Origin of the sequence: Runella sp. MFBS21 (assembly GCF_029433105.1) — a bacterium.
GTDB lineage: Bacteria > Bacteroidota > Bacteroidia > Cytophagales > Spirosomataceae > Runella.
The window spans coordinates 173,015-230,685 of the sequence record NZ_JARNTW010000008.1 but is presented as its reverse complement, the minus strand read 5'-3'; the positions used below and the strand labels follow the sequence as shown (position 1 = coordinate 230,685).

The 57,671-nt window shown below is 41.0% G+C and carries 46 protein-coding genes (2 of these 46 running past the window's edge); 18 read left to right on the top strand and 28 right to left on the bottom strand.

Features of this window, described 5'->3' with window-relative positions:
• From P1X15_RS17550 to P1X15_RS17540, 3 genes are all read left to right on the top strand, one after another.
• Positions 1-421, top strand: partial view of a hypothetical protein gene (locus tag P1X15_RS17550; RefSeq protein ID WP_277339441.1) — the 3' portion only. Its footprint begins 254 nt before the window's first position; 421 of the gene's 675 nt are visible here — the last part of the coding sequence; its start codon lies off the left edge, out of view; it ends in the stop codon at positions 419-421.
• Between the two features lie 205 nt (positions 422-626).
• Complete coding sequence (locus tag P1X15_RS17545) at positions 627-1,460, top strand: sensor histidine kinase (protein WP_277339440.1); 834 nt, start codon at positions 627-629, stop codon at positions 1,458-1,460.
• Between the two features lie 22 nt (positions 1,461-1,482).
• Positions 1,483-2,133 (top strand): response regulator transcription factor, encoded by a 651-nt coding sequence (locus P1X15_RS17540; protein ID WP_277339439.1) that lies wholly within the window; start codon positions 1,483-1,485, stop codon positions 2,131-2,133.
• Positions 2,134-2,140: 7 nt separating this feature from the next.
• Here the strand turns inward: P1X15_RS17540 and P1X15_RS17535 are convergent, their stop codons facing one another.
• On the bottom strand, positions 2,141-3,256 hold the full coding sequence (locus tag P1X15_RS17535) for an acyl-CoA desaturase (RefSeq protein ID WP_277339438.1): 1,116 nt from the start codon (positions 3,254-3,256) through the stop codon (positions 2,141-2,143).
• 286 nt (positions 3,257-3,542) lie between these two features.
• Here P1X15_RS17535 and P1X15_RS17530 point away from each other — a divergent pair, with 286 nt between their 5' ends.
• On the top strand, positions 3,543-4,184 hold the full coding sequence (locus P1X15_RS17530; protein WP_277339437.1) for a hypothetical protein: 642 nt from the start codon (positions 3,543-3,545) through the stop codon (positions 4,182-4,184).
• A 48-nt stretch (positions 4,185-4,232) separates the two neighbouring features.
• Here P1X15_RS17530 and P1X15_RS17525 read toward each other — a convergent pair whose 3' ends face one another.
• The 4 genes from P1X15_RS17525 to yiaA all read right to left on the bottom strand — a co-directional run bounded on the left by P1X15_RS17525 (position 4,233) and on the right by yiaA (position 8,809).
• On the bottom strand, positions 4,233-6,713 hold the full coding sequence (locus tag P1X15_RS17525) for a bifunctional UDP-N-acetylmuramoyl-tripeptide:D-alanyl-D-alanine ligase/alanine racemase (protein WP_277339436.1): 2,481 nt from the start codon (positions 6,711-6,713) through the stop codon (positions 4,233-4,235).
• Positions 6,714-6,962: 249 nt separating this feature from the next.
• Positions 6,963-7,358, bottom strand: coding sequence for a VOC family protein (locus P1X15_RS17520; protein ID WP_277339435.1), 396 nt, complete (start codon positions 7,356-7,358; stop codon positions 6,963-6,965).
• 31 nt (positions 7,359-7,389) lie between these two features.
• The gene (locus tag P1X15_RS17515) at positions 7,390-8,316 is read right to left on the bottom strand and encodes a polysaccharide deacetylase family protein (RefSeq protein WP_277339434.1); all 927 of its coding nucleotides are present in this window, start codon (positions 8,314-8,316) and stop codon (positions 7,390-7,392) included.
• A 100-nt stretch (positions 8,317-8,416) separates the two neighbouring features.
• The gene (gene yiaA / locus P1X15_RS17510; protein WP_277339433.1) at positions 8,417-8,809 is read right to left on the bottom strand and encodes an inner membrane protein YiaA; all 393 of its coding nucleotides are present in this window, start codon (positions 8,807-8,809) and stop codon (positions 8,417-8,419) included.
• A gap of 186 nt (positions 8,810-8,995) precedes the next feature.
• Here yiaA and P1X15_RS17505 point away from each other — a divergent pair, with 186 nt between their 5' ends.
• The 6 genes from P1X15_RS17505 to P1X15_RS17480 all read left to right on the top strand — a co-directional run bounded on the left by P1X15_RS17505 (position 8,996) and on the right by P1X15_RS17480 (position 21,796).
• The gene (locus tag P1X15_RS17505; RefSeq protein WP_277339432.1) at positions 8,996-11,725 is read left to right on the top strand and encodes a TonB-dependent receptor; all 2,730 of its coding nucleotides are present in this window, start codon (positions 8,996-8,998) and stop codon (positions 11,723-11,725) included.
• 301 nt (positions 11,726-12,026) lie between these two features.
• Positions 12,027-13,685, top strand: a complete 1,659-nt coding sequence (locus P1X15_RS17500; protein WP_277339431.1) for a 7TM diverse intracellular signaling domain-containing protein — start codon at positions 12,027-12,029, stop codon at positions 13,683-13,685.
• A 147-nt stretch (positions 13,686-13,832) separates the two neighbouring features.
• Positions 13,833-14,171, top strand: coding sequence for a hypothetical protein (locus P1X15_RS17495; RefSeq protein WP_277339430.1), 339 nt, complete (start codon positions 13,833-13,835; stop codon positions 14,169-14,171).
• Between the two features lie 40 nt (positions 14,172-14,211).
• A complete protein-coding gene (locus P1X15_RS17490; RefSeq protein ID WP_277339429.1) occupies positions 14,212-15,441 on the top strand; it encodes a sterol desaturase family protein in 1,230 nt (409 codons plus the stop codon).
• A gap of 123 nt (positions 15,442-15,564) precedes the next feature.
• Entirely contained in the window at positions 15,565-17,997 is a 2,433-nt protein-coding gene (locus tag P1X15_RS17485) for a TonB-dependent receptor (protein ID WP_277339428.1), read from the top strand.
• Positions 17,998-18,439: 442 nt separating this feature from the next.
• The gene (locus P1X15_RS17480; protein ID WP_277339427.1) at positions 18,440-21,796 is read left to right on the top strand and encodes an exodeoxyribonuclease V subunit beta; all 3,357 of its coding nucleotides are present in this window, start codon (positions 18,440-18,442) and stop codon (positions 21,794-21,796) included.
• Positions 21,797-22,048: 252 nt separating this feature from the next.
• On the opposite strand, the gene P1X15_RS17475 is transcribed toward P1X15_RS17480, so the two are convergent.
• The 15 genes from P1X15_RS17475 to P1X15_RS17405 all read right to left on the bottom strand — a co-directional run bounded on the left by P1X15_RS17475 (position 22,049) and on the right by P1X15_RS17405 (position 35,432).
• Positions 22,049-23,743, bottom strand: coding sequence for a M14 family zinc carboxypeptidase (locus tag P1X15_RS17475; RefSeq protein ID WP_277339426.1), 1,695 nt, complete (start codon positions 23,741-23,743; stop codon positions 22,049-22,051).
• Between the two features lie 47 nt (positions 23,744-23,790).
• Positions 23,791-24,231, bottom strand: coding sequence for a Spy/CpxP family protein refolding chaperone (locus P1X15_RS17470; protein ID WP_277339425.1), 441 nt, complete (start codon positions 24,229-24,231; stop codon positions 23,791-23,793).
• A 37-nt stretch (positions 24,232-24,268) separates the two neighbouring features.
• Positions 24,269-24,703: a hypothetical protein gene (locus P1X15_RS17465; protein WP_277339424.1), complete on the bottom strand. Its 435-nt coding sequence runs from the start codon at positions 24,701-24,703 to the stop codon at positions 24,269-24,271.
• A 77-nt stretch (positions 24,704-24,780) separates the two neighbouring features.
• The gene (locus P1X15_RS17460) at positions 24,781-25,338 is read right to left on the bottom strand and encodes an RNA polymerase sigma factor (protein WP_277339423.1); all 558 of its coding nucleotides are present in this window, start codon (positions 25,336-25,338) and stop codon (positions 24,781-24,783) included.
• Between the two features lie 70 nt (positions 25,339-25,408).
• On the bottom strand, positions 25,409-26,365 hold the full coding sequence (locus P1X15_RS17455) for a transketolase family protein (protein ID WP_277339422.1): 957 nt from the start codon (positions 26,363-26,365) through the stop codon (positions 25,409-25,411).
• A 40-nt stretch (positions 26,366-26,405) separates the two neighbouring features.
• Complete coding sequence (locus P1X15_RS17450; protein ID WP_277339421.1) at positions 26,406-26,999, bottom strand: DUF4276 family protein; 594 nt, start codon at positions 26,997-26,999, stop codon at positions 26,406-26,408.
• A complete protein-coding gene (locus tag P1X15_RS17445; protein ID WP_277339420.1) occupies positions 26,993-27,976 on the bottom strand; it encodes an AAA family ATPase in 984 nt (327 codons plus the stop codon). The genes P1X15_RS17450 and P1X15_RS17445 overlap by 7 nt, the downstream gene beginning before the upstream one ends.
• A 2-nt stretch (positions 27,977-27,978) precedes the next feature.
• Positions 27,979-28,569, bottom strand: a complete 591-nt coding sequence (locus tag P1X15_RS17440; RefSeq protein ID WP_277339419.1) for a Uma2 family endonuclease — start codon at positions 28,567-28,569, stop codon at positions 27,979-27,981.
• Positions 28,570-28,581: 12 nt separating this feature from the next.
• Positions 28,582-29,439, bottom strand: coding sequence for a transketolase (locus tag P1X15_RS17435; RefSeq protein ID WP_063828454.1), 858 nt, complete (start codon positions 29,437-29,439; stop codon positions 28,582-28,584).
• Positions 29,440-29,526: 87 nt separating this feature from the next.
• A complete protein-coding gene (gene bcp / locus P1X15_RS17430) occupies positions 29,527-29,976 on the bottom strand; it encodes a thioredoxin-dependent thiol peroxidase (RefSeq protein WP_277339418.1) in 450 nt (149 codons plus the stop codon).
• Entirely contained in the window at positions 29,909-31,912 is a 2,004-nt protein-coding gene (locus P1X15_RS17425) for a M23 family metallopeptidase (protein WP_277339417.1), read from the bottom strand. Before P1X15_RS17425 ends, bcp begins: the two co-directional genes overlap by 68 nt.
• A 32-nt stretch (positions 31,913-31,944) precedes the next feature.
• Positions 31,945-32,556, bottom strand: a complete 612-nt coding sequence (locus tag P1X15_RS17420) for a fumarylacetoacetate hydrolase family protein (RefSeq protein ID WP_277339416.1) — start codon at positions 32,554-32,556, stop codon at positions 31,945-31,947.
• 57 nt (positions 32,557-32,613) lie between these two features.
• Positions 32,614-33,813, bottom strand: coding sequence for a mechanosensitive ion channel domain-containing protein (locus P1X15_RS17415; RefSeq protein ID WP_277339415.1), 1,200 nt, complete (start codon positions 33,811-33,813; stop codon positions 32,614-32,616).
• A gap of 141 nt (positions 33,814-33,954) precedes the next feature.
• Complete coding sequence (locus P1X15_RS17410; RefSeq protein WP_277339414.1) at positions 33,955-34,707, bottom strand: hypothetical protein; 753 nt, start codon at positions 34,705-34,707, stop codon at positions 33,955-33,957.
• 371 nt (positions 34,708-35,078) lie between these two features.
• Complete coding sequence (locus P1X15_RS17405) at positions 35,079-35,432, bottom strand: hypothetical protein (RefSeq protein ID WP_277339413.1); 354 nt, start codon at positions 35,430-35,432, stop codon at positions 35,079-35,081.
• A gap of 81 nt (positions 35,433-35,513) precedes the next feature.
• Between P1X15_RS17405 and P1X15_RS17400 the strand changes: the two genes are divergently transcribed.
• From P1X15_RS17400 to P1X15_RS17390, 3 genes are all read left to right on the top strand, one after another.
• Positions 35,514-36,068, top strand: a complete 555-nt coding sequence (locus tag P1X15_RS17400; protein ID WP_277339412.1) for a hypothetical protein — start codon at positions 35,514-35,516, stop codon at positions 36,066-36,068.
• 322 nt (positions 36,069-36,390) lie between these two features.
• Positions 36,391-37,596, top strand: coding sequence for an acetyl-CoA C-acetyltransferase (locus tag P1X15_RS17395; RefSeq protein ID WP_277339411.1), 1,206 nt, complete (start codon positions 36,391-36,393; stop codon positions 37,594-37,596).
• Between the two features lie 736 nt (positions 37,597-38,332).
• On the top strand, positions 38,333-40,471 hold the full coding sequence (locus tag P1X15_RS17390) for a 3-hydroxyacyl-CoA dehydrogenase NAD-binding domain-containing protein (RefSeq protein WP_277339410.1): 2,139 nt from the start codon (positions 38,333-38,335) through the stop codon (positions 40,469-40,471).
• Positions 40,472-40,545: 74 nt separating this feature from the next.
• Here P1X15_RS17390 and P1X15_RS17385 read toward each other — a convergent pair whose 3' ends face one another.
• Positions 40,546-40,908 (bottom strand): AraC family transcriptional regulator, encoded by a 363-nt coding sequence (locus P1X15_RS17385; protein WP_277339409.1) that lies wholly within the window; start codon positions 40,906-40,908, stop codon positions 40,546-40,548.
• Between the two features lie 427 nt (positions 40,909-41,335).
• Here P1X15_RS17385 and P1X15_RS17380 point away from each other — a divergent pair, with 427 nt between their 5' ends.
• The 4 genes from P1X15_RS17380 to P1X15_RS17365 all read left to right on the top strand — a co-directional run bounded on the left by P1X15_RS17380 (position 41,336) and on the right by P1X15_RS17365 (position 44,741).
• Entirely contained in the window at positions 41,336-41,833 is a 498-nt protein-coding gene (locus tag P1X15_RS17380; RefSeq protein ID WP_277339408.1) for a hypothetical protein, read from the top strand.
• Between the two features lie 176 nt (positions 41,834-42,009).
• Positions 42,010-43,365, top strand: a complete 1,356-nt coding sequence (locus P1X15_RS17375; RefSeq protein ID WP_277339407.1) for a vanadium-dependent haloperoxidase — start codon at positions 42,010-42,012, stop codon at positions 43,363-43,365.
• Between the two features lie 495 nt (positions 43,366-43,860).
• Entirely contained in the window at positions 43,861-44,364 is a 504-nt protein-coding gene (locus tag P1X15_RS17370; RefSeq protein WP_277339406.1) for an SRPBCC domain-containing protein, read from the top strand.
• Positions 44,365-44,378: 14 nt separating this feature from the next.
• Positions 44,379-44,741: an iron chaperone gene (locus tag P1X15_RS17365; protein WP_277339405.1), complete on the top strand. Its 363-nt coding sequence runs from the start codon at positions 44,379-44,381 to the stop codon at positions 44,739-44,741.
• Positions 44,742-44,761: 20 nt separating this feature from the next.
• Here the strand turns inward: P1X15_RS17365 and P1X15_RS17360 are convergent, their stop codons facing one another.
• The 5 genes from P1X15_RS17360 to P1X15_RS17340 form a co-directional block, all read right to left on the bottom strand.
• Positions 44,762-45,865, bottom strand: a complete 1,104-nt coding sequence (locus P1X15_RS17360) for a 6-bladed beta-propeller (RefSeq protein WP_277339404.1) — start codon at positions 45,863-45,865, stop codon at positions 44,762-44,764.
• A gap of 88 nt (positions 45,866-45,953) precedes the next feature.
• A complete protein-coding gene (locus P1X15_RS17355) occupies positions 45,954-46,823 on the bottom strand; it encodes an AraC family transcriptional regulator (RefSeq protein WP_277339403.1) in 870 nt (289 codons plus the stop codon).
• Between the two features lie 307 nt (positions 46,824-47,130).
• Positions 47,131-48,648: a RagB/SusD family nutrient uptake outer membrane protein gene (locus tag P1X15_RS17350; RefSeq protein ID WP_277339402.1), complete on the bottom strand. Its 1,518-nt coding sequence runs from the start codon at positions 48,646-48,648 to the stop codon at positions 47,131-47,133.
• Positions 48,649-48,689: 41 nt separating this feature from the next.
• On the bottom strand, positions 48,690-51,830 hold the full coding sequence (locus P1X15_RS17345) for a TonB-dependent receptor (protein WP_277339401.1): 3,141 nt from the start codon (positions 51,828-51,830) through the stop codon (positions 48,690-48,692).
• Positions 51,831-52,371: 541 nt separating this feature from the next.
• Positions 52,372-54,843: a glycoside hydrolase family 95 protein gene (locus P1X15_RS17340; RefSeq protein WP_277339400.1), complete on the bottom strand. Its 2,472-nt coding sequence runs from the start codon at positions 54,841-54,843 to the stop codon at positions 52,372-52,374.
• A 174-nt stretch (positions 54,844-55,017) separates the two neighbouring features.
• On the opposite strand from P1X15_RS17340, the gene P1X15_RS17335 reads away from it, so the two are divergent.
• Positions 55,018-55,896, top strand: coding sequence for an AraC family transcriptional regulator (locus P1X15_RS17335; RefSeq protein ID WP_277339399.1), 879 nt, complete (start codon positions 55,018-55,020; stop codon positions 55,894-55,896).
• Positions 55,897-56,201: 305 nt separating this feature from the next.
• Here the strand turns inward: P1X15_RS17335 and P1X15_RS17330 are convergent, their stop codons facing one another.
• Together P1X15_RS17330 and P1X15_RS17325 are read right to left on the bottom strand one after the other, a co-directional pair.
• On the bottom strand, positions 56,202-56,780 hold the full coding sequence (locus P1X15_RS17330) for a helix-turn-helix transcriptional regulator (RefSeq protein WP_277339398.1): 579 nt from the start codon (positions 56,778-56,780) through the stop codon (positions 56,202-56,204).
• A 347-nt stretch (positions 56,781-57,127) separates the two neighbouring features.
• A protein-coding gene (locus P1X15_RS17325) for an AraC family transcriptional regulator (RefSeq protein ID WP_277339397.1) crosses the window boundary here: on the bottom strand, positions 57,128-57,671 show its 3' portion. It continues 488 nt past the right edge of the window; only the last 544 of its 1,032 coding nucleotides appear in the window; the start codon falls outside the window, past its right edge; the stop codon is at positions 57,128-57,130.

Below are 57,671 nucleotides of genomic sequence, written 5' to 3'. Positions count from 1 at the left end.
CAAGGAACTCAAAAACAGATATTTAAAAATATTTTTTGTGAGCTCTTTTGTCGTGTTCTTAGCTTTGACATTTGTTGATTATTCAACACTGACTTACTGGAATGCTGATAGGTTCAATAAGTTCTCTTATCCAGTTTCTGGTTTTTTTAGTATTATTTTTTTGTTGTTATATTTTTATCAATTATTAAAAGAACTTTCCGTCCCAACTCTGTCAGCGTATCCTCTTTTTTGGTTTAGTACAGGAGCTTTGATGTATTTTTCTGGTACTTTTTTAATGTATCTGTTAGTACAAAATTTTACCAAAAATCCTGAATTAGGGCGTCTATACTGGCCAATTGATGCCTTCTTAAGTATTGTGTTTAATCTGTTGATTGGATTAGCGTTAATCAAAAATTCGTCTCGTGACCAACCTGCCTCATAAATAGATAGTAAATAAAAGATATCACCTGAGGTTAAGATGATGATTATCATATCGAAAAAGTTTAGTTAAATTAATCATTGCTTTTTTGTCCACAGTACTAAAATCACTAAATATTTATCAAAATCTTAATTGTAAAGCAGTAATTTGTAAACTTTGTGTTTCATTTATTATTGAATTAGGTAGCAATAAGACGTTATTGATAGCCATGCAAGACCCTTATTTAATCATTATTGGAACGGGTATCATGCTAATTATGGCGTTGTTTGTGATTTTGTTTGTAGTCTACTACCAACGCAAACAAATTGAGCAACAGATTCGCGTCAAAGACATGGAAGCAGAGTTTCAGCAAAAACTCTTAGAGGTGTCTATGGCTTCGACCGAAGCTGAAAGGCGACGAATCGCCCAAGACCTACACGATGACATAGGGGCACTACTTTCAGTTACGAAATTGACATTCAATGCTTTATATGGTCAATTAGGTTCAAAAGATCAAGCTGAGCGACTAGCCCAACAAGTGCGAGAAGCTCTTGACGAAACCATAAGCCATGTAAGGCGTATTAGTAGAGAGTTGGTCCCTACTACGTTGGAGCGTTTTGGCCTACCGGCTGCTTTGCAGGAGTTTGTTGCTAAAAGTAATTATGGCAACGATATAAAAATTACTTTTGGCTACGCCGGAGACGAAAATTTCAGACTTGAGCCCAAAGTAGAATTGATGCTTTATAGGGTAGTACAAGAGCTTATCAACAATGCGCTCAAACATTCGGGCGGGACAAACATACACATTCAGATGTCGTTGCCGCCGCATTATTTTGGGCTTGTAGTAGAAGACAATGGTCAGGGTTTCAACTTGCAAGATATACGCAAAAGGGTTTCTCCGGGACTTGGCCTTGACAATATAGAAGGAAGACTCCGAATCATAGAAGGTAAAATAAAGTACGAAACCGCCCCTAATAAAGGATGCAGGGCAGTCATAGAACTAAAAAGTTGTGCTTTGGTGGACAAAAAACCGAGTATTGAAAAAATGAATACTCAACGGTAGAAAGACTTAATTTAACATGCAAATGGATAAGATAAAATTGGTAATAGCTGATGATCATAATCTTTTTAGAAAAGGTATGACCGCGATGCTCAATCAAATCAAGGACTTTGAGCTGATAGGAGAAGCTGCAAACGGAAAAGAACTTTTGGATCTTTTAGGGAAAGTTACGCCCGATATTGCCCTACTAGACTTGCAAATGCCCGTCATGGATGGGGTCGAAACTACCGAGCAGATTCAATTGCATTTTTCTCACGTGAAAGTCATTATTGTGTCCATGCACGAAGAGGATCGATTTATTATTCACTTGCTCGAAAAAGGCGTAAATGGTTATTTACTAAAAGATTCAGAACCAGGAGAAGTCGAAAATGCTATTCGGCGGGTAATGTCCGATGGATTTTATTATAGTGATTTTGTATCAAAAGCCCTTCATCGGAAAGTAATCACTCGTGCTACGCCACCAGCTCCGCTTTTCAATAGTAAAGTACAAATTTCGCCCCGTGAAATGGAAGTATTGCAGCAGCTTTGCGAAGGGCTATCGACGCTTGAAATCAGCGAAAAACTTTTTGTAAGCCCGCGTACTGTGGAAGGGCACCGTTTGAGATTGCTCGAAAAAACAGGCACCAAAAATACAGCGGGCTTAGTAGCTTATGCTTTCAAAAACGATTTGTTATAAGCTTTTTTTATCCGAGGGCTTCATTCATGTCGGGAAGTCTGCCAAGTTGGTGTAGGGTAGCAATGTGAGATTTAAGTGCTACTCCAAAGGTTGGGTTTTCGAGATAAGGTACGCCAAATTCTTGAGCGGTATCTTTGACAATTCCTGATAACGCTGGATAATGAACATGCGAAATCTTTGGAAATAAATGGTGTTCTACTTGAAAGTTTAACCCACCTACATACCATGACAGCCATTTGTTGTGACGAGAGAAATTGACAGTCGTATTGAGCTGATGAATTGCCCAGTCGTTTTCGATGATCCCTTTTTCGTTGGGTAGTGGATGACTCGTACCTTCCACCGAATGAGCTAATTGAAAAATCGTGGTCAAGATAATTCCCCCTACAAAGTGCATCATTAAAAAGCCCAAAATCACCTCTCCCACTGGAATGTGAAAGCCAATTGTAGGAATACCGATGATTACAGCATAATACAGCACTTTAGCAAGGATAATTTTAGACAACGTTACGGCATTTTGAGCTTTAGTGTTTGTATTGACGCCGTTGCGGATATGAATCGTAAATTGAATAAAGTCCTTTAAAGTAACCCAATAAAGCGAAAGCAAACCATAAAAAAAGAAGGCATAGAGCCATTGAAGCTGATGAAATGATTTGACGGGAGTATGGGGTGAAAACTTAAGTACCAGCTTATCGTTAATGTCTTCATCTACATGTACCACATTGGTATACATATGATGTAAGACGTTATGCTGTAGATTCCAATTGAAAGTAGAGCCGCCCAGCATACCAAGATAGATGTTGCCTATCCAGTAGTTGACGGCGTCATTTTCTGAATAAGCGCCATGATTTGCATCGTGCATTACGCTCATCCCTAGGCCCGCTAGTCCGATTCCCATCATAAACCATAACACTAAGCTGACGCTCAAAGGAGGCTGCAAAACCAATATTAAAATAAACGGAAGCACATACAGGGCGGTAAGAGCTATCGTTTTTACAATTAAGACTTGGTTGGCATTTTTGGAAAGATTGCGTTCTTTAAAATAGGCATCTACTCTTTTCTTGAGGGTAGGAAAAAATAAATTCTTGTCTTTGTTGACAAATCTTGGATTACTTTTAGACTTCACTTGCAAAAGGTTTAGAGATGTAAGTTCATCATAGATTGGTAAAAAACTGCATAGAGAGTAGGCAATGTAGGGACTTGCAGACTAGATACTGAAGCTTTTCTTTGAATCGTAGTTGAACGAGGGTATAAATATAAGTTTGAATTATGATAAAAGTACTGAATTCCGCTGAAAACTGTTAAAAATCATAGAAATATGTGGTGGAATGTCGGACAAAATGTAAATGTTTATTTGTAAAGTTGTGACCTTAAAGGTTTATTTTACGTCAAAATTAAAAACCAAATTAATGATGAAAAGGATATTTGTTTTCGCAATTGTATGTATTTTAGGGTATTCGAGCATGGCTCAGACTGTTTTGCCTGACAAAAGGGATATTGATAAAGCAAGCTTCGAAGGCTTATATGTAACGACAAAAATCGAAGAAAAGTATTTGGGAAAGTACTGGGAGGATTATTTAAAACAATACGGCAAAGTCAATAGCTCCAGAGGAGGGGTATACCGGGTGGCTAGTGCAAGCATTTCAAGTATATCTTCTTCGCCTATCAATTTGGCAAGTCAAGTCAGTGCTAAAAAGGGGCTCTCGCAAGTGTTTATTTACTTGGATTTAGGGAATGGTTCTTATGTGACTCAGGGCACCAAAGGGTATGCAGAAGCAGAAGCTTTCTTGAAAAAATTTGCCGAGGATGCCATTCTATATGATGATGCTCGCGTGGCCGAAGAAGCCATGAAAGATGCCGAAAAGAATTTTAGTAAACTTACCCGTAAGGGAGAAAGTCTCAAAAAAGATATCGAAAAAACGGAAAAAGAACTAGCGAATCTTAAAAAGGATTTAGAAATCAACGAGAAAGATGTAGCTACTTCGCAAACGGACTTAGAAACTAAAAAACGGAGTTTTGATGATGCCAAAGCCAAAATTCCTACCAAACAGTGATTCAATTGATAGAAATGAAACTAAGGCTAGGGAGCAATTTCCTAGCCTTTATTCTTTATAAAAAACGCGCTTGACCCGTTCGCTGATGCCTGTCAACAGTTCGTAAGGTATGGTCCCAATCTGTTGGGCCAATTGATAAATCGGCAAATCGTTGCCAAAAATAATCACTTCATCGCCTTCTTGTACGGTCACTCCTGTAGCATCTACCATCGTCATATCCATACATACATTGCCGACTACCGGGCATAGCATGCCATTGATGAGAACTTTGCCTATGCCTTTTCCAAAACGACGGTCATAGCCATCGGCATAGCCAATCGCTATGGTAGCAATAGTCGAAGGTTTGCTCAAAACTCCCACGCGGCTATAACCGATGGTTTCGCCAGCGGGTAGTTGTTTGACTTGAGATACTACCGTCTTGAAAGTGCCAATTTGCTGTAAAGCTCTTTGTTCGAGTTGATTGACTTCTACCCCATACAATCCAATACCCAATCGAACCATGTCAAACTTATGTTCTGAAAAGCGCACTATGCCAGCAGAATTGAGGATGTGGCGCAAAGGCTTGTATCCCAAAGCTTCCTGAAGGTGAGAAGAACCTGCTTCAAAGCGCTTGAGTTGTAGTTGTGTAAAATCATTATGAATCGCTTCGTCGGCTCCTACTAGGTGTGAAAATATTGACGCTACTCGAATATGGGGATGTTGGTTTAATTTTTTAATTAGCGACGGTATATCTGTTTCTGTAAAACCAAGCCGATGCATCCCTGTGTCAAGCTTGAGATGGATGAGATGTTTAGGAGAAGCATCTGTCAGAGATGAATTCAGAAAAAACAACCATTCGTCTAGTATTTTGTGGCTATAAATTTCGGGTTCTAGTTGGTATTCAATGAGTTTGTAGAAGGTGTTGGGCGAAGGATTCATGACCATTATTGGTAGTTCTATCCCATTTTGCCGCAGGCTAACTCCTTCATCAGCATAGGCTACGGCTAGATAATCGACCCGGTGAAATTGTAACAACTGCGCTACTTCTGCGCTTCCACTGCCATAGGCAAAAGCTTTGACCATTGCCATGATTTTGGTGTTGTTGCCCACCTTACTTCGATAAAAATTGAGATTATGAGTAAGGGCGTCAAGGTTGATTTCGAGTACAGTTCCGTGAACTTTTTGTTGTAAACGGTGCACAATTCGCTCAAACTGAAAAGGTCTAGCTCCTTTGATAAGTATGAGTGCATCGCGGAATGAATGAGGTGTGAGTTTCGACAAAAAATCGTCGGTAGAAATAAAATAAGTGGCCTCGATTTGGATCAAAGTAGCATTGCGCGCAAACGCCTCGCCAATCGCCATAAGTTTTTGGATGCCTTTTTCTTGAAGTAAGGTATTAATTTGAGCATAAAGCTCCTCTTCTTTCTGACCAGTTTGGAGCAAGTCCGACAAAATGGCTATTTTTTGAGGACGTTGTTCTTGTTGACTCAGAAAATTAAGTGCGATGCTCAATCCTACCAAATCGTTGTTGTAGGTGTCGTCAATCAAATAGCAATTGTTAGTTCCTTCCTTCAGTTCGAGGCGCATCGAAATCGGGCGCAGACGTAATACCCGCTGACGAATTTCGTGAGAGGGTATGCCCATTGTCAGCATTAGTATGATGCAATGAGTAATATTTTCAATTGAGGCTTCATCGGTAAAGGGAACAGAAAACAGATGATTGTCGTACGCTTCTAATGCCGAATTTAGTACGATGTAGCTGTTTTCTTGGTCGATTTGCCATTCTACTTGAATCGTAGCATCAGGACTTTGTCCCCAACTGACAAGCTCACATTGAGGATTGACAGGTTTCAGGATAAGCTTGATTTCTTCGTCAATGTCAGAGTAGTCGGCACGATAGATGAGTTGTTTGCACTGAGTAAAGAGGCGAAGTTTTTCGGTTACTTTTTGTTTACGACTTCTAAAACCTTCATCATGAGCCGAGCCAATGTTAGTAAAAATGCCAATGGTCGGTCTGATGATTTCTTGCAGGGATTTCATTTCATGAACTTGCGAAATCCCTGCTTCAAAAATCCCTAGCGTATGCGTATCATTCATTTGCCATACCGATAGCGGTACGCCAATCTGCGAATTATAGCTTTTGGGACTTTTTACAATCCGAAAATCAGCACTTAAAAGATGACTAAGCCATTCTTTGACGATGGTTTTGCCATTACTTCCGGTGATACCAATGACTGGAATGTCGAATTGAGTACGGTGGCGTTTGACCAAGTCTTGCAGGGCTTTGAGGCTACTTTCTACTTCCCAGATTTGAGCATCATCCAAAGTTTCCAACTGCGCTATAAACGCTTCAGAAAGGGATTTTTGCTCTACCACAAACTGTCGTACGCCTTTTTGATAAAGTTCTAAAATATATTGATGGCCGTCGTGTCGCGCGCCTTTGATGGCAAAAAAGAGGGTTTGCTGAGGGAAAATCAATTGCCGACTATCAGTCAATAAATAAGTCGCATTGGTTTGAATATCCGTATTTTGGAAGGTTGTGATCGTCATTTTTGTCAGAAAATTTCCGCCAAAAGTAATAGTTATGCCTGATGTTTTTGGTAAAACTCAAAATGAGATAGATAAAATAGAGGTAATTGTTTACCTAATATTAACTAAAGTCAGGGACTTTGTGTCATTGCATCGGCGATACGATTCCGTACCGACATCATGCTGGGAGTGATAGCTTGACCCAAACTACCATTTGGGTCAAAAATAGTGCTGCGTCTCTGACGCAAATCTTTAGAGAATAAATGGTACTTAGCTTTTAGGCTTTTTGTTTTCTAATAAATCCCATTTATTGCCGTATAAATCTTGAAACACAACTACCCAACCGTAGGGCTCTTGACGTGGTGATTCCAAAAAAATAACCCCTTGGGATTTTAGGCGCTCATATGTTTCCCAGAAAGTATCGGTATATAAAAACAAAAAAACACGACCTCCGCTTTGTCTCCCAATTTGCATTTGCTGCTCTTCATTGGCGGCTTTGGCCAGCAATAAACTACACTCTGATGTAGGCGAAGGAGCTACAAGTACCCACCGCTTCTGAGGAGAGAGGGGCGTATCTTCCAAAAGGACAAATCCAAGTTTTTGGGTATAAAAGTCAATGGCTTCGTCGTAGTCTGCTACCAATAAGGAAATATGTCCAATATGCATAAAAAAATAATCATCAATTTAGAGCAAAACATTATTTGGCCTCGTACAGCTTCATAATATCGTCGGGGATAGACGGCTCATGATGAGGGAATTTGACATTTCTACTTAGTTTCCAGCGGTGGAGCCACGAAAACCCTCCTTTTCCTACATAGGTTTCAGTACTTTGATAAATCGGGTCGGTGAGGGCTTCGTCTAGCGTCACAAATTCATACTGTCGTTTTTGCATCACCGCGATGACCTTGTCAAAATGTTGGCTATTAATCAAGTTCGCATGACAAAGGAAAATGTGCTTTATGGGGCGATTTTCGAGGACAAAAGCCAATTTTTCAAAATAATCAAACAAAGCCTCTAAATACGTGATATAAGCTTCTAAGGCGCGTTGCATTTGGGCTTGATTGCCTTTCAAGTAGGCATCGCGATATACTTTATTGAAAATGTAATCTTCGTTGTCAATCGTCACAGGGGCGATTTGATAGCCACGTTGTGCCAAAAACTGGTTGAAGCCATATTTTTTGAGGCTATCGCTACCCGTTTGTAAAAATGGATGCCTAAAATAACGCAACACAGTGCCGTGGGCTTTGGTAAGTTTGGAGGTTACATTTTCGCCTTTGAGAAAGTCAATTTTGTAATCTTCCAAGGAGGTAGCATTGAAGGAAGGGTGGGAGTAGGTATGATTTCCGAGCGAATGCCCGTTGAGGAGCCACGTATTGAGTAAATCAATTCGCTCATCTACTTCTCCCCATTTTCGGTAAAGAGCCGATTCATTGACAAATCCAATCGCAGAAATTTGATTTTTCTTCAAAGTTTCCATCAATTTTTGAGTATTCTCAACGGAATTTTGAAGCGAAATCTCATTTACAAACGGCAAATCATCGACTGTAATGGCGATTTGTTTTTTTTGAGCGTAGAGTTTTACAAAACCAACACAAAGAAACAACGTTAGGACGCGAGTAATCATGCAAATGATATTTTGGAGGTATCGCTAGAATGATTCTCTCTCCTGTATTCTAGACTTGGCAAAGGTAGCTTACCTTTGCCAAGTCATGTATTCTTTATGCTTATTTTTTAGCGTCTTCGCTGTCGCGGGTGTTTTTCTGAACCGCAATAGCCCCAAAGATACTGAGCAAAAAAGCAAAGGCATAGAATCCCTTTTCGCTCGCAAGCATGGTGGCATTCCAAAGCCCCACTGCTAATAAACTAATGGACAGAATGGTCGAAAACCAACTGATTCCATAATAAATGTCTGTAACAGGGATGCCTTCTAAGCGGTCGCGAACGCACTTTTGTACCGATACTGCCGAAAACAATCCATACATTAGAATGGTAAAATAATATCCCTTTTCGTTGAGGAGCATTTCGGCTCTCCATAGGCCGATGATAAATCCTGCCATACCTGCGGCGAGGGCTATCCAAGACGCAGCAATAAAAGCACCAGATGGTTTTTGGTACATTGGCTGTAAGTGATTTTAGGTGAAAAATTGTGAAGCGAATTTTTAAGAAAAACCAGTCATATACAACTAAATGGCTGATTTTCTGAGGATACACTTATTTTAAGGTCTTTTTGAGCCGAGAAAAGATATACAACCTAAAGGTTTCTTTCTAAGTTTGTTCCCTCAAAACCACCTTTAATATTGATTATGAAAAATCTGTTTACTTCATTTTTAATGAGTTTGCTGCTCATCGTTTCGAGCATTTTAAGGGCACAGACGCCCCCAAAAACTTCGGTTGGACGTTTAGAATTGGATACATTATATCTCAAAGAAGTGATTGTTTCGGCTTCGCGTACTGCGGAGCCTCTCATGGAAACTCCCGTAACAGTGGAGAGAGTGACCAATGCTCAACTACAAAAGCAGCCTTCTTCAGAACTGATTTCTTCTTTAGGACGTCTCAAAGGCATTGATGTAAGTCAGTCGAGTTGGCTTATTACTAGTTTTAGCACGCGCGGCTTCAATAGCTCCAAAGCCGAGCGGGTGGTGCAATTGGCCGATTATGTAGATGTCACTTCGCCTACTGCGTCGTTGTATTATGGAAATTGGGTCGGAATTGGCGAGCTTGATCTAGAAAGCGTAGACATTGTATTTGGGGCCAACTCTGCCCTCTATGGGTCTAATGCTTTCAATGGCGTACTTCTTATGAATTCAAAAGATCCCTTCAAATACCAAGGTTTATCAGCGTCGCTTAGAGGAGGAAATCGAAGTATGATAGATGCCCAAGTTCGCTATGCCAAAGTATTGGGTAGTAAATGGGCTATTAAATTGAACGCTAATTACTTTGAGGCCGACGAGTTTTTGTCTTCCAACAATGCGGCTATCAAGCGAGTGACTTCGGGAGGATTGGCAGGTTCTGACCCACTCAACAACGCCACCGGTAATCCTGCGGGCTGGAATGCCATCAACCGTTATGGAGAGGTTGGGTCTACGGTATCGACTCCGGCTTTGACCGCTCTCAACAACGGCGCAGCGTATCGTATTTATACCCAAGGATATACCGAAGCCGAAATGGCCAACTGGAACGAATCGGCAGGAAATCCTTTTAAGCTATTTAATAATGGCAATTACAAAGCTGGAAACTTCCGCATCAATCCGTCGCTACATTGGCAAATCAATAATCGCTTGAAAGCCGTCTATGAATATAAATTGGCGGTAAGTAACGGGATTTTTCAAAGCACTAGCCGCTACGCACAGCGTGGTATGAAATACGATGTGCATCGTATCGAATTGAAAACCAATGAGTGGTTTATAAGGGCTTATACTGTATTCGATTATGGCGGCAAAGCCTACGATATGAATTCACTGGCAAGTGGCTTGATGAATGCTCCCATGGCTCCTGCCACTTCAGGGGTACGTTATCCTACTTTTGCCCAAAACTATTTTGCTTTATGGAATCAAGTATTTGCGGCGGCGCGTGGCAATGGCCTAGCGGCGGGAGCGGCTTTGCCCAATGTATATGCGGCTAATCCTACGGGAGGCGTTCCGGCCAATTATACCTTGCCGCAAGCAGTGGCAGGGGGGCAGAGCATCGAAGCAGCGCAAGCATTGGCATCGCAATTGGCATCGGGAGTGCAATTGCCCGTAGGAAGTCCTTTGTTTAATCAATTACGCGAACAAATCGTCAGCGGCGTAGGCTTGATTGATATCAACGGTACCAAAACGGTACGTGGGGCGGCTTTTGCCAACACTGCTCGTTTTTGGGATTTTAGCGCGCAAAGAGAATGGAATATCCAAAAACTCAATTTGATTGCAGGAGGTTCGTACCGTACGCATTTTCTGCAATCCGCCGGGACTTTGTTTTCTGACGGCCCCAATTCACCGATTTCTCCCAATACCAATGATATTCAAATCCGTGACCGTATCGTAAATTGGGACGGGGGAATATATGGGCAAGCACGCTATTCGCTTTGGCAAAATCGTCTCAAACTTGCAGCAGCGGGGCGTTATGATAGATTCCGTAATTTTGGCGGACGCTTTTCTCCACGCCTTTCGGCGGTTTTGAGTGTAGGTAGCAATCGTCAGCACAATCTCCGCCTCAATTATGCCCAAGCTTATCGTCAACCTGCGCAGTTAGACCAATTTATCTATCTTGACTTTGGGAGTTTGTTAGTGGCAGGCAACGTTGCACAAGGCTACCAAGGACTCAATGCCGTTTCGGCACTTCCCAATGGCCAAGCAAATCCTGATTTTTTGAAACCCATTACTATCAAAAAAATAGCCCCTGAGCAGGTCAATACGTGGGAGATTGGCTACAAAGGGCAGTTGGCCAGAGGTTTGTACGTCGATTTGAGCTATTATCGTTCTTTGTACAACGATTTCATTGGCACTTTGCGATTTTATGGACGTGAAGATGGTCTCACTCCTACGGGTGTGCCACTGCCGGCGGCTACTGGTGATTTTGCGAAGCCTACTACCGACCGCACCCGTGGGCGTTTGATTCAGACATGGGCCAACGCCGACCGCCAAGTTCGGACGCAAGGGGTGCTGGCAAGTGTTGAATATTTTTATCATAAAAAGCTCAATTTCAACGCTAATTATACATGGTCAAATATCAACGAAAACGACGTGCCTGGGCTGATTTTGGGCTTCAATACGCCTACTCATAAGTTCAATTTGGGCGTCAATGGAGAGCCTATCAAGCATCTTACTTATGCGTTTAATTATCGTCACAATAGTGGTTATCAGTATTTTATGCCAGTAGATGAAGGATACATTGAAGCTTTCGGGACGCTCGATGGCCAAGTCAGCTACCGATTTCCCAAACTAAAGAGTAGTTTACGCCTTGGCGGTACAAATCTCCTCAATGCTAATGCCGTACAAGTATATGGTGCGGCACCTATCGGACGTATCGTGTATTTAGGGTGGGTGCTGGAATAGAAATAAATGACCGTTTACTAACTTATTCTTGATTTTGCGGGGTACATTGTTATTTTTGGAGTAACGGTGTACCCCGTGTCATTTTAATGCTTTTTAGAAGAGAATTAAGATTGTAGATTCGTTTTTGACCCTATTTTGATTTTAATATTTTGTATTGGCGAGGTTTTTATTGACGCATATAGAGAGGTGGAATAGCACGAGTATTATTAGTAATCTAGTGATTTGGATTTTTAAAAAACATTTAACAAGTTTTTGTGAGTAAATCGTTACTATCGGGTTTTTGCACCTAATCTTTTGTAAAATGAAGACAACTTTATTCGCCGTTTTATTGGCAATTTTAGGAAAATGTTGTTGTCTGGCTCAGCCATCAAAAGTGGTCTACACTCAATTTCATATTTTAACAGAAATTGGAGGAAATGCGGGGTATTTTGTTGATAGTACCAATGAGCTGTCTCATTTAGATATTGCTAAAATTCCTGACTCTAAGTTTCGAAAAATTCCTGACAAAATCATCAACCTTGGTTTTTCACCTTCTAGGATATGGTTTAAGTTTGAAATAGAAAACCGAACCAACGAAGTGCTTTATGCGCTGTTTTTGGCACAAGATATTGATTATATAGATGCTTATGTAGTAAGTGAAGACACTACATATTATACCGAAACAGGAACGCTAAGGCCATTTAATCGGCGTTATTTTTCGCTCAATAGTGTGGTTTTGAATTTGGGGAAACAGCCAAAATACCTCTATTTGGGGCTTAAAGATATGAATGGCCTAGTATCTCAGATTGAACTGGGGAGTATCCGGCCACTGGTAAACCGAGTATATAGAGAGACCCTAATCAATGCCTTCGTGATGGGCGTAATGTTATTGATTGCTTTGTTTAGCTTTTTTATGTATTTTACTTTAAACGAGCGAACATATTTTCTTTATGCTCTGCATGTGGTTTTTTCGGCACTCACTTTTTTGAGTTTTGAAGGATATTTGTTTGATTTTTTCTGGCGTGATATGCCTTTCATGAATAATGGCATCAATTCGAGCTTGATTCGACTATGTGCTCTTCTGACGAGCATCGGATTTTCGGTAGCTTTCCTCAATATCAAGCAAGTATTGCCACATTTACATCGGTTGTTTCAAGGGCTGGGGGTCTTGGCTACGCTTATTGTGTTGACAAAATTGATGGGTATCCAAAAGGCCGAAATGGTGTTTAATATCGTGGTTTTAGTAACCTTTTTTTCATATCTCATTGTTGGTTTTTGGCTTTATCAACATGGCTTTCACCCCGCACGATTTTATCTGTTGGGCTGGGGGGTGTACATCGTAGAGATATTGCTCATTGTGCTTACGCTTTTGAATGTCCTTTCTTTTGACCATATTTTTACCTACTACGGTTATCATATCGGCATTTTGATACAGGCTACTTTTTTAACTTTTGCTCTAATGGACCGGATCAACACGCTTCGTCAGGAAAGCGTAGAAGCACAAGAGTTGGCCATGAAGCGGCTTATCGAAAATGAACAACTGGTAGCTGCTCAAAATCAAATGTTGGAAAAAAAATTGGAACAGCAGCCTAGTGCCAATGAAGACCTTCAGCGATTCTTGAAAATGATGAGAGAAGAACGGGAAAAAGTAAAGAAAATCCCAATTGCTACCTTAGAAGGGGTACTACTTTTCCCCGTTGCTGATATTGTGCGTATAGAGGCCATGGGAAGCTATGCCAATGTGTATTTTTTTAATCGCCAAAAAATGATGGCTTCGCGGTCTTTGGCAGAATTTGAACAACAATTAAAGGGATACGATAATTTCTTTAAAGTACATAAGTCCCATATCATTAATATGAACTTTGTTACTAAGTATGTAAGAGGAGATGGCGGGAGTGTGTTTATGGAAGATGGGAGTGAAGTGGACGTGGCGCGTCGCACAAAAACCGATTTTTTACGTGCAATGGGGCTTGAAAATTGACGATTTGGTGCCGAATATAAACTGAATATAGCCGTAGGCAAACAGGTATCTGTGAGGTAAAGGAAAGAATAAGATTTTTGTTTTGAAAAATGAATGAACGTTTTTCTAACTATTAAACCCATTCTTTAATCTAAACCAAAGATGCTTATGTCTCGAATTTTTCGCTTTGCCTTAGGCTTATATAGTCGTGATGTAACGACTCATTCCGAAAATACGGCCGCCCGAATTTCATTTGTGGCAGGCGTATTTAGTTTATTATTAGTAATAGTAAGCTTCGTTTTTTCGTCGTCTTCCACATTTGTTTTTGCGGCAGTTTTGGGCGGAGTGGCAGTCGGATTTGGTGTAAGTGGTCTTATCCACCGGACTTCGTTGTTGGCCAATAAATACGCTAATCATCCCAATGTTAGATCGTTAGGTTATAAAAAATCCTGCGCAGGCATAGCATTAGGCATGATGGGGGTAGGAGTAGGCATTTATTTCTATTGAGATTTTAGTAATGTTTTCAATTTCAAAATCATTTACATCAATGGACTCCGTCTCTTTTTCTACCCAAAACATTTATACCCTGCTTACGCCGCTTGCTCTTTTTTTTATTGCGATAGAAGTGGGCTTATGTATATACTACAAAAAAAACTATATTACTTTTTCAGAAGCCGTTGCCAACTTCGGAACGGCGCTGGGCAATCAAACTGTCAATGTGCTTGTAGCTGCAGGCGTATATACAGTGTATGGGTATTTATGGGAGCATTTCCGACTCATAGACGACATTCCTATGAATGTTCCCAATTTTTTGATTTTGCTCTTGGGTATCGATTTTATCTTTTATTGGGTGCATCGGTGGGGGCACGAAATAAACATTATGTGGGCGGCGCATTCGCCGCATCATAGTGCTCAAGAAATGAATTTTTTTGTGGCACTACGGGCGAGTGTTACCCAGCGGTTGTTCTCTTTTTTCTTCTTTTGGCCTCTTACTATCATTGGTTTTAGACCATTTGATATTTATATGATGACAGGGATTCACCTATTCATTTCATTTTTGCATCATACCGAACTGATTCCTAAACTGTGGCGCTGGATTGAGTTTGTTTTTACGACTCCTTCGCATCACCGTGTGCATCATGGGGTGAACTTTAAATATTTAGACAAAAACTATGGGGAGTTTTTAATTATTTGGGATCGACTTTTTGGCTCTTTTGAGGAAGAAACCGACAAAGTGATTTATGGAATGTATGGCCAAGCACAAACCTGGAACCCTATCAGCATCAACTTCCATTATTATCGTATTCTTTGGAAAGATGCTAAGGCTGCTACTAATTGGTGGGACAAAATCAGAATTTGGTTTATGCCATTAGGATGGCGCCCCGCTAATTTACCTGCTAAGCCACCTTTAGAAGAAATTACGCTCCAAAATCAGCAGCGTATTTCGTTGACTCCCTTTGCCAAATCCAAAGTGTATTTGAGCTTAAGTGCTGTTTTTGGAATCATACTAATGCTACTCATTATCAGTCCAAACTCTCCTTGGACAACGCTTGAGAAGATAATGGGTAGTGTTTTATTGTGGCATTTGATTATCAATTGGAGCGGTATTTTAGAGGCAAAAGACTGGTTGTTTATTTCGGAAATCACTCGCATTGGTCTTACTGTGCCACTTATTTTTGTCTTTAGCGATTTGATTGACAAGCCTGTTTGGCTAGGGATTTGTTTGGTTTATCATACATTTTGCTTGATTTGGACGATGATGTTTTTTCGAAAATAAGAGAATTTTGCCATGATAAATGAAATGATTAGCGTAGGTAGGCTGCGAAATTTTTAGCTTCTTTACCGCGATTAACGGATTGTACTTTTATCCTATATGTCTAGTTAATTTTAAATCTCTATTATGAAAAACATATTTTTATTCTTCTTTTTTTTGATATTTTCTATCAATACGTTGGCTCAACCTACCCAGACCGTCAGGGGGCGCTTGGTGGATAAAGAATCTAAATTTCCCTTGGTAGGCGTGGCGGTTTTGTTGGTCAACAATGCTCCTACGCCAGTGGGGACGGTGACTGATACAGAGGGAAACTTCAGATTAATAAATGTACCCGTGGGGCGTCAGACCTTTCGATTTACTTTGGTGGGTTATAAAGAAATATTGCTCAACAACATCGTCGTCGAAGCGGGCCGTGAAACGATCCTAAATCTCGAAATGGAGGAGGCTATTACGGAGCTTAATACGGTGGTGGTGAAAGTAAAACGAAATGGCGAAGCTGCCAACGAAATGGCAGTAGTAAGCGCAAGACAATTTTCGGTTGAAGAAACAGGACGGTATGCTGGAAGTAGGGGAGAACCCGCTCGTATGGCTTCCAACTTCGCTGGGGTACAAGGCGCAGATGATTCGCGGAACGACATCGTGATTCGTGGTAATTCGCCTTCGGGGGTGTTGTGGAGATTGGAGGGCGTCAATATCCCTAACCCTAATCACTTCGCGATTGCAGGTACATCAGGAGGGCCTGTAAGTATCATCAACAACAAATACTTAGCCAATTCGGACTTCTTTACAGGAGCCTTTCCTGCTGAGTTTGGCAATACTACATCGGGGGTGTTTGACCTAAAACTTCGGAATGGAAATGATGAAAAACATCAACTTTCGGCGCAGTTTGGTTTTTTAGGAACTGAGTTTTTGGCAGAAGGGCCTTTGTCCAAAAAAAGCAAAGCTTCCTATTTAGTAACGGGCCGATACGCCAACCTATGGCTATTCAAAAAAGCAGGAATTGACATTGGAACCGAGGCTACACCTACTTATTTGGATGGCTTTGCTCGGTTTAATTTCCCACTGAAAAAAGGAGGAAATATAGCACTATGGGGCGTAGGAGGCGCCAGTACTATTGATATTTTGATTAGCGAACAAGAAGCTTCGGAAAGAAACATCTTTGGGCAAAACGACCGTAATCAGTACTTTTCGACCAACATGGCTACGGGGGGAATAACGCTCAACAAGCCTATCAATAAAAGTACTTTCTTCAAAGCCACCGTGGCCGTTTCTAGCAATGTTCAAGATGCCAATCATGATTTCTTGTTTTTGCGTAAAACTCCTCAAGGCGAGCCTTTGATTGAAAATAAGCGTTTTGTGATTGATTCTATCCGCCCTTTGTTGGATTATAAATTCAACGAAACGAAGTATTCGTTGGCCACTTATCTCAACAAAAAGTGGGGCGCCAAAAGTACTTTAAAGGTAGGGTTCAATGCTGATTTATATAGTTTTACGGCTTTTGACCAAGCGCGGGTCTTCAACGAAACTTCCATGAGCTGGACACCTTGGACAACACGCTGGAATGCAAACCGTGAAATGTATGTATTGTTGCAGCCTTATGTTCAGTTTAAACATTATCTTACCGAAAATCTTTCATTCAATGCTGGATTAAGTAGTTTGTATAGTTCTATCAATGCCAATAGTTATTCGGTTATTGAACCTCGTCTAGGTTTGGCCTTAGAATTGCCTCATCGTCAGAAGTTTACTCTCGCTACGGGTTTGCATAGTCAAGGCTTACCTTCGTATTTGTATTTTTATCATCCCAATTTGAGTAATGTCAACACGGTGCCTTATCCTGCCAAAAACGTGGGTTTTTCTAAAAGTTGGCATTTTGTAGCAGGTTACAGCAAGATGCTGGCCGACAATCTGCGATTGTTGGTAGAAGCCTATTATCAAAACCTCTACGATGTACCGGTAGAAGTTCAGAAATCGTCGTTTTCGTTGGTGAATTCGGGAGCTGGTTTTTCGCGAATATTTCCAAATTTACTCCAAAATGCGGGCATTGGTCGCAACTATGGAGCGGAAGTGACGTTGGAGAAATTTTTTAGCAACAATTACTATTTCTTAATCACGGCCTCACTGTTTGATGCTCAATACCAAGGTTCTGATAAACTATGGCATAATTCGGATTTTAATGGAAAATATGCCTTCAATGCGTTGTTTTCTAAAGAGTTTACCTTCAACAAACGCAAAAGCTTGAATATTGGAGCTAAATTTACGATGACGGGCGGGCGTTGGTATGGGCCAGTGGATGAAGTTTTGTCGCGGCAAACACAGGAGATTGTTTTTGCCGATGCTACCCGAAACTCACTCCAATTTGACCCATACAAACGTTTTGACCTCAAAACAGAATATAAAATCAATCGTAATCGTTTGACGCACACTATCGCGGTAGATATTGTGAATGTACTCGGAATTCAGAATCAACTTAGTTTGAGTTATATTCCCCAAGCACCTTATTTCAAACAAGAATATCAGTTAGGATTCTTGCCCGTATTCTTTTATCGGATTGATTTTTAAATTTGATAATTCGATAATGTGGCAATGAAAAAATATTGCCTCGTAGAGGCTACATATCGGTAGCCAATTGAGGAATAATAAATGAATAAATTGCCTCGTAGAGGCTACATATCGGTAGCCAATTGAGGAATAACAAATGAATAAATTGCCTCGTAGAGGCTACATATCGGTAGCCAATTGAGGAATAACAAATGAATAAATTGCCTCGTAGAGGCTACATATCGGTAGCCAATTGGCGGTAAATGAATAAATTGCTCCGTAGGAGCTATATATCGGTAGTCAATTGAGGAATAATAAATGAATAAATTGCCTCGTAGAGGCTACATATCGGTAGCCAATTGAGGAATAACAAATGAATAAATTGCCTCGTAGAGGCTACATATCGGTAGCCAATTGGTGGTAAATGAATAAATTGCTCCGTAGGAGCTATATATCGTTAAACATGTTTAAAATCGTTAGTTCGTCGGCTGGGTCGGGCAAGACTTATACCCTTACCAAAGAATATTTAAAACTCGTTTTACAAAACGAAAACGCTTATTATTTCAAGCACATTTTGGCAATTACGTTTACCAAAGCTGCTACGCGTGAGATGAAAGAGCGTATCATGAGCAAGCTGAAGGCCTTTGCGAGTGGGCAAGATGATCCTATGCTTCATGATATTTTGGGCGAATTGTATCCTGAGTCCTTGGCTGATAGAGAAGGTGCGTATGTGGTGCGGGAGCGAGATTTGCGTAAACGTGCCGAACGAATTTTTAAACAAATTCTGCACGATTATAGTGATTTTGCGATTCTGACTATCGATAGTTTTGTGCAACGCGTAGTAAGTGCTTTTACGGATGAACTCGAAATTCCGTTTTCGTTTGAGGTTGAAATGGAAGCGGGTGAACTTCTTTTGATGGCCGTAGAACGAATGCTGGAAAAAACAGGTGATGATTCTTATGGCGAACTTACAGATATTTTGGAGGCATTTTATTTGGAAGCAAGTCAACAAGGGCAAAATTACCACAGCTTACCCGAAGCGTTAGCAGCTTTTGCGCATGATTTGCTCAATGAACAGCGCTATGCAGCTATCAAACAAAATACGCATCTTTCGGCCAAAGACTTCAAAAAAATCAGACGGCAGCTGGTAGGGGCTGTCAAAAAATGGGAAGGACAAGTAGGTAAATGGGCTGAGCAAGGCTTGCAGCTTATTTTAGAAAATGGACTTGACGAAAAAGATTTTGCTTATGGGACGGTGTTTAAATATTTTAAAAAACGCACCGATGCCCAAGAAGCAATGTCGGCCCCAGGAAGCCGTGAAAAAGAGGCATTTGAAAATGATAAAGGATGGCTTACCAAAACCGCTCGGCCTTTTGTGGTAGAGACCGTACAGAATATCAAAGCTGAATTGGTAGGGTATTATGAACACATAGAACGGCTGCGTGAGCAAAATGGGGGGCTTTATTATCTCTACCAACAGCTCACTCCCCACCTGTATCATTTGTCGCTGCTCAACGAAATCAAAGAGGAATTTGACCGCCAACTACGCGAAAATAATCGCGTGCATATTTCGGAGTTTAACCAAAAAATCCTCCAAATCGTGACCGAAGACCCCGTGCCGTTTATTTATGAACGAATGGGAGAAAAGTTCAATCATATCCTGATTGATGAGTTCCAGGATACTTCTAAGTTGCAGTTTGCCAATGTGTTACCTTTGATTGACAATAGCCTCGGTTATGATCATTTCAATTTGGCGGTAGGAGATTCGAAGCAGGCGATTTATCGATTTAGGGGAGGGGATATGGATCAAATCATCGCTTTATATTCCAAAAATTTTGACCGTCTTTATCAATCCTTGGGAGATAGCGAGCTTACCCTCGAACGTCTCGAAAATATTCGTTGGCATTTAGAAAGTGATGTTTTGCGAACCAATCGGCGTAGTGCCAAAGAAATTATTGAATTCAACAATGCTTTTTTTCAAACCGTAGAAGAGCTTTATCGCGATACTTACCCACTTTCTAAGGAAGTGTTTGAACAAGTCGCCCAAGAACTGCCACCTCACCCAAAAGCGGGAGGAAGTGTAGAGATTGAATTTATTGAGGCAGATACCAATAGTGCTGACGATGAAAACGATACGCCAGCGATGATTGAGCGAACATTGGCATTGATAGAGCAAAGTACCCAACGCGACGGTTTCAGTGTAGGAGATATTTCGGTACTTTGTCGCTATAAGAGAGACGCTAAAAAAATTGCCAATTATCTGAAAGAGAATGGATACAATATCATCTCCGACGATTCGCTTTCGTTGCGTTTCTCGGGGGCGGTCAATCTCGTCACGGCTTTTATGCGTGTGCTTGTGAAGCCTGATAGTCGCCTCGATAAGTATGAGGCTTTGTATCTTTTTTTTAGGATGATTTTAAAACGAATTCCTGACAACACCGACAACAAACAACTCAAAACGGTGGTAGATTCGGTAGAAATGAAGGATTTCTATGCGTATGTTGAAAACCTAATGCCTCATACTATACCAACTCAGCCGGAGACGACCTCTTTGTTGGATCCCTATAAGCTGCTGCAAATCAGCGTGTATGAGTTGGTAGAGAAATTAGTACAAATTTTCCGACTCTTTGAGATGGTAGAGGAACGAGATTATCTGTTTCGGTTTTTGGATGTAGTACTTGAATACAATACTAAAAGAGGAAGTCATTTGGCCGATTTTTTAGATTATTGGGAAACCCAACAAGATAAAGTCTCGATTTCGGCGCCTTCTGACCCTAATGCCATCACGGTACAAACGATTCACCGTTCTAAGGGACTTGAATATCCCGTCGTGATTATTCCTTATGCCGACTGGAAATTTGTGCCTGACGCCAAGCGAGATACAATGTGGGTACAGCTTGAGCCTACCGACGAGCTTTCGCTGACCGATTATACCCTTGAAGAGGTAGAAAAGGGCAGTAGCATAGAACACACCGAACGAAAATGGATGAAGACAGGTTCGGTTCAGGTAAAAGCCGATTTGGAGCTCACGCCTACCAATATAGCCACTCAATACTACGACGAATGCCAACGGGTCTTTGTCGAAAACCTCAATTTGCTTTATGTAGCTTTTACGAGACCTACCAAAAAGCTGTATGTATTGGCCAAAGAAGAAAATTTTGCCAAAATCAAAACACCCCGAAAAGTAAGCTATTGGCTGCATCAATATTTGGAAAAAATGGGGGAAACAACTCAAGAATTTCAAACTGCAACTGCTTCCATAACTCCTTCTAAACCACATAGTAATCATGAGGATAGTTCATTTTTTTATATACCTCAAGTGATTTCTACTGACCGAAGTCGTGAGTTGCGTTTGCGGCGGTTGGCCAATCGTATTTTTGACGTAGAAACCTTTGAACACAAAAAAGACCACGGCAATAAGGTGCACCATGCACTCTCTATGGTACGTACCCCCGGCGATGTGCCAACGGCGCTTTTGCGGATGCAGACAGAAGGAATCATTCAACAAGCAGAAGCAAAAGACATTCAGAAAAGCTTGGATAAAATCCTTCAGCATCCAGATTTAGCAGGGCTATTTGACGAAGAAACAAAGGTGCTCAATGAACGTGAGATACTTACTCCTGATGGTAATTTGCACCGCCCCGACCGCATCGTTTATCTTGCAGATCGTGTAGTAGTATTAGACTACAAAACAGGCGTACCTCTCGAAAACCACATTCGTCAAATCAAAAGGTATGCCAACCTTTACAAAGAGATGGGGTATGAACGAGTAGAGGCGCTTTTGGTATATATTGAGCGTAATGAGGTATTGAAAGTCTAAGCCTTTGATTATAAACTAAAACGGGCATATAAAAAGAGTTTATTGTTACTATTTTTATATGCCCGTTTGTTTTTTTTATATCCCCTAAAAAAAAGTTATAATAATTGGGGAATTTTAGTGACCTAGAGGGATGTTTCGCGTATATATAGTTATATAACTATAAGCAAACCCCTTTTTATATGGACCCATTTTTTTACTTCGACGAAGATGAAACTGAGCCTTCAGATGAGGCTGAGCCTGCCACGGAAGCTACTAAGGTAAACGATACACTGGATAACGCAAATAAGAGCGTTCAGAATACGGAGAGTTACGATAAATAAATTCTAATTGGGCCGCGCCACTTTTGGCAAAAGCCTCGTCTTTTTTCTTACGTTCCTCTAATTTTTCTTTCAAAACTGCATCTTTACGGAGCAAGTCTGCCGCTACATCCTCAAATACGTAGGCGGAGAAGTGCTCTTTTTGCCCTAATACACTGTCAAAAAAATTCCAAGCAAAGAAAGAATCTGGGCCTTGAGGTTCTAACGTCTCAATGATATACCTATTTGAAGATTGATTGGTATATACTATGTAGTCTCCTTTATAGAAGGGTAGAGTTTGTTTTTCTTTTCTCAAAACTACCCCTGTATGAATATAATGCCCTTCATAAGGCTTAGTGGGGCTTTTGTAATCTTCGATGTAGTAGGCTTCTACTTCCACTGATATATCTTTGGGAAGTGGTTCTAGCTTTACTCCGTTTATTTTAAGAAGTTCTATCACCCTCGCCCAGCTTTGTGGAATGATATAAGCCTTTGGTTTTTCAATGGTTATATCTGGTACATAATGGTCAAAAAAAGGAATACGTTTGGTAAATGTTTCGTTTCTATCATAGTATAAACGATTGAGACCACTTACTTCACTTGGCTTATATTTGGCTCCAAATCCTTTGAAAGTAATCGAATCGGCAACGGTTCGGTCGAGTTTCCAACTCAAAGGAAAGGTAGCTTTAGACGCTACTGCTTCGTCAGCTTTTTGTTTGTTTTTAATTAAAGACGCTGCGTGCTGAGTACTAAGTTGAAGGGTGGCTTCCAAAAAAGCATAGGTACCTTTGACGCGCGTAGGATAATCTTTAAGCATGTGCAATTCTACCACAAAAGTCTCACAATTAAACAAAGACGCATAGCCTGAGCTATACCGTGGTGTATCATTGAAGCCATTATAGCCTGATTCGGGTGTGGCACCATAAGCATTGACATAAGGCACAGGGTCAAAACCTGCTTTGGTAAGTAGCCCGTCTAGTTGGGGCTTGAATTGTTTAGTAAAAAATTCAGAAACCAGCGGATTAAACTTGTCTTTTTGAGTCGGGAAATAAGTGACAGCGTGCTGGTAATCGGCACCATTGGAGGTATGGGTATCCACTATGAGGTGAGGCCTCCATGTTTGAAACATCTTCTGCCATGATTCTGAATTTTTAGAGTCGGTTTTGATAAAATCGCGGTTAAGGTCATAATTGCGCGAGTTGGCCCGAAACCCATAGCTGTTGGGTCCGTTTTGATTGATGCGCGATAGCCCCCGGTTGAGTATTCCATCCACATTATATACCGGCACTACACACAAGACAACATTGGAGGGCAATGTTTTTTTTGTCAACAATTCTCGCACCCACATCATGCTCGCATCGATTCCTTCGGGCTCACCCGGATGAATCCCATTGTTGACAAGGATAGTGACTTTATCAGCTTGTGGTTTGAAGATTTTGTTGGCCGATATTACAAACAAATGTAGGGGCTTGCCTATGTCGGTAGTCCCTACTTGTATCAATGTGGCTTGGTCATATTTCTTATCTAACTCTTGATAAAACCGAATGACTTCGTCATAAGTGGCAGTTTCTTTGCCTTGGGAAGTTTCGTAGGAGATGGTTTGGGCAAAAAGAGCATGGCTCATCAAGACCAAAATCCAAAGTTTGTTCATAAGATGAAGTGTATAAAAAGCTGAAAAAGTGGATTCAGCCGCAAGGGTTAGTTGCTTCGCTCAGGCATCGCCTTTTTATTAAGGCGGTGTAAAAGCATCTGAGTAAACATTTGCTCGGCTTTGTAAAGCTCGGCCAACTGCCTCACGTTGATAACCTTCAAAAATTTGTTCATGTATTCGCGCTCCAAATCTACTTCTTTTTGTTGAAGATTGAGGGTTTCGCGGATATTAGACAATATTTTTTCATCAGGAGTGGTGAGAGTATTGGTTTCGGCGATGAGTTTTCGCATTTGTTTACGAATTTCCTTTTTCTTTCCGTCAAACTCATTATACACGGGCCAAAACTCTTGCGATTGTTCTACGGTCAGATTGAGGCGATTGGTAATAAGACCGATTTTAGCGTTTTCGAGTTTTTGTTTACCACCTTCTTGGGCGGAGACCGTTCCGACCACAATAGTGAAAAGTAATAGAATAAGAACCTTTTTCATGATTAAAATTTTATGATAACATACTAGACGATTACGCTTAAATCATTTCCTCAATATTTTCATCTTGAAGTGCTCTTTTGAGATCTTCATCATTGACGTTGAGTTGCTGAAACAACACATCTTCTTCGCTTTCAATCGGAGCTTGAGTTTGTTCAATCACCTCTTGTTGGGAAATATTGTGGTCTTTTAAGTAGGTCAAAATTTCATCATTGGTGACTTGGCTCAAGGTCTCTTCGCTCAAAGAAAGTTGTTTTTGAGGATAAGTCACCCACAACAAAACTCCCACAATACTAGCAGCAGCTCCTGTAAGGGCAGTACGCTTCCACGACCAACTTACACTAAAAGGGTTCTCCTTTTGAATAGCTTGCTCATAAATGCGAGATTGAACAGTCGTGGGTAGTTTGTCGAAATATCCTGCGGGCTCACGATAAGGGAGCTTGCGGTCGAGGTCTTCTAACTTTATCCTTTTCATTTTTCTCTAGGTTCAGCTATTGTTGTGGATGAAGAATTTAAGCATACAAACTTTTGACAATGCTTTTGTAATAAAGTTTAATCGCTATCGTTCAAAAACTTCTCAATTTTTGTAACAGCATGATGATAACTTGCTTTTAATGCTCCTACTGAGGTGCCGGTGATTTCGGCAATGTCCTCGTATTTGAGGTCATCGAAATACTTCATATTAAACACCAAACGCTGTTTTTCGGGTAACGTCAACAAAGCCTTTTGAAGTTTCAAGTGTACTTCATCGCCGCTCATAGGGTTTTCGGATTGGCTTGAAACACTTTCAAGTTTTTCGAGCAATTCCCCTTCTACATCATGAATAGGCATAAAAAAACGACGCCTTTTTTTGTTCAAAAAATTGAGGCATTCGTTGGTAGCAATACGATAAAGCCAAGTGAAAAGCTGAGAATCTCCTCGGAAGGTTTCGAGCGATTGCCAGGCTTTGATGAAGGTTTCTTGGGTGAGGTCGTCGGCGTCGTCGTGGTCAATGACCATCTTTCGAATATGCCAATATATTTTTTGTTGGTATTTACGTACCAATTGGTTGAAAGCAAAATTGCGGCTTTCAGGGTTGGCAAATTTCTCAAGGATGGATTGGTCGGTCATGCAAAATAAGATGGGTTATCCGTCAATGATTTTAATGTATTTTTTTCAATCAACGGATAACCCATCATCATTAATTTTTTCTTGAAATGGCTTTTTTGGCGGCTGCCACAATGTCTTTGGCGGTGAGACCGTATTTTTCCATAAGCTGGGCGGGAGTTCCACTTTCGCCGAAGCTATCTTTTACCGCAATAAACTCTTGTGGATAAGGGGTACCTTGAACCAATAGTTCTGCAATAGCACTACCCAACCCGCCTGCTACTTGGTGTTCTTCGGCCGAAACCAAACAACCCGTTTTTTTCACCGACTTTAAGATAGCTTTTTCATCCAAAGGTTTAATAGTATGAATATTGATAATTTCGGCGTTGATACCTTCTGCTTCGAGGATTTCCCCGGCCTGAATCGCTTCCCATACCAAATGGCCTGTCGCAAAGATACTTACATCGGTGCCTTCGTTGACCATCCAAGCTTTTCCGATTTCAAATTTTTGGTCAGCATCCGTAAATACTGGCACTACTGGACGTCCAAATCGAAGGTAAACAGGCCCCTCGTATTCAGCAGCGGCGATAGTGGCGGCTTTGGTTTGGTTGAAGTCGCATGGGTTGATGACGGTCATTCCGGGCAGAGCGCGCATCATAGCGAGGTCTTCGAGGATTTGGTGAGTGGCGCCATCTTCGCCCAACGTCAGACCCGCGTGTGATACGGCTATTTTAACATTTTTGTTTGAATAAGCTACGCTTTGGCGGACTTGGTCATAGACCCGTCCCGAACCAAAATTGGCAAATGTGGTAGCAAACGGAATCTTACCGCCGATGGTGAGGCCAGCAGCCATACCAATCATGTTGGCTTCCGAAATACCGCATTGGATAAAACGCTCTGGATTTTCTTTGATAAAAGCATCAAGCTTGAGGGAGCCTACCAAGTCGGCACAAAGAGCTACGACTTCAGGATTGGTTTGGCCTAGTACCTGCATACCCACGCCAAAGCCGCTACGGGTATCTTTTTTTTCGGTGAATGTGTATTTTTTCATATAAAAAAATGTGAGCGGCAATCCGCTTTCAAGTTGCAATTTAGTGACTGATTGACTTTAATTTATCTAAAAAATATTGAGCACTTGGGCAGTTTTCTGCCGAATGCTCAATCGTAAAACCATTTCTGAGTAGACTTTTTGCAAAAAGCAATTTGTCGCCAATACCCTTACCATTTCTGGTAGCCATTGAAATTTCCTTCAGTTTTTCGCTAGGCTTTATGATTGTCTCTGGATTTGCTACTTCTGGAAATAATTCAAGAAAATTACTGCCAAAATAAGTTTTTAATAACGCTAAATCTCCTAAAAACCAAGTTTCAATCTGTTTTACAACGATGATTTTTATGACGGTTTCATCAGCGTTTTGGATTTCTGTTTTAGCTGAACTAATGCAGGTTAAATCTTCTAAGTCCCTCATACAGAATATATACTCGGCACCCATGTCGTGGAGTAGCTGAGTGAAGGAGTGCAATTTTTCTTCATTTTTGAAAACGTCTTTTCCTCGTTCTCTTTTGTTGGTAGGAAAAATACCATTGATTACTTCTATACCTGCCTTACGGCACAGCGCTTTGAATGAGTCAGACGATACAATCTGTTTTTCGGTATCCCCTTCCACAATAAAACCTACTTTTACCATGGAGTACCTCCTCCTAATGCTCCAGAAAGCCAAGCTTCAGCCATATCTAGACCGTGGAGATTCAAGCCTTTCAATTGTTTGATTTGGGTTTGTCCTCCTACTTTATCTACCAGAATCACTTCTTCAGGCGTAAGGCAATCTACCAAAGTACCTGAATGCGTATTGAGCCAAATATAATGCCCTTTGTTCTCACAGGCATCGCGAAAAAAATCTACTAGCTTTCTAACTACATAGGGATTCAGTCCATTTTCAGGTTCTTCGATGCACAAAAACTGCGGTTGGTCGGATTGGTAAACAGCAGTCAATAGCGCTAGAATATTGTAAGTCCCATCCGAAAGTAGGTCTTTGGTAAAAGGCTTTTGGACTCCTTTTTCGTACATGACGAGTGTATCGGTACTACTCAATTCGCTTGAGACAATTTCAACTCTTTCAAACCCAGGAATGAACAAATTTAGCCACTCGCTGATTTCTTGCTTTTTTTCGTCATCTTGGAGAATGCGTTTGAGTACTTTTTCGAGATTGGAGGCGGAAGTGGATAAGAAGGAATCACTGTTTAAAGAAATTTTTTCTGATTTAGTATTATTTATAAATACTCTACAGAATTTTTTTACAAATTGCTCATATTCATTTGATTTATAAGCATCATTATATCGGTAATTCCGTCCGCCAGTATGAGTTGAAATTGTATACTTATCAATATACAAATTACATTTGGTTATATATTCAACATCTAAATGTAAGATTATTTGTATCTCCTTCTCAAGAGAATTAAAGTTGATAAAAGAATCTGCACCTCTGAACAATTCAATTGTAGTGTCATTGTATTTATGACTCATAGAGAAAAACTCCAACGCCTCAAAAATATTCGACTTTCCCGACCCGTTGGGTCCTACAAAGACCGTAAACGGGTTGGGTTCGTTGATTTCCAAATCCACAATCGACTTGAAATTTTTGATATGAATGCGCTGGATTTTCATTCTTAATCTTTAAAAACCTCTCTCAAATCAACTTTAAGTTCGGGAAAAATGAAGGAGTGCATGATTTCGTCTTCGATAAAAGGCCGATGTCCAATAAAAATGCCTTGCTCGTTGAGGGTATAAACGAGTACGTTGTTATCGGTCGATTGAACAATCCAATATTCCCGTACTCCTGCCTCTTCGTACACCTCAAATTTATCTTTCATCTCCTTTTTGCTATTGCCTGGCGAAAGGATTTCAATGATTAAATCTGGAGCACCTACGCATCCTCTTTTGTCCAATTTTGTCTTATCACAGATGACACAAATATCAGGTTGTACAACTGTATAGACCTGCTTATCAGCTTTGCTAGCCTTACGTGGTAGCCTTACATCAAAGGGTGCGTAATACCATTCACATGGCCGATTCTCAAAGTATTTGACCATTTGAGACGTAATATATCTCGATATAGCCTGATGCTTTCGCGCTGGTGCGGGCGACATCTTGAAAATCCGCCCTCTGATAAGCTCTACCCTTTCCTGAAACCGCCATTTGAGGTAGTCGGCATAGGTGTATTGCTTTGACAAGTCAAGTTGGTCGAGGCTCGTAATCATGGTATTCAGGGATTAATAATCACCCAAAGTCTCTGGCAATTGCGCCAAGGCTTTGGCGAGTTGTTCGTCATTGGGAGCTACGCCGTGCCATTTGTGGCTGTGCATCATGAAATCTACCCCTTGCCCCATTTCGGTTTTCATCATTACGGCGATAGGCTGTCCTTTGCCTACCAAGCGTTTGATTTTGCGAAGTAAAGTCACAAGTTCGTCCATGTTGTTGCCATCTACACTCAGTACGCGCCATCCAAAAGCTTTGTATTTAGCGCCGAGGTCACGATTGTTGTTGACTTTATCGGTGGAGCCGTCGATTTGTTGGCCGTTTACATCCACAAAAGCCACGAGATTGTCCACGTTGTTGTTGGGTGCAAATTGTACTGCTTCCCACACTTGGCCTTCTTGCTGCTCACCGTCTCCCATGAGGCAATAAACGAGGTTTTTTTCTCCGTTAAGTTTTTTTGCCAAAGCTGCCCCAATCGCTACCGACAAACCTTGCCCTAATGAGCCTGAGGCAATGCGTACACCTGGCAGGTGCTCATGAGTAGTAGGGTGGCCTTGCAGGCGGCTGTTGATTTTGCGGAAAGTGGCTAATTCTTTAACATCAAAATACCCACGGCGAGCCAATACACTGTAGAAAACGGGCGAAATGTGGCCATTTGACAAGAAAAACAAATCCTCACCTTTGCCGTCGAGGTTGAAAGATAAGTAGCCACCTTTGCCTTTACGGTTGTTGATTTTCATTTGTTGGAAATAAAGTGCCACAAACAAATCGGCACAACCCAACGACCCTCCTGGGTGACCAGATTGGCAACCGTGTACCATCCGTAAAATATCGCGTCTTACTTGCGAAGCAATGCTTTGAAGTTCAGTCATTTTAATTATTGAAATATTGGTAGTTTGGAAATTGATACAAATATAAATGTCATATTGACACTTTTAGAGTAAACGCTAGAAAAAAACTTAGTTGAGCACCTGCTCAGCGTGGTTTTTGGTATTTACTTTCGTAATTACATCCTCTATCATACCTTCTTCATTGATAATAAAAGTGGTACGTATGGTACCCATGTATTTTTTGCCATAAAGCATTTTTTCACCCCAAACGCCAAAAGCCTCGACGAGCGAGTGGTCGGTGTCGGCTAGGATAGGAAAAGGAAGACTGTATTTGGTGGCAAATTTGAGGTGCGATTTTTGGTCGTCGATACTTACTCCTAGTACCACGTATCCTTTGGCAAGCAGCGCTTCGTAATTGTCGCGCAGGCTACATGCTTGGGCGGTACAGGCGGGGGTATTGTCTTTGGGATAAAAATAGAGAACTACTTTTTTGCCTTGAAAATCACTGAGTTTAACGACGTTTCCGTTTTGATCCTTTGCTTCGAACTGGGGCGCTTTTTCTCCTACTTGCAGTGCCATGCTTTTTTCGAGTAGTGGTTTTTATGACAGGTTCTTTGATTTCGGCCTGCAAGATAGCGATATTTCCTGCGCGGTCAGTCACTTCCAGTCTTAATTCCCCTTCAAAATCAAGGCTATCCACTAGCTTAGACGACCAAATATAATTTCGTTTGTATTCATAATTCATCAAAACCCACTCTCCATTGACGTATGCATTGAAGGACGCAATGCCCGACATGCCATCTGAAATACGGGCTGAGATGCTTTTTTTGTTGGATTGAATCAATTGAATGGAAGGAGGCGTTTCGTCAGTAGCCAGAGAAAAATTCCCCAATTCACGCGTTGTAAAATCTAGCACATCGCCGCGCCATTTACCCCCCATAAAACGCACCCGATTGCCATCCATGCGATAGGCGTGGGTTTTGTCGGGGTTGGAAGGCATCATATCGGGGCGGAAATTAATCCCGAGCGCATCACGCAGCGGAATGATTTCATCGTTGATAATGAGACCATTGGGGCGTGACTGAACTGCTAAGTAAAGTGTATCAAAAATGGTTTGATTCCCAAAACGCAAGGTATAGCGGTCGCCTTCGTAAGTGGCAAGGGCATTGGGTCGGATGCGTTGCTTGAAATCGGTGCGGAGAAGTTTGTTGCCAATCTGAATCGAATCGGGGAGATGTTCTCTCAAATCCAACAAATAAACCGTTTCGCCATTGCTCTGATAAGCAGGGGCTAACTGCAAACTTTTGCTTTTCACAAATACCTCCGCATAACTGAGCTGAGACAATCCCAAAGCACTGATTTTGAGAGTATTTTCGTCTATATCGGTTTTGATGTACGACAAAGAAGGCACACTTTCGGTAAGGGCAGGGAGCAGTTCTTGTGGAGGTTCACCTTTGATTTTTAAGGTTAATACCGCCGAATTTTCGTAAGAGTCAAACAATGTAACTTGTACTTCATGCGTGAGGGTGTCGCGGATTTGGAGTTTTCCGCGGTAGCCATCAGTACGGTGTATGTTGTAATTGTTGCCGTCAGGGTTATAGCATTTCAAATAGCGAGAACCCGTTTTTTGTTCCGTCTTATAATCTATCAGGTTGTTGTAGTCACGCGTTGACCAGCTAGGAAAAGACGTCATATTGTAAGCAAAGATTTCTTCTCCGTCGAGCTTGATTTCTACACAATTGACACCATTTCGGAAGTTAACGCCATTCATGGCATCAAAAGCGATGAGTTCAAGTCCTACTTCTCCCCATGCTTTGAGGGTTTGTGAAAAGCTATACACTCCTGATTTTTGACGAACGGGGCGAAAGCTGATTCTTTCAAACTCGCCATTGACACGACTTTCTAGGCCTATGGGGCGAATCGCGACGGAATTGAAATAGGGTGGAATTTCGTCTTCAATTTCGTCAAAATCAAAAAATAGTGGATTGAGATAATTGTCTTTCGAATCACGAATTTCAAAATGCAAGTGAGGCCCTGCCGACCCGCCTGTATTGCCTGAAAGCGCAATCAATTGACCTTTTTTTACAGGAAATTGCTCAGGGGAGGGATTGAGTTCTATTTCAAAAGATTTTCTTTCGTATTGTTTTTCAAGTAAATAGCTTCCTATAGGCTCCGCAAACGACAACAAGTGACCATAGACGGTAGTCATGCCATTGGGGTGTTTGATAAAAATCACGTTGCCATAGCCTGTAGTTTGAACTTTGATGCGTGATACATAGCCATCGGCTGCGGCCACTACGGGCAAGCCTTCTCGTTGCTGTGTCCGAATATCAATGCCAGCATGAAAATGATTGGTACGAAGATCACCCAATACCCCAGCTAAGGTGTTTTTTTGCCCAGGATAAATAGGAAATAGAAAATATCCCTTTGGGAAAGATTCTTTTTGGGCCAGAACTGCGGAGAAGCTTGAAAGCAAAAAGCTAAAAACCAGTAAAAAACGTTTGAATAAGAACATGCGAGAACCTCTTTTGTGACGAAATACTTGAGCTATTTTACTTCAAATTCAAGCATTTTTTTACCTTCAATATAAGCCGTAAGCGTATCACCGACCTTCACAGGACTTACGCCTTTGGGAGTTCCTGTAAAGAGCAAATCGCCCGTTTTGAGGGTAAAAAAGCGAGAAACAAACGAAATAATATAGTCAATTTTAAATAGCATCAGGGAGGTATTGCCTTGTTGGCGGGTTTGGCCGTTGACCTCCAAATGGAAATTCAAATTTTGCAAATCCGCAAATTCAGTTTTGGGAATAAACTCCGAAATAGGCGCAGAGCCGTCAAACGCTTTGGCCAATTCCCAAGGTAAACCTTTAGACTTGAGTTTAGACTGCAAGTCACGCGCGGTAAAGTCAATTCCGATGCCGATTTCGCTGTAGTATTTATGAGCAAATTTTTCGTCAATGTTTTTGCCCATTTTATTGATTTTAACCACAATCTCTACTTCATGATGAAGGTCTTGGGTAAAATCGGGATAATAAAAAGGGGCATTGTCTTTCAGTAAAGCCGTATCAGGCTTTTGAAAGATCACAGGATCTTCGGGAATAGCGTTTTGTAGTTCGTGAATATGATCTACGTAATTGCGACCAATGCAGATGATTTTCATAGATTCGGTTTTTTATCGTCCGCAAAGGTACGCATTTTCTCAAAACCCTAGCCCTGATTACGTCCCTGTCATGGTAGGATAAAGTTTGATTTCTTCGGCGCGGAGGCGGTTGTTGATGCTTTGAACCACTTTTTCATAAGTAGCTCCACTTTGGGCAGAAGGGGTTTGGTAAGAAACCGTGATTTCGATGCGGTCGCCATTCCAATCCGTCACTTTTACGTCAGGGGCGAGGGTTAGAGTGTCATCGTTGAGCGTGGTCATCTGGTCGATGATGATTGCTTTCAAATGCTCCGTATCTACATCAGAAGTTGTAAAAATCTTGAGGACACGCTTTTCATAACCCGCCCTTGTGTGATTGATGATGGTGTTGTTGAGAAGCGGGCCGTTGGGAATCATCACGCGGCGGCCGTCTCCTGTGTCCAACACCGTATTAAACATCAGAATATCACGTACTTCACCCGTGTAACCTTGCGCGGTGATTTTCTCGCCTACTTTAAATTGTTTCATCAATAAGATAATAAAACCTCCCGCAAAATTGGAAAGACTACCTTGCAGCGCAAAACCAATGGCAAGCGTAGCGGCACTAAATAAAGCCACGATGCCCGTGACACGAATGCCCAAAAAACCACCTGCCAGCATGATAAGGCTGATGCGTAAACTGATAAACAACAAGCTTTTCAAAAAACTTTTGACGGAAGGGTCAATCTTGAGGCGTTTATCAATGAAAGATTTGATGGGGTTATTGAGAAAATTGATAAACCAAAAACCAAACGTAAGTATCAATGAAGCAATCCCCAATTTGACACCCCACTCGATAGTAGCCTCGCCGTATTCGAAAAAATCGGCTTTCATACGGGCAAAATACGATTTGGCGGCGGAGGGACAAACGGGGGTGTTTTCGTAAAAACGTAGCTTCTCGACAATGACTCTTTCGGCGCGACCTTCCGCCAAATATCCCTCAATTTCGACGTACATTCTATTTTCGCCAGCTTTTCGCACTTCCTCATAAGCGGTCATGAGGTCTTTGTAGGCTTTTTGGGGAAGGATATGCACAATTTTCCCCGTTTTACAATCGCTAACTGTAGCGGTATTATTGAGTTGAGAAAACATACCCCGCATGGAGGTGCGCTTAACAGTATCTTGAGTAAGGGAAGGGAGTTTGAAGCCTTGAAGTGATTGAGTATGAGCAAAAAAGGATGTAAATATCAACGAAATGAAGAATACAAAGGAGGGGTATTTAGAACGTAAAAACAGCATAGGCGCGATGGATTGAATGAAAAACTATCAATCAAAGTTAAAAAAATATGCCAGTAAATGGGTGTTTTAATACAAACGTTGTACCTCTCTGAGGCTAGTTTTAATGCCTTCACCTTGGTCTCAGATATGTGGAGACACGGATTAAAAATTCGGATTTACATGATAAATACGTTCAAATACTCGTAATGTGTTGGTAGTATCTATGGTGTAGATTCTATCGCCTACGACTTTGAGGGTCATTACATTTACGCCTCTCCGTGGTCCATTTTCCCCTAAGTGCTGCCACCAATCGACTTGCCGAGTTTGGGTATTGAAAAGCCCTATAGCATCGTATTCCAAACTGCAAGTAAATACGATATGATTTGACCCGAAGGCTTCGATGCGAGAAGAAAAATCATCCAAAGGAATACTTTTGAAATAATCTCGTAAATTCCAAACTTGGGTTTGTAGGGTTGTTAAATTAGTTTCCCAATAGAAACCCCGCGAAAATCCTTGTAGGACGTTTTGTGCTTTGTTGAGTATAACAGCCGCTGAATTGGGTATACGCGGCTCGCCCAAAAACTCAAAATCGAAAGGTAGGGTTTGGCGTATACGGTGTAGTACTTCGCCCGTTTTGACCGAAAGGCCCAATAGGGTATCATTTGTAATGCCTACCCACACTATTTCCTCATGCACCCCTATGATCTTGTGGATATAGCCTAACTTTTGCTCTTTTGTACCCAACTCTAAGTATTTGCCCAACTCCGCAACATTGACCCTCCATATTACATCACCTGTTTGAAAACTAATTTGAAAAAAATCGTCCCTATTTCCATTATTAGAGCCAACAGCAAATGTAAAATCATCAATTATAAACACTTGATTAAAAGCAGTACTTGACCACATTATTTTCATATTTTCGTATGAAAATAGGCCATTTTCTTTATTCGTGGTAGAATTGTACCTTTGTGAAAAGACATTTGATACCATCTTGTTAGGATAGTGATACCACAATCCATAAGGTAATTTATTTATTAGTTTGCTTTCTAAATCATATATAGCAAAGGTTCTTTTTTCGGTTTTAAATGTGAAATATTTACCGAATATTGCTATCGGGAAAGCATGATATTCAGTATCAATTCGAGCAATTAAATCAAAAAAGGTATCTTCAATGATTAGTGACTTATCTTTTCTCTGAAAAAAAAGATTTTGACTATTTACATCAAAAGTTTGGTAATCAACCTCTTGAATAGTTCTTATTAAATTTATCATACATTAACAAACTACTAAATTTGAATAAATTTTGTAAAAATTATATGGCTGGAAGTAATGTTTGCCAATTCAATTTTATCTATCTCCAACGCATTAAATACGCTTTCATTTGCTGAATATATTTCCTCTGCTTTTCTATTAAACAGTTTCACAAACGCTTCTTTTACCCCTTTTTCGGAGACCTTCTTGCCATTGAAAACATATTTGAGTTTGGATATATCGTTTCCTGCCGTACTCAAAGATTGTAGGTATTGTTTAAATTGATTGGTAAACTTACTCTTTTCAAAAGAAAGAACAGAAGAAGAGTCTCTAGCCATTTCAAAAAAATGCCACTCTGTTTTTATAACCAATTGAAAATCAATAAACAATAGTGCTTTAATGGTAAATTGTTAGACTTTAAATCTCAAATATCGCATCAAGCAGCAAACTGTTTGTAAATTTGTGCTCAAATGGATAATTTCTACAAGATACTGTTTCAGCACGAAACCCTCTATCGGGTGCAGGAAGATATAAAAGTGGCACAAGCCCCTATCGCTGAGGCGCCTGTGCTGGTAAGTGAGCCCGTGGCCGAGCCGATTGTGCCAAAACCTACTCCACCTATTCCTGCTGCTGTGGTACCGACCTTGGCACCCCCTCCGCAGCTCAACCACAAAACCCTTATCTTGATAGACGAATCTCCCGCTTTATCGCCTAGCAATACTATCTTTTTGGAAAAAGTACTCAAAGCCGTCAATCTCAACCTCGATGGCGTAGATATTCTCAATATCGCAGGTTCAAAACAGATGGATTTTAGAGCAGTGCTACAGCACAAGCAAGTACATCATTTTATTTCTTTTGGAGTGCCTTTCATCCAAATTAACCTCGAAATCATGATGAACCGCTACGATCCCAAGCGCATTGCAGGAGTCAATTTCTTGTTGGCAGAGTCGCTTGATATTGTACAAGCCGACGATAAAAACAAACGCGCTTTGTGGGGATGTCTCAAAAAAATATTCTTGGGGTAACACTTATTCTTCATGGCTCTTGCTTTTTGAGAATTAGGCTTTAATTTTGCTTTCAACAGTATGCAAGCAGAGTACTTGCGCAATGTTATCAGGTATCGGTGAATCGTGAGCCGTCAATGTAATAGATAATGAGAATGTCATCAGGGCTAAAGCCAAAAAATATCGTCTCTTTATTTTCCCCAACCTAAAGGCGTGGGATTTGGAGAGGTGCTTGTTAGTTTATTAATCATGTAACTCACTGATTTTCAATTTTTACTTTTCAATTAGGTCATCGTAGCGATTTGCACATTTACTTATTACTTTTCAAATTCCCCTATTTCTCATGAACGAAGCTTATGTGTATGATGCCGTGCGAACCCCGCGCGGAAGAGGAAAATCTGACGGGTCGCTGCATGAGGTGCAGCCTATCCAACTCCTAACATCGGTATTGAAATCCATTCAAAGCCGTAACCAATTGGATACTGCCTATGTAGATGATGTTATTATGGGTTGTGTCACGCCCATTGGAGAGCAGGGAGCCGACATTGCCCGGACAGCCGTGCTAGAAGCAGGCTATGCTGAGAGCGTGGCAGGAGTGCAACTCAATCGTTTTTGTTCGTCGGGCTTAGAAGCTATCAATCAAGCTGCTGCCTACGTGATGTCGGGGCAAGTAGATTTGATAGTAGCGGGCGGCGTGGAGTCCATGAGTCGGGTGGCAATGGGCACCGACGGCGGGGCGTTGTTCATGAATCCTCAAATCGTGGCGCGTCATCGCATTGTTCCTCAGGGGATTTCGGCAGATTTGATTGCCACTAAATACGGATATTCTCGTACTGACGTAGATACTTTTGCGGTAGAGTCGTATCGAAGAGCAGAAAAATCCCAACAAGAAAACCGTTTTGCCAAGTCGCTTGTGCCTTATAAAGATGAGTTAGGAATCTCCCTCCTCGACCGCGACGAAGGCGTCCGTCCTGGTACTAACGTAGAATCGTTGAGCAAACTAAAACCCGCTTTTAAAATGATGGGTACGATGGGGCTTGATGCCTTGGCATTGATGAAATACGCGGATTTTGACCATATCAACCACGTTCATCACGCCGGAAACTCTTCGCAGATTGTGGATGGTGCCGCTGGGCTTTTGATTGGTTCAAAGAGTATTGGGCAGCAGTTGGGGTTACAGCCTCGCGCCCGTATTAGGGCGTTTGCGGTGGTAGGTTCGGAGCCTACTATCATGCTCACCGGCCCTGTACCGGCTACCCAAAAAGTCCTGAAAAAAGCAGGAATGACTATTGGAGACATTGATTTGTTTGAAGTCAACGAAGCTTTTGCGGCGGTGCCTTTGTATTTTATGGAGCAGTTGGGGGTTGACCATGCCAAAGTAAACGTAAACGGCGGCGCTATTGCGCTTGGACACCCGCTGGGAGCTACGGGTGCGATTATTTCGGCGACGCTTATCGATGAGCTAGAGCGTTCGGGAAAACAAATCGGTCTTTCTACCCTGTGTATCGGAGGAGGAATGGGAATCGCTACTATTTTTGAAAGGATTTGAGCGTCGGAGACGCAGTGCCACTTTTGCCCCAAATGATAGTTTGGGTCAAGCTGGTGCTTGTATCGACATGATGTCGGTACAAGTAGGGTATAAAGTCTCCGACTTTATAAGGATTTAGGGGTTTGCACAAGATAATATGCTCATGCCAAAATAACCTTTCCGCGTTTGAGAACAATAAAAACTGTTTCACATACAGGTATTGCGTCGGAGACGCAGTACCATTTTTGACCCAAATGATAGTTTGGGTCAAGCTGGTGCTTGTATCGACATGATGTCGGTACAAGTAGGGTATAAAGTCTCCGACTTTATAAGGATTTAGGGGTTTGCACAAGATAATATGCTCATGCCAAAATAGCCTTTCCGCGTTTGAGAACAATAAAAACTGTTTCACATACAGGTATTGCGTCGGAGACGCAATACCATTTTTGCCCCAAATGATAGTTAGGGGCAGGCTGGTGCTTGTATCGACATGATGTCGGTACAAGTAGGGTATAAAGTCTCCGACTTTATAAGGATTTAGGTGTTTGAACAAAATAATATGCTCATGCCAAAATAGCCTTTCCGCGTTTGAAAACAATAAAAACTGTTTCACATAAAGGCTTTGCGTCGGAGACGCAATACCATTTTTGACCCAAATGATAGTTTGGGTCAAGCGCAAGCGATGTAGTTTGGGTCAAGCTATGCAACCATAAAAGAACTTGGAAAGTCTCGTTCATTCTGCTAAATAAACATCACTATGTCAATTACCTATCAACTACATAATCATATCGCTATCTTGGGTTGGAACATGAGCAGTTCGCCCATGAATGTACTCAACGATGAATCTATTCCAGCTTTTGGGGCGGCGCTCGAAAAAGCCTATCAAGATGCGGATGTCAAAGGAATCATTGTTACTTCCGAAAAAAATGAATTTGTGGCAGGTGCTGACCTCAAAATGATATTAAGGAATCAAGACGCCGACCCTGTCGAGATGCTTAAAATTTCGACGGGACTCAATCAGATTTTTCGTAGAATAGAAACTAACGGTAAACCTGTCGTCGCTGCTATCAATGGGACGGCTTTGGGCGGTGGATTGGAGATTTGTTTGGCGTGCCATTATCGCGTGGCCTTAGACAACCCTAAAGCGAAATTAGGCTTACCTGAAGTGAAGTTGGGCTTATTGCCTGGTGGGGGAGGTACGCAGCGTTTGCCACGGATGATTGGCATGCAAGCCGCGCTGCCCTTGATGCTAGAAGGCAAGGATATGTCGCCCAGCGAAGCCCTTAAAGTCGGTATTGTAGATGCGGTTGCTACTACCCCCGAAGAGATGATGGCCAAAGCAGTGGCCTGGATTGAAGCCAATCCCCACCCTGTGAAACCTTGGGATGAAATCAACAAAAAGACGGGTAAAATTCAGGCCAAAGACAATTATAAAGTACCCAACGGCAATGTATTGAGTCCGGTTGGAATGCAGACTTTTACGGTAGGTACGGCCATGATGATGGACAAATCCAAAGGCAATTACCCCGCTACGCAGCATATCATGTCGTGTGTGTATGAGGGGCTATTGGTCAATATCGACAAGGGTATTGCCATAGAAGCGCGGCATTTTGTGCAAGTAGCTACCTCCAAAGTCGCTGGTAATTTGATTAGAACGATGTTTTTGGGATTAAACGAAGCCAACAAAGGTGCGAGTCGTCCAAAAGATATTCCTAAAAAGGAGGTGAAAAAGCTTGGTGTTTTGGGCGCAGGTATGATGGGAGCAGGTATCGCTTATGTAAGTGCTGCCGTCGGAATAGAGGTAGTGTTGAAAGATGTGAGCCTTCAGCAAGCCGAAAAAGGCAAAGACTATGCACGTACTTTGTTGAAAAAAATGCAAGAACGCGGCAAAATCGACGCTTTTAAGGCGGATGTGTTGTTGGAATTGATTAAACCCACGGCTGTGGTGGAGGATTTGAAAGGCTGTGATTTGATAATTGAAGCTGTTTTTGAAAATCGTGAACTAAAAGCCCAAGTTACCCAAGAAGCCGAGCCGATGCTAGCCGAGGGAGGTGTGTTTGGTACCAATACTTCCACTTTACCGATTACGGGACTTGCCAAAGCCTCCGCCCATCCTGCACATTTTATTGGGATTCATTTCTTTTCGCCCGTCGATAAAATGATGCTCGTAGAGCTGATTGTTGGCAAAGAGACTTCAGATGAGGCCCTAGCTTTAGCGATTGATTTTACGCGAAAAATCAAAAAAACGCCTATTGTTGTCAACGACTCGCGTGGGTTTTATACTTCTCGTTGTTTTAGTACTTATACTTCCGAAGGTATGGAATTGCTTAAAGAAGGGGTCAATCCAATATTGATAGAAAACGCTGGGAAATTGGCCGGAATGCCCGTGGGGCCGTTGGCCGTAGCAGATGAAGTAGCCTTGGATTTGATTTACAAAATCGCGGCGCAAGCCTTGAAAGATGGTGCTCTTTCGACAGAAGATACAAGCTACCAAATCAGTAAACAATTTACCGAACTTGGACGCTCTGGCAAAAAAGCCCAAGCAGGGTTTTACGATTATCCAACCAATACCTCCAAAGAACTGTGGAAGGGATTGGAGGAATTGTTTCCTTTGGCAAAAACTCAACCCACCTTGAAGGAAGTAAAAATACGTTTATTGTATCGTCAGGCGATTGAGGCGGTGCGGTGTATGGAAGAGGGAGTGATTCGTACCAAGCTAGATGCAGACTTAGGGTCGATATTGGCTTGGGGATTCCCACCTTACACGGGTGGAGCTTTGTCATTTGCAGATTTTGTGGGTACAAAAACCTTTGTAGCTACCCTTGACCGTTTGGCAGATACCTACGGTGAGCGTTTTCGTCCTACTCATCAACTGAGAGAAAAGGCCGAGAAATAAAACCGTTTTGCTCCACTTTGGCAGTGCTGGAAAGTACGTCAAAGTGGAGCTATATGTTCATTCGTCTCATTGAATTAATTGCTTTTTTGTCTAGCCATTTTTCTGAACTCATTGGGAGTCGCTCCTGTCTGACTTTTAAAAAATTGAATGAAGTTTGAGCGATTAGCAAAACCTGTACGGTAACTAATGTACTGTAAAGTCCAATCTGTCTGTAAAAGCAAATTTTTACTTTTTTCTAAGAGCTGATTTTTGATATGAATACTAATAGACGTACCCGTATATTCTTTCAATAAGGAATTCAAATAATTAGGATGAAGACCCAATTGCCCTGCGTATTCTTTGGCGGTTCGGATTCTAACACGCTGATGAATATCAGCGGTAGCAGTTTCGGTCTTCAACAATTGGAGAAAACTATGCACATGATGAGATGCTTTCATAGAAGAATATAATAGTTATAAGAAGGACTTTTGCAAAGATATATGAAGTATGGTTTGTGGATTTTTTTATCTTTTATTTGTTAAATAATAAGATATTATTTGTGTTTTGTTGTAAATAAATAGATAATATATTTTTTATGTTATATGTAAATAGATAAATTGTTTTTTGTGTTAAGGTGTTTAACTCATTAATGTCAAAGGTCTTGCTTGCTCGCTTCAATAGGCTTAATTATTCTTATTTTTGTTCAGAACCGATTCCACTTGTTTAGGGTGATACTCAAAAGGAAGGTGGTTTTAAATAAGATAAACACCCCACTTCTAGGGACTCTGCTTATAACTTTTTACATTTACGAGCTAATACGTCTGTCTGCCAATACCTCTGAAAAAACTCATTGCCATCGGTCTTTTTGTATTGCTGCTCTATCATATGTTTGGGCTTACTGTAGCGGTTTGGTATTTTGAAGAAGATTTTCGTTTTGCCTCACCAATCACCGAAAATGACCAATGGCAAACGCTCTCCATTCCCCTTCCAATGCTGCCTTACAATACAACTTGGGAAAATCCTGAGCAAGAAGAAGGACTCATTCGGGATGGAAAAAACTTCTACAATATCATCCAACAACATCATCAAAACGATACTCTTTATATTCTTCTTAAAACCAATCAGCATGCACATGAGCGTTTTGCGGAACTATCAGACCTAATGTTAGGATTTATGGATTGGTCATTGCCTTCTCCAAAACCTTTCAACAATGCCACAAAATGGCTCCAAGAACTCACCAAAGTATACCTTTTTCAAGCGCCTCTGGTCTGGACTGCGGTGAGCTATCCGAAAGATTGGGATAGCCCTATCTACGGCACTCCCAACTTGTTGTATTTAAACCCATTTTACATCATTTTCTCTCCTCCTCCTAACTTACATTAGTCGTTTATCTACCTTCTTGTTTACTACTACTCGATATTGCAAAATTCTATTTTAGCAATATCAGCATTACGTTTTGTATGGTTCTCTTTGGAACCACTAAGAAGATAATCATTCCTACAAGAGCCGTTCATGTAGGAGAGATGACTATTGTTTTTTACCTTTTTATGTATTCAATCATGTCAATAAAATCTTTCTTTTTTTTAGGCACATTAGCCATAATGGTGTCGATAAATGCCTGTAAACCAAATCAAGAGGACTATAGCACCAAAGGTGATGATCCCGAACTTTATCACAAATCTGTTGAATTACTGACGGAAGTAATCATTCATGATATTTTCAAGCCGCCAGTAGCCAGTCGTATTTATGTATATGCCAATTTGGCGGGTTATGAAGCGCTGGTACCAGGCTACCCAATGTATCAATCATTGGGAGGTAGCCTCAAAGGCTTTACTTCTCCTGTAGCACCTGATTCCGATAAGAAGTATTGCTTTCCGTTGGCTAGTACACGTGCTTTCCTTAAAGTAGCTCGTAATCTTACTTTTTCAACAAACTTCTTCGATGAATATGAAAAAGACTTTTACAAAAAATACGAGCAAATGGGAATCCCTGATGAAGTCATCGAAAACTCAATCGCTTATGGTGATAGTGTGGCGGCTCATGTGATGCGTTATTCTGCCAAAGATTATTATAAACAAACACGTGGTGTACGCTTTACTGTCACCAACAAACCTGGCACGTGGGTTCCCACTCCTCCTGCCTACGCGGATGCTTGTGAGCCTGAGTGGAACAAAATCCGTCCTTTTACGATGGACTCAGTCACCCAATTTATCCCTATCCGCCCTCCACAGTGGAACACGGATAAAAACAGCGAATTTTGGAAAGAAACCAGAGAAGTATATGATATTGGAACAAACCTAACGGAAGAGCAAAAGCGCATAGCGTGGTTTTGGGACGACAATCCCTTTGTAATGAATGTAGTAGGGCACGTTATGTTTGCCAACAAAAAAATGACTCCCGGAGGACATTGGCTTGCCATCAACGAAACCGCTAGCAAAACTACCAAGGCTTCCTTTGAAAAAAGTGTAGAAGGGTATTTGCTAGGCTCTATTGCTTTGTTTGATGCGTTCATAAGCTGCTGGGATGAAAAATATCGGAGCAACAAAATCCGTCCTGAAACCGTCATCAATTCTGATATTGACCCCAAGTGGAGACCCTATTTACAAACGCCTCCTTTTCCAGAATATACCAGTGGGCATAGTACTATCTCGGCAGCAGCGGCAGAGGTTTTGAGTTTTGTGCATGGTGACAATGTAGCTTTTACAGACTCTACCGAATTTAAACACGGACACGGTGTTATGTCTTTTAAATCTTTCCGAGAAGCCGCTGAAATGGCAGGTATCAGCCGAGTATATGGAGGAATTCACTATCGTTCGGGCTGTGACGAAGGCTTACGTTGTGGTATCAATATCGGTAAAAATGTACTACAAGTGGCCAAAACCAGAAAAGAAAATAGGTTGAGTAAGGCGCAGTAATTATTATTTGTAAAAAGGCTACCTTTTTAGGCAGCCTTTTTACAAATAATAACATCCCTTTTCTCCATTTACTCAAAATAGCGACTTATTCAACCAGTCTAGTAGGCTCCACCCGCAACGGCGTAGAGGAGATGTTGGCATACAGGGCTACTCCAACTAGATACCTAAACCAAAAAATGGAAACAATATTATTTTGAGGAGATAGGCCACAACCATTTTTATAATATGATTCCTTTGGACAAGGATAAACTTGTGTTTGGGTAGCTAGATAGCACCTAAAAAATAGTTAAGGGATAAATTTTGTTTAAAAAATTTGCGCAACCAATCAGTTGCTTGTATATTTGCAACTGATTGGTTGCCTTAAAACATTCTTCTCTCCTCTTAATTTTTGTACAATGAAAACAAATAGGTATTGGCTCGAAGCCTTCCGTCAGATTTGGCAAGAGCGTTTTTTACAATTGGATGAATTACTACGACAACTTAAATTGAAACAAAATGGCTAGTAAAAACAAAACACAGATTGTAGCAGAAAAAGGAAAGCAAGAGCTTTTTATTTATCGCGAATTTGACGCGCCTCGGGAGTTGGTGTTTAGAGCTTTTAGCCAACCTGAGATTTTGGTTCAATTTTTTGCTCCCAAAGGTGTCACTATGCACTTCAATACCCACGATTATTGCGAAGGAGGTCAATATAGATATACTCATACCAATGCACAGGGGAAGGTATTGTGTGTATTTAGTGGCGTAATTCACGAACTTACTGCACCTGAGCGAATTGTTCAAACGTCTGAATTTGAAGCCCTTCCAGAGCGGGGTCACGTGGTGCTGGAGGTGATGCTATTTGAAGCATTGTCTGATGATAGAACAAAACTTACTATTCACGACGTATGCCGCTCAGTAGACGACCGCGATGCCATGATAGAAAGTGGAATGGAAGGAGGGGTAGTTTCGATTTTTGAGAATTTGGACGATTTGCTTCAAACTTCAGCAATTACTATTTAAGCAAGCTTTAAGTCATGGAGAAAAAAGTAGCCAAAAATATAGACGAATACATCGCTTGGCAGCCTCTTGAAGTACAAGTGATTTTACAACAAATACGCGCTACCGTTAGGGCTGCTGCACCTACTGCCCAAGAAGCCATTAAGTATGCCATGCCTACCTTTGTACTCAATGGCAACTTGGTATATTTTGCGGCTTTCAAAAAACACATTGGGTTTTATCCCATTCCCATGAACGATAAGAGGTTTGAGTCTGATTTTAAGGATTTTAAAACAGGAAAAGGCTCTATCCAATTTCCTCTTGATAAACCCATGCCGTTGGATTTGATTACAAAAATCGTAAAGTATAGGTTAGAAGAGAAAATAAAAAAAAGCTTATAAAATCATCTCTGGATTCTGGCTTATACTCTGGTCAACTTAACAGGCGGTGTATAGTTGGCGTTCCATTGGCATATGTAGAGATTTTCGTCTTCATCTACACAAACGTCATGGCCGTGCTGGAAAACGGGTACTTCGGCTTGAAGTGTAGGTTGTAAAATACCACTTTTGTACATAGGAGCTTGTCCTCCTGGGCACGAAACTACTTTGTTGTCTTTGTCTAAAATCGTAACAAAACCCGAATTAGCATTGCGTTTGCCTTCTTTGTCTTTAGACCAACAAACGCCTGCATATACATTTTGACCCGCTATCACAGGGCGACAAACGTACATTCCGGGCAAATCAATCCGTTTGATGTATTTGCCGTCGAGGGTAAAGATTTTGAAACAATTTTCATCGCGTGAGGTACAGATGAGGGTTGGGTTGGCTTTATTGCGAGTGTCAATAGCTACACCGTGAGCATTTTGCAAATTATGCTCTGGATTGGCATTGTGATGCCCTCCAAAATGACGTATATATTGTCCTTTGGCATTGTATTGAATAATATAATCTGACCCATATCCGTCGGCTACATAAATATCTCCGTTGGGTGCGACCGCTGTTTCGGTAGGCATAAATGGCTCATCGTGCTTATAAATGCCAATCGTTTGCGGGTGACCTAGGGTAAATATAATACGTCCATTCAAGTCAGTTTTCACCACTTGTCCTGCTTGTCGATTCCATTTGCCTGTGCGGTCTTGGTACCATCCACAATCCACGATATACAAAAAATCTTCTTCGCCTTCTTTGGCCAACGTCAACCCATGCCCACCTGCGTAGGCAGTTCCCCAACTATCTAATAATTTTCCCGATTTATCGAATATGAGGATATTGTTCCGCACATTATCCCCTAGCATAATGAGACGTCCCTTACTGTCTTGTACCATCTCATGACAATTGAAAAGGGGAGTACTATTTACACTGATTTTAGCCCAATTTTTATCTACTTTGTACGTAAAGCCCTGGTGTCCAATTACTAAGTCGGCAGCTAAGGTATGAGGGTGTGCATGAGTTAAAATGTCGGACGCTCCAAGTCCAAGGGTAGTGGCTAGGGCAGTTTTACGGAGAAAATCTCTTCGGGTGGTCATGTTAGGTTGGGATAGCTATTAACTTCAAAATTTTATCAAAAAATGCACTCACAAGTGCTGTGCATTGAAGAGGTCAAGTCAAGCTATTTCAGTCAAAAACTTGTTTGCGATAGCGGCTAGGTGGAACCCCAAAGCGGCTTTTGAAAAGTCTCGAAAAATAGTACATATCAAATATACCTACCCGGTCGGCGATTTCCTGCAAAGAAAGCGAGGAGGTAGTCATGAGTACTTTTGCCCGTTCGAGTCGTTTGTTGATAATATAGTCGAGGGGTCTTATTCCAAGTACTTTTAAAAACTGTCTAGAGAAATAATCGCAGTTTAGTCCCTGTAATTCAGCTAGTTGTTCTACCGTTAGTTTTTTGTCTAAATGCGTATGAATATATCGAAGCACTAAACCAAATTCAGTAGGAGGGCGTTTTTCTTTGGGTTTTACGGGGTATTGAGAAGAGATAAAACGGGATACTAATTGAAGTAAAATTCCGTGCGTCTCTACCAGTCGATTGTCTTCTGCTTGGGAATAATTTTGATTAAAACTCAGGAGTTCAGCACGGTTGTCATAAGCTTTAGGGTCTGCTTTGAGGATAGCTCGGCCGGGGTGCAGGTCTAGCAAACGTTGGAACAAAGCTTTGTCAAAATGCGAAGCCTTAGCTTCATACACAAAAGGGAGCATATCAAAAACGGAGAGGCCATTTTCTGATTCATCCAAAAACGATACATAGTATTGTTCCATTTTGGTATCACAATGATAACGGCTCACCGAAAACTTGGGTATAAGATACATATATCCTGGTTTTAGCAGATACTTCTGCTGATTATGATAAACCCACGCTTCGCCTTCCGTAATCAAGTACAAACGAGAAAATGGGCTTAACACTCCATCATATTGCCAATTGGTACCGAGAGAGGCGTACCCAATATGCAAAAGATGTAATTTGAGTGTATAAAGGGTATTAATCATGGTGGTAGGATATTATTTATGAAAATCGAAATGGGATATAGTGAAAAAGTACTTTGTATAGAGTATAGCTCTATTTTTATGGCTTATGTAGATGTTATTTTAAATTTTGGGTGAATTAGTTGATTGTTTATCAGGTACTTACTAAGTTGAGGGGTTGCTATTTAGCTGTTTATGCTTATAAATTAACGATATTTTATGAGGTTACTGTCATGGACTTTAGGCTATTTAAGGCAATTTTCTAATTATTTAAATAAAAGTGGTATTGCTACAGCGTAGAAATACCACTTTTAAAAGAGCATTCAAAAGACTAATATCCAGAGTTTTGGGTCAAACTCTTGTTTCTATCTACTTCCGACTGCGGAAAAGGTAATACATTGTTTTTCTCACCAAAAATCAATGCTTGACCCGCAGGGTTTTTGGTTGCCGCTAATTTTGATGCCATAATATTCCAACGTTTTAGGTCAAAATAACGATGCCCTTCTAAGGCCAATTCTACCCGTCGTTCGTGACGTATAAATTCCCGTAGCGACTCTTTGGTATTGTATTTAGCCTGATCCACCGCTGGCAATTTTACTCCTGTCCGTGACCGGATACTATTGAGGGCTTCATAAATACTAGCATCTGGTCCTGACACTTCATTTTTGGCTTCGGCATACGCCAAAAGTACTTCAGCATAGCGCATATGTACGACGTTCATGTCGGTCAGTGGAATCTTGGTTCTATCGTATGGCAATTTTGACAAATCCATGTACTTCTTCTGCGAAAACCCAGTGAGAAGGGGGTCTGTATGTATCAGGTTGGCAGTCTCGGGATCGCCTGGCGTTTCGATAGTCATACGTAAGCGGGGGTCTCGGTTAGCATAAGGATTGGCAGCGTCATAGCCTGAGCCTGCTTCCGAAATCATTTTTCCATTGGCCATTTCATATTCGTCCAAGAGATTTTTGTACGGCGCAATACAGCCATACCAGCCAATTTCTACCAACATCCCTTCGTTGCCTTGTGGGTTGTTAGGAGCCAAATATTTGGTAGAAAATATAATTTCGGGGTTGTTTTGCTGAGTGCTTGCCAAGAAAAGATTAGCGAAGCCACCTTGATAAATCGAAAACAGTTTTGAATTGATGATTTCGTTGGTGATTGAAGCGGCCTCTGCCCAGTTTTGTTGGTAAAGTCGAACCTTGGCTTTCAAAAACTGCGCCCCTGCCTTTACTGCCCGGCCCGTATAAGCAGTAGATGGTAATTTAGAAATGGCATAGTCTAAATCTTCCAGTACAAACGCCAATACTTCTTCTTTGGTACTTTGTTTGATTTTGGCTTCTTCGGCGGTTTTGGGGGCTACTTTGTACAAGACCACTCCTCCAAACATTTGTACCAAATCAAAATAGTACATAGCTCGCAAGAACCGCACTTCGGCTGAGTAAATATCTTTGTTGGCTTGTGATACCGCAGCGACCGAACCCACGTTTTCTAAGAAATAGTTACAAGCTGCAATTCCCGCATAAGGCTGGCTGTAAAGCCCTGAATTGACACTACTTGGATTGACAACGCCCAGGGTCACGGCCTGATAGCCAAAATAATTATGTCGGTCATAGGCATTGTCAGAATATGCATCAAAAAACGGCTTTCGATGACCATATATACCATTTTGAAGGGTACGATAAACCCCCGCTAAGGCCATGTTGACATCGGTTTCGGTTTTCCAGAATGTAGCTCCTGAGATAGCATTCAGTGGATTTTTGTCTAAAAAGTCCTTATCACAAGAACTTAGCGTACCTAGACTCATCGCAGCTACTAAGCACGGTATGATTTGTTTTATATTTAATTTCATTGTCGTCAAAAAAGTTAAAAATGAAAATCTTACTATTTGGATTAAAACTTGATGTTTAAGCCTCCCGTGAAAATTTTCAGCTGAGGGAATTGAGCAAATCTACCTGAGCCAGCTCTTTCGGGGTCATTGCCTTCGTATTTAGTCCACGTAATCAAATTGTCGCCTGAGAAATACACAATCAACCCTTTGGCTCCAAGCTTACCGATAAGGTCTTGGCCGAAAGTATAAGATAAGTAAAGGTTCTTTAAACGCAAGTAAGAGGCATCTTGTAAGAAATAGGTAGAGGTATAGCCCGCTACGCCAGGGTATCCTACTTGATATACGGCAGGTACGGTAGTGCTTGGATTGGTAGGCGACCATGCATTTAGGAATCTCAACGGAGGTGCTGAACCTTGTTGGAATGGCTCATAGCCCCAGCCACTTACTTGGGTTTTGATGCCTTGTACGCCTTGGAAGAAGGCCGTTAAGTTAAATCCTTTCCAGCCTGCGTTTAGATTAAATGAATAATTGTAAGAAGGAAAACGACTGATACGAACTCTATCTTCGGGTCCTACGGTGCCGTTTCCGTCTACGTCTCTGATTTTCAAATCACCAGGTTTGAGAGTTCCTGAACTAGGCTGCTTAGGGGAGGCGTTGATTTCATCTTGGCTTTGGAAAATTCCCGCCCATTCATACATGAAGAAGTTGTTGTAAGGCTGCCCTACTTCGATGGTTCCCAACGTCTCGGCTAGTACTTTGGTCACTTTGTTGCGATAGCGGTGGAAAAGCACACTCACTCCATAATTGAAATCATTGATTGATTTGTTGTGTCTCAATTCAAGTTCTATCCCTTTGTTTTGCATGGCTCCTGCATTTACGATAGGCGCTGTAAGCCCTACGCTGGCAGGTAAGTCCTGACGCTGAGTGAGGATATCCCTAGTATCACGTTTGTACCAGTCGATAGTGGCACCAAAAAGCCCTTTAAACAAATCGATATCAACCCCAAAATCCAACATAGAGGTTTTTTCCCATTTTAAGTCTTTGGTTACTAATCGAGTCAACTGAGCGCCTGTGGTAAGCGAAGAACCCCAAGGATAGGCCGTTAGATTAAGTACATCTTGGTAAGGGTAGTTACCGATTTCTTGGTTACCAAGCGTACCATACGATGCGCGCAGTTTTAGATTGTCTACCCACGAGAGATTGTTTTTAATAAAATTTTCTTCAGAAAGTTTCCAAGCGGCAGAGCCACCCCCAAAAATACCCCAACGATTGTCGATACCCACGCGAGAGGTTCCGTCGTAGCGAATGTTACCTTCGAGGAAGTATTTGTTTTTGAAATCATAATTGACCCTTCCAAACAACGACTGTAATGCCCATTCAGATGCATTTCCGTTGGTGGTTTGGTTGGTAGGGCCGCTACCGTCAAGTACCATGATAGAAGTGGTCGGGAAGTCGTATCGAGCGCCTCCTACGTTTTCGGTCAGGTTGTCTTGTTGTTCATATCCGGCGAGTACGTTCAGGTTATGATCGGTGCCAAATTGTGTATTATAATTAAGCGTACTGAAGAAAGTTTTGGTAAGCGACCGTGTTTCATTTTGTTGCAAGCCGTTGAAGTTAGGATTGCCGTTGGCCACTTGTACGTAGTTTCCTGATGCGTCAGGTTGATAAGCAAAAGAAGGTGAAGGATACTGACGATTTTTGTATTGTTCATTATAATACGTAATTGCCGCTTTATTCATCCACTTCAAATTTTTCAAGATGGTTACTTCTGCAAATGCCTGTGCGTTGGCATTGTAGGTTTTGGTAAACTGACCGCCCGTAGCATATACCTCTTCTACGCTTCGGTTTCCAGTACCATTAGTGGTAAAATCGCGGTTGGTAGCTCTTCCACTTCCGTCGGGCAAAAAGGGCATCATCGTAGGAGCTGAAGCATAGGCGAGAAGTAGGAGGTTGTCGTTGGTCAACCAAGGTGCTTTGGCATCTTGAAACGATAAGTTGATGTTTGTCCCAATCCGTACACGCTTGTGCACTTGCGACGAAAAGTCAATCAAGCCATTGTATCTTTTGTATTTGTAACCTTTAGTAATACTTTGTTGGTCCAAATAATTAAAAGAAGCATTGTAAATCGTCTGTTCGTTTCCACCCGAAAATCCAATGTGGTGATTTTGAATCGGCCCTTTGCCTAGCACATAGTCTAACCAATTAAAATTGGGGTACTTATCGCTGTTGGGGTTGTTTTTGTACAAATCAATTTGAGCTTGGGTATAAAGCGCCGGCTGCCCACTTCTGAGACGTGCCGAATTGTACATTTCCATGTACGTCGCTGAATTGGTAATCAGTTCGGGGTACTTCGTGGCCTCACTGACACCCATACTTCCATTGTATTCGATTTGGGTTCTACCTGCTTTTCCTTTTTTAGTAGTAATCAAAATTACACCATTGGCGGCTCTTGCTCCATAGATAGAAGCAGAGGCGGCATCTTTAAGTACAGTGACACTCTCAATATCTTGGGGTGAAAGGTTTTTGATAGATGCAATCACTCCATCGACCAATATCAAAGGAGCTGACGATGCTCCAAACGAGCCAAATCCCCGCAATTGAAAAGAGGCATCATCGCGACCTGGCTCACCCGTACTTTGAATAATATCCAAACCCGCCACGCGACCTTGCAATAAGTTTTGCATGTTGGGTACAGGGCGTTGGGTAAGTTCAGCTCCCGACACAGTCGCTACCGAACCCGACAAGTTGACTTTCTTTTGGGTTCCATATCCTACTACTACTACTTCTGACAAGGCAGCGGCGTCGGCTTTGAGGGTCACATCCACTACACTACGACTTTCGATCGCTACTTCTTGGGTAATATATCCGATGTAGCTAAAAACCAAAGTAGCGGTATTAGAGGCTTGGACACTGTATTTGCCGTTTACGTCGGAGATGCTTCCCGTGGTCGTGCCTTTTACTTGAATGCTTGTCCCAGGCAGAGGAGAGCCGTTTGAATCATAAACCGTACCCGTAATAGCTCGGTTTTGAGAGACTGCAACTTGAAAACTCAGGATTACACCTAGCAATACCGATAAAATCGTCCGCAGATGGCTTGATTGGGAGCCAATTTTTGCAGGATTGTATCTAGTATCATATACTAATCTTTTGGAGATTAGAGAACTAGAATTACTCCTCTTAAAGAGCGTAGAATGAATTGTCATAAATATGAAGGGTTAAAAATGTAAAATTTAGTACACGTACTTACTTATAATGGAAGACGCCCAAGCTTATAGCCTAATTCAGTGAATTAATTAAACAAAAGTAAGATGAAGAGGTCTGAGAAAGAATAGAGAAATACGCTCTATTTTTGCATAAATCCGACTTTTTTTGAGATATAAAAAAACGTTTTTTTGTACTTATTATAATAGGATACAAAACAATTCCTGTGACAACAGCAAAAGCCATTGTCAAAAAAAGAATGATTATCAAATGCATTAAGCTTATGGTATTTTTTACCTAAAAGCCTCTTAAAAAAAGGGCTTTTAGCTAGCTTATCACATTTAAACAGAAAATATGACAGGGTTTAAATAATTAACACAATTTGTCTTCTTCGTCAATTATGTTGTGGGTTTAAGGTAAATAGTAGAAACACTATATGAAAAACACTAATAAATTATGTGTCATTTTTAGGGTATGTAGTGTGGCATCTTATATGATGATTAATGGATTACGATATACTAAAATGACAGATTATAAAGTGTGCTATTTTGTACTAAGAAGATAGGTCTTGTTTTTTTGAGTTTTTAACTGCAACAAATATCCATCTTCGGTTTTTGTTGATTCGAGATTTGTGCCTTGCAATTTTACAGGTTGAGAAGTCAAGAGACTCAAATCTTCGCCGTTGAGGGATTTGATTTGGGCGTTAACCAATTTTTGTTTAGCCCAATTGAGAGAGACCTCAAATCCTCCTCGTGCCTTTAGTCCCTTTACTTGTCCTTCGGGCCAAGCACTTGGCAAGGCAGGCAATAAATGAATCTTATCTTGGTGACTTTGCAAAAGCATTTCGGCCATACCGGCGGTTCCGGCAAAATTGCCATCAATTTGGAAAGGTGGGTGGGCATCAAACAAGTTGGGGTAAGTACCACCGCCTCTGCTCATGATGGTTCCAGTTTCATTGGTATATTTCAACAACTGACGAATAAGCGTATAAGCGTGGTCGCCGTCCAATAATCTCGTCCAAAAATTGATTTTCCAGCCTTTGCTCCATCCCGTTCCGTCGTCGCCGCGCAATTCTAGGGTCTTTTTAGCGGCATTAAAATAAGTGGGGGTATTTTTAGTGATTTGGCGTCCAGGATGTAAGCCAAATAAGTGCGATACGTGGCGGTGGCGAGGATCTGCTTCTGGAAAATCTTTGTACCACTCTAGTAATTGACCTTTGCTTCCTACTTGTAAGGGGAAGAGTTTGCTTCTTTTAGCGATAAGCAATTCTCTAAATTCGGGGTCTTGGTTCAACACAGTGGAGGCATCGATAATATTGGTAAACAAATCCCAAATGATAGACATATCCATCGTGGTAGCTACCGATACACCCTGTTGTTTGCCATTGGCATCGATAAACTTATTTTCGGGGGTAGTAGAAGGGGCGGTTACCAAATAGCCATCTTTATCGGTCACTAGCCAATCAAGCGAAAAAAGCGCCGCTTCTTTCATCACAGGGTAAGCTTTTTCTCTGAGGAAGTTTTTGTCGCCCGTAAATCGATAATGCTCCCATAGGTGTTGGCATAGCCAATTGCCTCCCATATACCAGTTGGCCCATACCGGGTCGCCCGCGCCTCGGTCTCCTACGGCATTGCTCAAAGCCCATATATCAGCATTATGATGTGCTACCCATCCTTTGGTTTTGTAGTATTCTTGCGCGGTTTCTTTTCCGGTTTTGGCCAAATGTTGAATCCAATCTAGTAGAGGCTGATGCATTTCCGAAAGGTTAGTAACCTCCGCAGGCCAATAATTCATCTCGGTGTTGATATTGATGGTATAATTTGAACTCCAAGGCGCTCTCAATTCTTTGTTCCAAATTCCCTGTAAGTTGGCTGGAGGACCGCCAGGGCGAGAAGACGAAATCAGCAGATAGCGACCATACTGAAAGTAAAGCACCTCTAGAGCAGGGTTATACTTCCCACTCGTATAAGCGATAAGCTGCTCATCAGTGGGAAGGGATTGGGGTTGGGTAGTGGTCGTATCTTTAATGACAAGCTGACAACGATTAAAATAAGAGTGATAATCATTTTGATGGGCTTTTAGTAAGGCAGCAAACGATTGTTTGGCGGCTGCTTTTAAGGTGTTTTCAGCAATTTGTTTTTCGTTTTTCCCGTCTTTGTCGGGACATTTGTCAAAGCCATTGAAACTAGTAGCGGCTACTACATACAAAATCACCTCCGAAGCTCCATCAATGTGTATGCCTGCGGTATCGGTTTTTACAGAGCCGTCTTTGGCGATTGCTTTGATACGGTACTGAAATCTCATGCCATTGCAGCCCAAAGAATCTTCATAAATAATTGGCTGACGGCCTTTAATATTATAATAAGAAGGGTCAACCTTAGCCGGAGCTTTGCCATTGATGACCAACTCGCTCGTGCTAAAGGCCTGTTTCTGGATTCTTAATTTAGATTGGGTACTGATATCGAGACTCAATTGTTTGGGTTTATTGGCACTTAGTCGTACTATAAATACATTGGCTGGGGCCGATATAAATGCTTCGCGAACATACTCTACATCATCCACCTTAAAACGAGTGCTAGCTATGGCATTGGAAATGTCTAAATCACGGTAGTAGGAGGTAGGAGTCTTCGTAGAAAACCGATGTTTGATGAGTAAATCGGCCAAGGGTAAGTAGGATTCGGTATAAAAACCCTGCATTTTTTTGGTCAATTCGTTAGCTTTCGAATAATCTTGTTTTTCCAAGAGCTCTTCACGAATTTGGCTTAAATAAGTATGAGCATCAGGGTTTACATTTTTTTTGCGTGGGCCTCCCGACCATAAAGTGGCTTCATTGAGCTGTATAAGTTCTTCATTCACACCCCCAAAAAGCATCGCCCCGATTTGTCCATTTCCTAGTGGCAATGCCTCTACCCATCTATCTGCGGGTTTTGAATACCAGAGCTTTTGAGTCGATTGACTCCATACTTGGGTAGTATAAAATAGAAATACCAAAGAAAAATGTAAAAATTGCTTCATGATTAGGTAGGTTAACGTGCTGAGTTGAGTTTTATTAACAGGTAAGAGAATGCTATGTTGGCACTTGCAAAGTAAATATGTTTCTTATCGATTATAATTTTGGAAATTACCAAGATTATAAGCTATTTTAACTATAAAATACCAAAAGCTGAAAAGTTTATAGTAATTTTTAATATGAAACCTCAAGTTTTACAAGTTGCAACTAATCCCAATCGTTCCTTTAGCATTCGTAAAGATGCAGTTCCCAATGTGAACAGTCGCTGGCATTGCCATAAAGAAGTGGAGCTAGTGCATATTCATAGAGGTAGTGGCACTCAGTTTGTGGGGGATAGCATCAGGAGGTTTAAAGCGGGAGATATTGTGTTGGTAGGGGCAAACTTGCCACATTATTGGCATTTTGACCAAGAAGACAAAGCAGATGCATCACTTCAGCCCAATTTGTCGCCTTATTCTTCTGTTATTCATTTTACTGAAGATTTTTGGGGAACTCAATTTCTGTTATTACCCGAAAATAAGATGTTAAAAAGTATACTCGAAAAAGCCAAGAGAGGGGTGGTGTTGCAAGGGAGGATAAGGCAGGAAGTAGGTACGCAAATAGAGAATGTTTTTAATACCGAAGGTACTTTCCAACTAATCGCCCTTATTCAGTGTTTATTGTTGGCTCAACACTGCGACGAATCCGACTATTTGTCTTCGCTTGGTTTTCAGTATGATTCTTCTGAATTTGAAAATGAGCGGCTTCATTCTATTTATAAATACACACTCCAAAATTTCCACGATAAAATCAAACTCCAAGAAATAGCTTCCTTGGCGGGATTGGCTCCTAATTCGTTTTGTCGGTATTTTAAGCACCGAACGGGCAAGTCTTATTCACAATTTCTACTAGAAATCAGAATCGGTAATGCTTGCAAGTTACTTATCAATACCAAAATGAATATCAAGCAAATATGCTTTGAAAGTGGTTTCAACAACTTTACTTGTTTTTACAAAAAATTTAAAGCGGCAACGGGCATGAGTCCATTTTCTTATCAAAAAGCCCATATTTCTAATTAATTAAGTACTAAAGCGTAGCAAGTCACGGTATGCCGTTGCTGCTTAATGTGCTAATTTGAAGATGTGGTAATTGATTTAGTACTTAATTATTGAAAATTAGAAAGTTAAGTACTGACGGAGAGGGGTAGTTCTACTTTTTTATAAGGGAGCTTAACCCTTTAAGTAGAAACGATTGCCAAAACGAGTTAATTTCCAGAAGAATCACCTCGTTTTGGCAGTAAATAATACATTCATTTTATTAACAAAAAAGCCATATTGGGCAAAAGGTAATGAGTAAAGATCTTTATAAGACATAATAGGGGGTATTATTGGACATATTTAAGTTGGTACTTTTTAGGAGTAATGCCAAAATGCTTTTGAAACATTTTATTGAATTTAATGGCAGAATTAGTCCCATATCCTACTGCTTTTGCAACTTCATTACATTTGAAGCCTTTTCGCAACAATTTGCTTGCGTGTTCCATGCGTTTGGCCAAATACAGTTGATAGAACCCCTGGCCATAAATGCGCTTAAATAATGACCTAAATTGGCTTGATGCCATGTCTATTTGTGAAGCGATTTCATCCTCAGAGGGAATAGCCTCGTTACACTTTTGTTGAATATAATATTCATAAGCCCATTCTATTTTTTGGCGTACACTCATTGAGAGAAGCATCTCTTTATTTAGCATTTCTCTATCTTGAGTTGCTACTGGCTCCTCTTGCTGGTCGGGTATTAGGCTTGTTTTAGGGTGAGGTGGCTGGTATATTAAATCAAAAGAAATTTGTTTTGACAACAAAAACGAAAGCAACATAGGTGTATCTTTCTGGTCAATCTGTATGCATACTGTTTGTGACTGCATTTTAGCAGTATCATTCAAAGAGGGAATAGGGTTAGCGTTCATAATCAGTTAGATTTAGATTGTTAAAATATGTAGGGTATCGAATAAATAAGACTAAATGTTTAAATTTTAGTAGACATATACAATGGATATGTATATAAAAGACGTATTTAGGGATTGAAAGTCACATATGTAAGAAAAATAAAAAAATAGCCTCATTGTTTATGTTTATTTTCGAATAAAGTAAGAATCATTTTTTTGTTATTGGAATATATTTTGACTAAACGGCATAAAAATAAATCGGATTAAGTTAGTTGCGATGAGAAAAATATAAAAATGAACCGTTAGACATTAAGTGTGTATATGTCTAATGGTATAGTAATATATTTATACTAAAACCTTAAAAAGTTTTATAATGCTTTAGAGGTTTGTTGATATTTGCTTGGTAACTCTCCGAAATATTCTTTAAATATCCGCGAAAAATGAGTTAAGTTTTTGTAGCCTAATTGATGTGCAATCGTTGAGATGTTCATTTTGTTGTCGGTAAGCCATTTGTGGGCAAGCTCCATACGGTATTGTAAGAAGTACTGATATACACTTTCTCCATATACTTTTTTAAACGTGCTTTTGAATTTAGTGGGGGACATAGCGGCTTCAGTTGCAAGTTGTTGAATAGTGGGCGGTTGTGTCACATCTTTCAACAGTAGCGTTCGAGCTCTAGTAATAGCTTCTAAGTCGCCTTTCTTTAATAAATACTTTATGGCGTTGGTATTGTTTTGGCTCAGTTGGTCAAAGATTGTTTTCAAGATTGCATAAAGGTTTTCTTGGAAATCCATCATTTCCCAGAAGGTTTTCATGCTGTTTGACATGAGCGACTCAAATAATGTCCTCGTTCTAGGACTGACAGAATCATAAACCAATACAGGCTCTTCAAAGTGTTTTAGATAAGATTCT

What these genes read in the sequence shown, in the direction of transcription:
- P1X15_RS17545 (WP_277339440.1), top strand. Translation starts at nt 627, where the DNA reads ATGCAAGACCCTTATTTAATCATTATTGGAACGGGTATCATGCTAATT.
- P1X15_RS17540 (WP_277339439.1), top strand. Translation starts at nt 1,483, where the DNA reads ATGGATAAGATAAAATTGGTAATAGCTGATGATCATAATCTTTTTAGA.
- P1X15_RS17530 (WP_277339437.1), top strand. Translation starts at nt 3,543, where the DNA reads ATGAAAAGGATATTTGTTTTCGCAATTGTATGTATTTTAGGGTATTCG.
- P1X15_RS17525 (WP_277339436.1), bottom strand. Translation starts at nt 6,713, where the DNA reads ATGACGATCACAACCTTCCAAAATACGGATATTCAAACCAATGCGACT.
- P1X15_RS17520 (WP_277339435.1), bottom strand. Translation starts at nt 7,358, where the DNA reads ATGCATATTGGACATATTTCCTTATTGGTAGCAGACTACGACGAAGCC.
- P1X15_RS17515 (WP_277339434.1), bottom strand. Translation starts at nt 8,316, where the DNA reads ATGATTACTCGCGTCCTAACGTTGTTTCTTTGTGTTGGTTTTGTAAAA.
- yiaA (WP_277339433.1), bottom strand. Translation starts at nt 8,809, where the DNA reads ATGTACCAAAAACCATCTGGTGCTTTTATTGCTGCGTCTTGGATAGCC.
- P1X15_RS17505 (WP_277339432.1), top strand. Translation starts at nt 8,996, where the DNA reads ATGAAAAATCTGTTTACTTCATTTTTAATGAGTTTGCTGCTCATCGTT.
- P1X15_RS17500 (WP_277339431.1), top strand. Translation starts at nt 12,027, where the DNA reads ATGAAGACAACTTTATTCGCCGTTTTATTGGCAATTTTAGGAAAATGT.
- P1X15_RS17495 (WP_277339430.1), top strand. Translation starts at nt 13,833, where the DNA reads ATGTCTCGAATTTTTCGCTTTGCCTTAGGCTTATATAGTCGTGATGTA.
- P1X15_RS17490 (WP_277339429.1), top strand. Translation starts at nt 14,212, where the DNA reads ATGGACTCCGTCTCTTTTTCTACCCAAAACATTTATACCCTGCTTACG.
- P1X15_RS17485 (WP_277339428.1), top strand. Translation starts at nt 15,565, where the DNA reads ATGAAAAACATATTTTTATTCTTCTTTTTTTTGATATTTTCTATCAAT.
- P1X15_RS17480 (WP_277339427.1), top strand. Translation starts at nt 18,440, where the DNA reads ATGTTTAAAATCGTTAGTTCGTCGGCTGGGTCGGGCAAGACTTATACC.
- P1X15_RS17475 (WP_277339426.1), bottom strand. Translation starts at nt 23,743, where the DNA reads ATGAACAAACTTTGGATTTTGGTCTTGATGAGCCATGCTCTTTTTGCC.
- P1X15_RS17470 (WP_277339425.1), bottom strand. Translation starts at nt 24,231, where the DNA reads ATGAAAAAGGTTCTTATTCTATTACTTTTCACTATTGTGGTCGGAACG.
- P1X15_RS17465 (WP_277339424.1), bottom strand. Translation starts at nt 24,703, where the DNA reads ATGAAAAGGATAAAGTTAGAAGACCTCGACCGCAAGCTCCCTTATCGT.
- P1X15_RS17460 (WP_277339423.1), bottom strand. Translation starts at nt 25,338, where the DNA reads ATGACCGACCAATCCATCCTTGAGAAATTTGCCAACCCTGAAAGCCGC.
- P1X15_RS17455 (WP_277339422.1), bottom strand. Translation starts at nt 26,365, where the DNA reads ATGAAAAAATACACATTCACCGAAAAAAAAGATACCCGTAGCGGCTTT.
- P1X15_RS17450 (WP_277339421.1), bottom strand. Translation starts at nt 26,999, where the DNA reads ATGGTAAAAGTAGGTTTTATTGTGGAAGGGGATACCGAAAAACAGATT.
- P1X15_RS17445 (WP_277339420.1), bottom strand. Translation starts at nt 27,976, where the DNA reads ATGAAAATCCAGCGCATTCATATCAAAAATTTCAAGTCGATTGTGGAT.
- P1X15_RS17440 (WP_277339419.1), bottom strand. Translation starts at nt 28,569, where the DNA reads ATGATTACGAGCCTCGACCAACTTGACTTGTCAAAGCAATACACCTAT.
- P1X15_RS17435 (WP_063828454.1), bottom strand. Translation starts at nt 29,439, where the DNA reads ATGACTGAACTTCAAAGCATTGCTTCGCAAGTAAGACGCGATATTTTA.
- bcp (WP_277339418.1), bottom strand. Translation starts at nt 29,976, where the DNA reads ATGGCACTGCAAGTAGGAGAAAAAGCGCCCCAGTTCGAAGCAAAGGAT.
- P1X15_RS17425 (WP_277339417.1), bottom strand. Translation starts at nt 31,912, where the DNA reads ATGTTCTTATTCAAACGTTTTTTACTGGTTTTTAGCTTTTTGCTTTCA.
- P1X15_RS17420 (WP_277339416.1), bottom strand. Translation starts at nt 32,556, where the DNA reads ATGAAAATCATCTGCATTGGTCGCAATTACGTAGATCATATTCACGAA.
- P1X15_RS17415 (WP_277339415.1), bottom strand. Translation starts at nt 33,813, where the DNA reads ATGCTGTTTTTACGTTCTAAATACCCCTCCTTTGTATTCTTCATTTCG.
- P1X15_RS17410 (WP_277339414.1), bottom strand. Translation starts at nt 34,707, where the DNA reads ATGAAAATAATGTGGTCAAGTACTGCTTTTAATCAAGTGTTTATAATT.
- P1X15_RS17400 (WP_277339412.1), top strand. Translation starts at nt 35,514, where the DNA reads ATGGATAATTTCTACAAGATACTGTTTCAGCACGAAACCCTCTATCGG.
- P1X15_RS17395 (WP_277339411.1), top strand. Translation starts at nt 36,391, where the DNA reads ATGAACGAAGCTTATGTGTATGATGCCGTGCGAACCCCGCGCGGAAGA.
- P1X15_RS17390 (WP_277339410.1), top strand. Translation starts at nt 38,333, where the DNA reads ATGTCAATTACCTATCAACTACATAATCATATCGCTATCTTGGGTTGG.
- P1X15_RS17385 (WP_277339409.1), bottom strand. Translation starts at nt 40,908, where the DNA reads ATGAAAGCATCTCATCATGTGCATAGTTTTCTCCAATTGTTGAAGACC.
- P1X15_RS17380 (WP_277339408.1), top strand. Translation starts at nt 41,336, where the DNA reads ATGTTTGGGCTTACTGTAGCGGTTTGGTATTTTGAAGAAGATTTTCGT.
- P1X15_RS17375 (WP_277339407.1), top strand. Translation starts at nt 42,010, where the DNA reads ATGTCAATAAAATCTTTCTTTTTTTTAGGCACATTAGCCATAATGGTG.
- P1X15_RS17370 (WP_277339406.1), top strand. Translation starts at nt 43,861, where the DNA reads ATGGCTAGTAAAAACAAAACACAGATTGTAGCAGAAAAAGGAAAGCAA.
- P1X15_RS17365 (WP_277339405.1), top strand. Translation starts at nt 44,379, where the DNA reads ATGGAGAAAAAAGTAGCCAAAAATATAGACGAATACATCGCTTGGCAG.
- P1X15_RS17360 (WP_277339404.1), bottom strand. Translation starts at nt 45,865, where the DNA reads ATGACCACCCGAAGAGATTTTCTCCGTAAAACTGCCCTAGCCACTACC.
- P1X15_RS17355 (WP_277339403.1), bottom strand. Translation starts at nt 46,823, where the DNA reads ATGATTAATACCCTTTATACACTCAAATTACATCTTTTGCATATTGGG.
- P1X15_RS17350 (WP_277339402.1), bottom strand. Translation starts at nt 48,648, where the DNA reads ATGAAATTAAATATAAAACAAATCATACCGTGCTTAGTAGCTGCGATG.
- P1X15_RS17345 (WP_277339401.1), bottom strand. Translation starts at nt 51,830, where the DNA reads ATGACAATTCATTCTACGCTCTTTAAGAGGAGTAATTCTAGTTCTCTA.
- P1X15_RS17340 (WP_277339400.1), bottom strand. Translation starts at nt 54,843, where the DNA reads ATGAAGCAATTTTTACATTTTTCTTTGGTATTTCTATTTTATACTACC.
- P1X15_RS17335 (WP_277339399.1), top strand. Translation starts at nt 55,018, where the DNA reads ATGAAACCTCAAGTTTTACAAGTTGCAACTAATCCCAATCGTTCCTTT.
- P1X15_RS17330 (WP_277339398.1), bottom strand. Translation starts at nt 56,780, where the DNA reads ATGAACGCTAACCCTATTCCCTCTTTGAATGATACTGCTAAAATGCAG.